The organism is Rhodococcus sp. B10 (genome assembly GCF_011770055.1).
Taxonomy (GTDB): domain Bacteria; phylum Actinomycetota; class Actinomycetes; order Mycobacteriales; family Mycobacteriaceae; genus Rhodococcoides; species Rhodococcoides kyotonensis_B.
On record NZ_JAAFYV010000032.1, the window covers coordinates 1 to 57,671 of the forward strand.

At 65.1% G+C, this 57,671-nt stretch carries 49 protein-coding genes and 2 tRNA genes (1 of these 51 running past the window's edge); 24 read left to right on the top strand and 27 right to left on the bottom strand.

Annotation, left to right across the window (positions count from 1 at the left end; translation table 11 throughout):
- Positions 1-101 precede the first annotated feature (101 nt).
- The 4 genes from RhoFasB10_RS19545 to RhoFasB10_RS19560 all read left to right on the top strand — a co-directional run bounded on the left by RhoFasB10_RS19545 (position 102) and on the right by RhoFasB10_RS19560 (position 3,540).
- Positions 102-1,313 (top strand): acetyl-CoA C-acetyltransferase, encoded by a 1,212-nt coding sequence (locus RhoFasB10_RS19545; protein WP_167678097.1) that lies wholly within the window; start codon positions 102-104, stop codon positions 1,311-1,313.
- 63 nt (positions 1,314-1,376) lie between these two features.
- Positions 1,377-1,622, top strand: coding sequence for a hypothetical protein (locus RhoFasB10_RS19550; protein ID WP_157105202.1), 246 nt, complete (start codon positions 1,377-1,379; stop codon positions 1,620-1,622).
- A 137-nt stretch (positions 1,623-1,759) separates the two neighbouring features.
- Positions 1,760-2,380, top strand: a complete 621-nt coding sequence (locus RhoFasB10_RS19555) for a TetR family transcriptional regulator (protein WP_068421088.1) — start codon at positions 1,760-1,762, stop codon at positions 2,378-2,380.
- A 149-nt stretch (positions 2,381-2,529) separates the two neighbouring features.
- Positions 2,530-3,540 (top strand): NAD-dependent epimerase/dehydratase family protein, encoded by a 1,011-nt coding sequence (locus tag RhoFasB10_RS19560; RefSeq protein WP_167678099.1) that lies wholly within the window; start codon positions 2,530-2,532, stop codon positions 3,538-3,540.
- A gap of 14 nt (positions 3,541-3,554) precedes the next feature.
- Here the strand turns inward: RhoFasB10_RS19560 and RhoFasB10_RS19565 are convergent, their stop codons facing one another.
- Positions 3,555-4,814, bottom strand: a complete 1,260-nt coding sequence (locus RhoFasB10_RS19565; protein WP_308115276.1) for an EAL domain-containing protein — start codon at positions 4,812-4,814, stop codon at positions 3,555-3,557.
- 161 nt (positions 4,815-4,975) lie between these two features.
- Between RhoFasB10_RS19565 and RhoFasB10_RS19570 the strand changes: the two genes are divergently transcribed.
- Positions 4,976-6,379, top strand: coding sequence for a serine/threonine-protein kinase (locus RhoFasB10_RS19570; protein ID WP_167678103.1), 1,404 nt, complete (start codon positions 4,976-4,978; stop codon positions 6,377-6,379).
- A 14-nt stretch (positions 6,380-6,393) separates the two neighbouring features.
- On the opposite strand, the gene RhoFasB10_RS19575 is transcribed toward RhoFasB10_RS19570, so the two are convergent.
- Positions 6,394-7,110: a hemerythrin domain-containing protein gene (locus RhoFasB10_RS19575; RefSeq protein ID WP_167678105.1), complete on the bottom strand. Its 717-nt coding sequence runs from the start codon at positions 7,108-7,110 to the stop codon at positions 6,394-6,396.
- An 88-nt stretch (positions 7,111-7,198) separates the two neighbouring features.
- The gene (locus RhoFasB10_RS19580) at positions 7,199-8,110 is read right to left on the bottom strand and encodes a manganese catalase family protein (RefSeq protein WP_167678107.1); all 912 of its coding nucleotides are present in this window, start codon (positions 8,108-8,110) and stop codon (positions 7,199-7,201) included.
- A 221-nt stretch (positions 8,111-8,331) separates the two neighbouring features.
- On the opposite strand from RhoFasB10_RS19580, the gene RhoFasB10_RS19585 reads away from it, so the two are divergent.
- The 3 genes from RhoFasB10_RS19585 to RhoFasB10_RS19595 all read left to right on the top strand — a co-directional run bounded on the left by RhoFasB10_RS19585 (position 8,332) and on the right by RhoFasB10_RS19595 (position 10,724).
- Entirely contained in the window at positions 8,332-9,852 is a 1,521-nt protein-coding gene (locus tag RhoFasB10_RS19585) for a UDP-N-acetylmuramoyl-L-alanyl-D-glutamate--2,6-diaminopimelate ligase (protein ID WP_084423524.1), read from the top strand.
- Positions 9,853-10,049: 197 nt separating this feature from the next.
- A complete protein-coding gene (locus tag RhoFasB10_RS19590; RefSeq protein WP_068421075.1) occupies positions 10,050-10,493 on the top strand; it encodes an Hsp20/alpha crystallin family protein in 444 nt (147 codons plus the stop codon).
- 51 nt (positions 10,494-10,544) lie between these two features.
- Positions 10,545-10,724: a hypothetical protein gene (locus RhoFasB10_RS19595; protein WP_068421073.1), complete on the top strand. Its 180-nt coding sequence runs from the start codon at positions 10,545-10,547 to the stop codon at positions 10,722-10,724.
- 85 nt (positions 10,725-10,809) lie between these two features.
- Here the strand turns inward: RhoFasB10_RS19595 and RhoFasB10_RS19600 are convergent, their stop codons facing one another.
- The 7 genes from RhoFasB10_RS19600 to RhoFasB10_RS19630 form a co-directional block, all read right to left on the bottom strand.
- Positions 10,810-11,475, bottom strand: a complete 666-nt coding sequence (locus RhoFasB10_RS19600; RefSeq protein WP_167678109.1) for a GAF and ANTAR domain-containing protein — start codon at positions 11,473-11,475, stop codon at positions 10,810-10,812.
- Positions 11,476-11,805: 330 nt separating this feature from the next.
- Positions 11,806-12,603, bottom strand: a complete 798-nt coding sequence (locus RhoFasB10_RS19605; protein ID WP_068421067.1) for a crotonase/enoyl-CoA hydratase family protein — start codon at positions 12,601-12,603, stop codon at positions 11,806-11,808.
- Positions 12,604-12,626: 23 nt separating this feature from the next.
- Entirely contained in the window at positions 12,627-13,397 is a 771-nt protein-coding gene (locus RhoFasB10_RS19610) for an enoyl-CoA hydratase/isomerase family protein (RefSeq protein ID WP_068421065.1), read from the bottom strand.
- The gene (locus RhoFasB10_RS19615) at positions 13,394-14,155 is read right to left on the bottom strand and encodes a 3-hydroxyacyl-CoA dehydrogenase (RefSeq protein WP_068421063.1); all 762 of its coding nucleotides are present in this window, start codon (positions 14,153-14,155) and stop codon (positions 13,394-13,396) included. Before RhoFasB10_RS19615 ends, RhoFasB10_RS19610 begins: the two co-directional genes overlap by 4 nt.
- Before the next feature lie 106 nt (positions 14,156-14,261).
- Positions 14,262-15,092, bottom strand: coding sequence for an NAD(P)-dependent oxidoreductase (locus RhoFasB10_RS19620; RefSeq protein WP_068421061.1), 831 nt, complete (start codon positions 15,090-15,092; stop codon positions 14,262-14,264).
- 14 nt (positions 15,093-15,106) lie between these two features.
- Positions 15,107-16,297 carry a thiolase family protein gene (locus RhoFasB10_RS19625; protein WP_068421057.1) on the bottom strand — a complete coding sequence of 397 codons (1,191 nt, stop codon included), beginning with the start codon at positions 16,295-16,297 and terminating at the stop codon, positions 15,107-15,109.
- Positions 16,298-16,333: 36 nt separating this feature from the next.
- Positions 16,334-17,731, bottom strand: coding sequence for a 4-hydroxyphenylacetate 3-hydroxylase N-terminal domain-containing protein (locus RhoFasB10_RS19630; RefSeq protein WP_068421055.1), 1,398 nt, complete (start codon positions 17,729-17,731; stop codon positions 16,334-16,336).
- Between the two features lie 265 nt (positions 17,732-17,996).
- Here RhoFasB10_RS19630 and RhoFasB10_RS19635 point away from each other — a divergent pair, with 265 nt between their 5' ends.
- Together RhoFasB10_RS19635 and RhoFasB10_RS19640 are read left to right on the top strand one after the other, a co-directional pair.
- Positions 17,997-19,544: an acyl-CoA synthetase gene (locus tag RhoFasB10_RS19635; protein ID WP_068421053.1), complete on the top strand. Its 1,548-nt coding sequence runs from the start codon at positions 17,997-17,999 to the stop codon at positions 19,542-19,544.
- A 25-nt stretch (positions 19,545-19,569) separates the two neighbouring features.
- Positions 19,570-20,055, top strand: coding sequence for a hypothetical protein (locus tag RhoFasB10_RS19640; protein WP_167678110.1), 486 nt, complete (start codon positions 19,570-19,572; stop codon positions 20,053-20,055).
- Between the two features lie 69 nt (positions 20,056-20,124).
- On the opposite strand, the gene RhoFasB10_RS19645 is transcribed toward RhoFasB10_RS19640, so the two are convergent.
- Both RhoFasB10_RS19645 and RhoFasB10_RS19650 read right to left on the bottom strand, forming a co-directional pair.
- Positions 20,125-20,766: a TetR/AcrR family transcriptional regulator gene (locus RhoFasB10_RS19645; protein ID WP_084423523.1), complete on the bottom strand. Its 642-nt coding sequence runs from the start codon at positions 20,764-20,766 to the stop codon at positions 20,125-20,127.
- A gap of 37 nt (positions 20,767-20,803) precedes the next feature.
- Positions 20,804-21,790 (bottom strand): NADPH:quinone oxidoreductase family protein, encoded by a 987-nt coding sequence (locus tag RhoFasB10_RS19650; protein WP_167678112.1) that lies wholly within the window; start codon positions 21,788-21,790, stop codon positions 20,804-20,806.
- Positions 21,791-21,954: 164 nt separating this feature from the next.
- On the opposite strand from RhoFasB10_RS19650, the gene RhoFasB10_RS19655 reads away from it, so the two are divergent.
- The 5 genes from RhoFasB10_RS19655 (at position 21,955) to RhoFasB10_RS19675 (ending at position 27,873) form a co-directional block, all read left to right on the top strand.
- Complete coding sequence (locus RhoFasB10_RS19655) at positions 21,955-23,115, top strand: acyl-CoA dehydrogenase family protein (RefSeq protein WP_167678114.1); 1,161 nt, start codon at positions 21,955-21,957, stop codon at positions 23,113-23,115.
- Complete coding sequence (locus RhoFasB10_RS19660; RefSeq protein WP_167678116.1) at positions 23,112-23,816, top strand: nitroreductase; 705 nt, start codon at positions 23,112-23,114, stop codon at positions 23,814-23,816. Before RhoFasB10_RS19655 ends, RhoFasB10_RS19660 begins: the two co-directional genes overlap by 4 nt.
- A complete protein-coding gene (locus RhoFasB10_RS19665; protein WP_167678118.1) occupies positions 23,813-24,577 on the top strand; it encodes an enoyl-CoA hydratase-related protein in 765 nt (254 codons plus the stop codon). Before RhoFasB10_RS19660 ends, RhoFasB10_RS19665 begins: the two co-directional genes overlap by 4 nt.
- Positions 24,578-24,792: 215 nt before the next feature.
- On the top strand, positions 24,793-26,160 hold the full coding sequence (locus tag RhoFasB10_RS19670; protein WP_084423522.1) for an MFS transporter: 1,368 nt from the start codon (positions 24,793-24,795) through the stop codon (positions 26,158-26,160).
- Positions 26,161-26,256: 96 nt separating this feature from the next.
- Positions 26,257-27,873: a tannase/feruloyl esterase family alpha/beta hydrolase gene (locus tag RhoFasB10_RS19675; protein WP_167678120.1), complete on the top strand. Its 1,617-nt coding sequence runs from the start codon at positions 26,257-26,259 to the stop codon at positions 27,871-27,873.
- Positions 27,874-28,415: 542 nt separating this feature from the next.
- Here RhoFasB10_RS19675 and RhoFasB10_RS19680 read toward each other — a convergent pair.
- Positions 28,416-28,489 (bottom strand) — tRNA-Lys (locus RhoFasB10_RS19680).
- A 92-nt stretch (positions 28,490-28,581) separates the two neighbouring features.
- The gene (locus RhoFasB10_RS19685; RefSeq protein WP_068421038.1) at positions 28,582-28,803 is read right to left on the bottom strand and encodes a DUF3618 domain-containing protein; all 222 of its coding nucleotides are present in this window, start codon (positions 28,801-28,803) and stop codon (positions 28,582-28,584) included.
- 77 nt (positions 28,804-28,880) lie between these two features.
- On the opposite strand from RhoFasB10_RS19685, the gene bcp reads away from it, so the two are divergent.
- Positions 28,881-29,354, top strand: coding sequence for a thioredoxin-dependent thiol peroxidase (gene bcp / locus RhoFasB10_RS19690; protein ID WP_068421031.1), 474 nt, complete (start codon positions 28,881-28,883; stop codon positions 29,352-29,354).
- Here bcp and RhoFasB10_RS19695 read toward each other — a convergent pair.
- Positions 29,343-30,689 carry a dipeptidase gene (locus tag RhoFasB10_RS19695; protein WP_167678122.1) on the bottom strand — a complete coding sequence of 449 codons (1,347 nt, stop codon included), beginning with the start codon at positions 30,687-30,689 and terminating at the stop codon, positions 29,343-29,345. The two genes, bcp and RhoFasB10_RS19695, sit on opposite strands and share 12 nt — an antisense overlap.
- A 60-nt stretch (positions 30,690-30,749) precedes the next feature.
- Positions 30,750-32,072 carry a hypothetical protein gene (locus RhoFasB10_RS19700; RefSeq protein ID WP_346764435.1) on the bottom strand — a complete coding sequence of 441 codons (1,323 nt, stop codon included), beginning with the start codon at positions 32,070-32,072 and terminating at the stop codon, positions 30,750-30,752.
- 272 nt (positions 32,073-32,344) lie between these two features.
- Between RhoFasB10_RS19700 and RhoFasB10_RS19705 the strand changes: the two genes are divergently transcribed.
- The gene (locus RhoFasB10_RS19705) at positions 32,345-33,052 is read left to right on the top strand and encodes a TetR/AcrR family transcriptional regulator (RefSeq protein WP_068421026.1); all 708 of its coding nucleotides are present in this window, start codon (positions 32,345-32,347) and stop codon (positions 33,050-33,052) included.
- A gap of 127 nt (positions 33,053-33,179) precedes the next feature.
- Here the strand turns inward: RhoFasB10_RS19705 and RhoFasB10_RS19710 are convergent, their stop codons facing one another.
- Both RhoFasB10_RS19710 and RhoFasB10_RS19715 read right to left on the bottom strand, forming a co-directional pair.
- Positions 33,180-33,572, bottom strand: a complete 393-nt coding sequence (locus RhoFasB10_RS19710) for a holo-ACP synthase (protein ID WP_068421023.1) — start codon at positions 33,570-33,572, stop codon at positions 33,180-33,182.
- Entirely contained in the window at positions 33,573-42,857 is a 9,285-nt protein-coding gene (locus tag RhoFasB10_RS19715) for a type I polyketide synthase (protein WP_167678124.1), read from the bottom strand. It abuts the gene before it with no gap.
- Positions 42,858-43,286: 429 nt separating this feature from the next.
- Here RhoFasB10_RS19715 and RhoFasB10_RS19720 point away from each other — a divergent pair, with 429 nt between their 5' ends.
- On the top strand, positions 43,287-44,012 hold the full coding sequence (locus tag RhoFasB10_RS19720) for a hypothetical protein (protein WP_068421017.1): 726 nt from the start codon (positions 43,287-43,289) through the stop codon (positions 44,010-44,012).
- Here RhoFasB10_RS19720 and RhoFasB10_RS19725 read toward each other — a convergent pair.
- Positions 44,009-44,770: a TetR/AcrR family transcriptional regulator gene (locus tag RhoFasB10_RS19725; RefSeq protein ID WP_068421234.1), complete on the bottom strand. Its 762-nt coding sequence runs from the start codon at positions 44,768-44,770 to the stop codon at positions 44,009-44,011. The two genes, RhoFasB10_RS19720 and RhoFasB10_RS19725, sit on opposite strands and share 4 nt — an antisense overlap.
- Positions 44,771-44,864: 94 nt before the next feature.
- On the opposite strand from RhoFasB10_RS19725, the gene RhoFasB10_RS19730 reads away from it, so the two are divergent.
- The 3 genes from RhoFasB10_RS19730 (at position 44,865) to RhoFasB10_RS19740 (ending at position 45,759) form a co-directional block, all read left to right on the top strand.
- Positions 44,865-44,946: transfer RNA gene (locus RhoFasB10_RS19730), tRNA-Leu, on the top strand.
- Between the two features lie 58 nt (positions 44,947-45,004).
- Positions 45,005-45,412, top strand: coding sequence for a transcriptional regulator (locus RhoFasB10_RS19735; protein WP_068421015.1), 408 nt, complete (start codon positions 45,005-45,007; stop codon positions 45,410-45,412).
- Positions 45,409-45,759 carry a DUF3817 domain-containing protein gene (locus tag RhoFasB10_RS19740; protein WP_068421014.1) on the top strand — a complete coding sequence of 117 codons (351 nt, stop codon included), beginning with the start codon at positions 45,409-45,411 and terminating at the stop codon, positions 45,757-45,759. The genes RhoFasB10_RS19735 and RhoFasB10_RS19740 overlap by 4 nt, the downstream gene beginning before the upstream one ends.
- A gap of 42 nt (positions 45,760-45,801) precedes the next feature.
- Here RhoFasB10_RS19740 and rdgB read toward each other — a convergent pair whose 3' ends face one another.
- The 7 genes from rdgB to clpS form a co-directional block, all read right to left on the bottom strand.
- A complete protein-coding gene (gene rdgB / locus RhoFasB10_RS19745; protein ID WP_068421013.1) occupies positions 45,802-46,413 on the bottom strand; it encodes an RdgB/HAM1 family non-canonical purine NTP pyrophosphatase in 612 nt (203 codons plus the stop codon).
- A complete protein-coding gene (gene rph / locus RhoFasB10_RS19750; protein WP_068421010.1) occupies positions 46,406-47,191 on the bottom strand; it encodes a ribonuclease PH in 786 nt (261 codons plus the stop codon). The genes rdgB and rph overlap by 8 nt, the downstream gene beginning before the upstream one ends.
- A gap of 84 nt (positions 47,192-47,275) precedes the next feature.
- On the bottom strand, positions 47,276-48,034 hold the full coding sequence (locus RhoFasB10_RS19755) for a cyclic nucleotide-degrading phosphodiesterase (RefSeq protein WP_174551340.1): 759 nt from the start codon (positions 48,032-48,034) through the stop codon (positions 47,276-47,278).
- A 128-nt stretch (positions 48,035-48,162) separates the two neighbouring features.
- The gene (locus RhoFasB10_RS19760; protein ID WP_068421007.1) at positions 48,163-48,780 is read right to left on the bottom strand and encodes a rhomboid family intramembrane serine protease; all 618 of its coding nucleotides are present in this window, start codon (positions 48,778-48,780) and stop codon (positions 48,163-48,165) included.
- A gap of 67 nt (positions 48,781-48,847) precedes the next feature.
- Positions 48,848-49,909: a P1 family peptidase gene (locus RhoFasB10_RS19765; protein WP_167678126.1), complete on the bottom strand. Its 1,062-nt coding sequence runs from the start codon at positions 49,907-49,909 to the stop codon at positions 48,848-48,850.
- 9 nt (positions 49,910-49,918) lie between these two features.
- Positions 49,919-50,482: a DUF2017 domain-containing protein gene (locus tag RhoFasB10_RS19770; protein ID WP_167678128.1), complete on the bottom strand. Its 564-nt coding sequence runs from the start codon at positions 50,480-50,482 to the stop codon at positions 49,919-49,921.
- A gap of 54 nt (positions 50,483-50,536) precedes the next feature.
- A complete protein-coding gene (gene clpS / locus RhoFasB10_RS19775; RefSeq protein ID WP_174551339.1) occupies positions 50,537-50,887 on the bottom strand; it encodes an ATP-dependent Clp protease adapter ClpS in 351 nt (116 codons plus the stop codon).
- On the opposite strand from clpS, the gene RhoFasB10_RS19780 reads away from it, so the two are divergent.
- Entirely contained in the window at positions 50,853-52,289 is a 1,437-nt protein-coding gene (locus RhoFasB10_RS19780; protein WP_261768822.1) for a nicotinate phosphoribosyltransferase, read from the top strand. The two genes, clpS and RhoFasB10_RS19780, sit on opposite strands and share 35 nt — an antisense overlap.
- Before the next feature lie 94 nt (positions 52,290-52,383).
- Positions 52,384-54,435, top strand: a complete 2,052-nt coding sequence (locus RhoFasB10_RS19785) for an ATP-dependent DNA helicase (RefSeq protein WP_167678130.1) — start codon at positions 52,384-52,386, stop codon at positions 54,433-54,435.
- Between the two features lie 94 nt (positions 54,436-54,529).
- Here the strand turns inward: RhoFasB10_RS19785 and glgP are convergent, their stop codons facing one another.
- Complete coding sequence (gene glgP / locus RhoFasB10_RS19790) at positions 54,530-57,112, bottom strand: alpha-glucan family phosphorylase (protein WP_167678132.1); 2,583 nt, start codon at positions 57,110-57,112, stop codon at positions 54,530-54,532.
- Between the two features lie 195 nt (positions 57,113-57,307).
- On the opposite strand from glgP, the gene RhoFasB10_RS19795 reads away from it, so the two are divergent.
- Positions 57,308-57,671, top strand: partial view of a maltotransferase domain-containing protein gene (locus RhoFasB10_RS19795; RefSeq protein WP_167678134.1) — the start only. The gene runs 1,646 nt beyond the window's last position; 364 of the gene's 2,010 nt are visible here — the first part of the coding sequence; its start codon is at positions 57,308-57,310; its stop codon lies off the right edge, out of view.

A 57,671-nucleotide genomic window follows, 5' to 3' on the forward strand; every position in this document is an offset into this window, starting at 1 on the left:
AAGAGACAGCCTCCTCCCCGCCCTCCTGGCCGCCGCCCAAGCAATCGACACCGACCTACGCCGCCTGGACACGAACGCCACCGACAAGCAAGGACATCGACATGCCTGATGCCGTCATCTGTGAACCCCTCCGCACCCCCGTCGGGCGCTTCGGTGGGGTCTTGAAAGACGTTGCTCCGGAAGCTCTCGCTGCCGCCGTGATCACCGAACTCGCCTCGCGCACCGGCATATCCGGATCCGACATCGACGACGTCATCCTCGGCCAAGCATCACCGAACGGAGAAGCACCCGCACTCGGCCGCGTCGCCGCCCTCGACGCAGGCCTCGGCATCGACGTCCCCGGCCAACAGATCGACCGCCGCTGCGGATCCGGCCTCCAAGCCGTCTTACAGGCGTGCATGCAAGTACAGACCGGCGCCAGCGACCTCGTCCTCGCCGGCGGCGCAGAAAGCATGAGCCAGGCCGAGTTCTACACCACCGGAATGCGCTGGGGCGTCAAAGCCGACGCCGTCGCACTGTCGGACCGCCTCGCCCGCGCCCGCGTCACCGCAGGCGGCAGGAACTTCCCCGTCCCCGGCGGCATGATCGAAACCGCCGAAAACCTACGGGCGGAATTCTCCATCAGCCGCGAAGACCAGGACGCCCTCGCCGCCGCCTCCCACCACAAAGCCGTCGCCGCCCAGAACAACGGTGTCTTCGCCGAAGAGATCGTGGGAGTCCGCGTCCCGCAGCGCAAGGGAGATTCCGTCGTCGTCGACACCGACGAACACCCCCGCGCCGACACCACCATCGAATCCCTCGGCAAGCTGCGCGCCATCCGTTCGAAGATCGACCCCGACTCCACCGTCACCGCCGGCAACGCCAGCGGCCAGAACGACGGCGCCGCCCTCGCCATCGTCACCACCCCCGAGAAAGCAACCCAACTCGGCCTGAGGCCCATCGCGAAACTCGTCTCCTGGGCCGTCGCGGGAGTGCCGCCGCGGACCATGGGCATCGGACCAGTCCCCGCCACCGAGAAAGCCCTCGGGCGGGCCGGACTCACGATGAACGACTTGGGCGTCATCGAACTCAACGAAGCGTTCGCCGCACAAACCCTCGCCGTCCTGCGCACCTGGAACATCGAACCCAACGACCCACGACTGAACCCCCACGGCTCCGGCATCTCCCTCGGCCACCCCGTCGGCGCCACCGGAGCACGCATCCTCGCCACCCTCCTACGCGAAATGCAGCGCCGCGACACCCGCTACGGCCTCGAAACCATGTGCATCGGCGGCGGACAAGGCCTCGCAGCAGTGTTCGAGCAGACGAGCTGAGTCCGGTTCGACCGTCGGTGACGCCAGTGCATGCAGCGGACTGTCATCGCGAGCAATCGAGGCATGACGAGATACGCCGACGTCGGCACGACGATTGCGGTGAGCAGCAGCGCTCGACACCACGTCGGCCACGTTGCAGTCGTCGGTACGACCGACGCCATCAGGGTCATCCCCACCGCAACCAACGGGAAGATCGACATCCAGGTGATCAGAACCCTGAGATGGGTCGACGGAGTCGGGGGCCCGGACGGCATCGGTCGTCGACGCCGCCGTTCACTCGAGGCGCCGTGGCGATCGAGTGCGACATGATCCAACACGGTCGACGCCACCGCCAGCGTTTCCATCGAGCGCACCCTTCCATTTCCAACCGAACAGTTGGAGATGGACTCTACCCGTCGAGAATCTCCATCTCCAACCAGATGGTTGGAGTTGGGTAGAGTCGACGCATGGCGTGGGACACCGAACGTACGAAGGCGCTCCTCCTCGAAGCGGGTGTCGACGAGTTCAGTGAGTTCGGGTTCGCGGGCGCCCGGGTCGAACGCATCGCGACCAAAGCCGGGGTCAACAAAGAACGCATCTACCAATACTTCGGCAACAAGGGTTCGTTCTTCTCGACAGTTCTCGCGCAGCAAGTGGCTCTTTTCTCGACAGCAGTTCCACTGATCGGGCACGGCCCGTCTGCGATCGCCGACTACGCAGGCAGACGGTTCGACTTCGCGATCGAGCATCCCCGACTCACCAGACTGCTGTTCTGGGAGGGACTCGAAATACGCAGCGCGGCAATCGAAGATCCGCGTCGCGAACACGCACGCAGGTTGATCGGCAGCGCCACGAGAGCCCTGCCGACACTGTCGGCAGCCGACGCTTCCGAACTGATACTGACCGTCATCACCCTGGTAGACGGATGGGTGGCTCTGCAAACCACCGATCGCCAGTTCGCGGACACCGAAGTGACGGCCGATGACCGAAACGACCGCAGACGCGACTTCATCGTCATGACGGTCTCCGCGGCGACCACCGCAGCCGTGGAACGCGGTCGAGGAGATGATTCGCGCAGAGCGAGATGAACGGAACGGACCGCGTCGTGGATCCGAACCCGTTGTCGCCCTTGCGGTTTACGCCGTTTTCGAGCGGGTAGGCACAGAACGCGCGCCTCCGCCGTGCGTGTAGCAGCACGTTCCACCTTACCCGCGAGCAGACTTGGAGAAGACCCACCGTGAACGACGCATCACAGCTCACCGTGCTGGTCACCGGGGCGACCGGCAACCTCGGCACCAGCGTCGTCGACGCCCTGACCCGTAATCCCCGCGTCGGCAGAATCATCGGACTGGCGCGACGGGCGCCGACGTCGCAGCCGGACAAGACGACGTTCGTCGAGGCCGACATTGCGAAAGACGATCTGCTGCCGTTCTTCTCGAACGTCGATGTGGTCGTTCATCTGGCGTGGCAATTTCAGCCCACCCGCGATCCTGCGCACACCTGGAGCGCAAATGTATTGGGCGCACTTGCAGTGTTCGACGCGGCCGCACGCGCGCACGTGCCGTCGCTGATCTACTCGTCGTCGGTCGGCGCTTACGCACCCGGACCCAAAGATACTGCAGTGAAGGAAGATTGGCCCACGCACGGGTGGCCGGGCGCCGCCTACACGCGCGAGAAGTCGTACCTCGAACGCGCACTCGACGCGTTCGAACTCGAACATCCCTCGATGCGCATCGTCCGCATTCGTCCCGCGTTCGTGTTCAAACCCGAAGCCTCGACCGAACAACGTCGTTTGTTCGCGGGTCCGTTCCTGCCGCCGCAGTTGGTCCGACCCGAGCTGATCCCGTTCGTCCCGAAACTACCGGGCCTCGTGTTCCAGGCAGTGCATTCCGCCGACGTCGGTGACGCATTTTCGCGCGCTGCCACCAACCACGCGCACGGAGCCTTCAACATCGCCGCTGAACCACCCGTGACTGCCGCGGTGCTGGCGGACGTACTCGGCGCCCGGGTCGTACCGGTTCCGGTCATGCCGGTTCGCGCATTGGTACTTCTTCTGTGGAAGCTCCGAATCGTGCCCACCAGCCCCGACCTGCTCGACGCGGTTCTGCGGTTGCCACTGATGGACACTTCACGCGCCCGCACCGAACTCGGGTGGCAACCGCGTCACACCTCGGCGGAAGCGTTGTCGGAGTTCGTTCGAGGTGTCCACGAAGTGCGAGACGCGCCTACTCCCCCGCTGTCCGAATGAACGCTGGTCGATATTCAGTCGACAGTGCCCGGACCTGGAATTCGATGCATCAGCACGGTGGCCGCGTCGAGAACGAATTCTCTGTCGAGCGTGAACAGATACTTGTAACGGGGACTTCCGTCGTGCGCGCGCCCGTCGTGCACGGCGATCAACGCGCCGTGGAACAACGGATCGACGACGATCATCGACCGTTCGAGCGCCAGTGGTTCGTCGGAGCCGATGCCGACGGCACGGTAGCGGTGACCCGCAGGCGCGGGGCGAGAATCGAACACCGCGGTCAACGCCGTTCGTGACGCCAGGTCATCGAGCCGCGAGCGGTACGCGTCGGACATTTCGGTCGAGGTCGACGCGGTGACCAGCACGATCCCCGTGGATCCCGCCGATTCGGCACGGCGCAGAAGCTCGTACTCGCAGTACTCGACGAGTTCTTCACCGCCGTGCCGGAGGCGAGAGTGTTGCCGAGCGAGACCGCCCGGCGTCACCGCAACCGGCGCTCGCACCGTCACCGCTGGTTGCGTCGTCCATCGATCGACGACGCGGGCATGGGCGTCGAACACGGGCAGTGCGTCGGGCGGACCGTACAACCAGCCTTGGCCCCACACCGCACCGATGTCGTGTGCCCACCGCTCGTGGGCCTCGGACTCGATTCCCTCGGCCAGAACGACGGCGCCTGTGCGGTCTGCTTCCGCGCCGACCGCGGTGAGGATCGCGGCGGTCTCCCGAGTCGAGCGACCATGAGTCAATCGCATGTCGAGCTTGATGACGTCGGGTCGCACCAGCGCCAGCAGCGCCAAACTGGATGCGTCCGCGCCGACGTCGTCGACAGCCACACGCCAGCCGTTGTCACGAGCCTGTGCCACGGCGCCCAGAAGCCCGGCGACGTCCGACATCAATTGGCGTTCCGTTATCTCCACGATCACCGACAACGATCGGGCCTCGGCGAGCACTCGGCGCGACTCCGGCGGTGGCGGCGCGCCGAGCGCAGCGGGCTCGGTATTCACGAACAGCTGAAGATGACGGGGAAAGCGGGCCGCAAGAGCCCCCTGTACTGCGGTGAGCCGGCAGTGCCAGTCGAACTCGACCATGCAATTTCGGTCCTCGGCGTCTGTGAACAACTGCTCGGGGGACGTGGAGGGACTGTTCGCCGACGGACGCACCAGCGCTTCGAACCCGACCACCGTGCGGGTGTCGAGCGCGACCACTGGCTGATAGACCGGACGAAGGTCCGGCAAAGGGGCGCCACCGGTCGAACGGTCGTCCTGCGGGCTCTGCACTGTGCGTCTCTCCTGACATCGTCCCAGCGTCCCTCGACCGGAATCCATTGTGCCTTCACTTCTGCATTCTTCACCTCGGGCACACAGAAGACCGGATACGAGGCGGACAAGATATACAGTCGGTCGAGACCGATGAACCGACCGAACTGGGGCACGATCACATGGCAGGCCGAGGACATAACCTGTCGAACCCGCACCACGCGTTGTTCGCCGACAGGTACGTGGTTCGAGAGGTCATCGGCAGGGGCGGAGCAGCAGATGTCGTCCGAGCCGAGGATGTACGACTGGGCCGGACGGTTGCACTCAAGATTTTTCGTCGCGACCGGGGCGACCTGCCGGATCGCCGACGCATCGAAGCCGAGATGCAGACACTCGCTGCCCTGTCTCATCCCGGCCTGGTGACTCTGTTCGACGGCGGGACCGCTCTGGACGATCAGGGCTTCGAGACGCCTTACCTCGTCATGGAGTTCGTCGACGGTCCCACCCTGAATCAGCTACGGGCCGGAGCATGTCTGCCTCTTCCCGATGTCGCCGGCCTCGGCCGCGACGTGGCCACTGCGCTCGCTTACATCCACTCCGCAGGCGTGGTTCATCGCGACGTGAAGCCGGCGAACATTCTCGTCACACCGCCGACCGTGCACGCCCACCGATCGTTCAAGCTCACCGATTTCGGCATTGCACGCGTCGTCGATGCGGCCAGATTGACCGAACACGGCACTGCCGTGGGAACCGCACACTATCTGAGTCCCGAACAAGCTCTCGGAAGTACGACGGGCCCACCCACCGACGTGTATTCACTCGGTCTCGTCTTGATCGAATGTATCGGTGGCCGCGTGGTTTTCGAGGGTAGCGCCATCGCCGCGGCCGTCGCACGTCTGCATCGTGATCCCGAGGTGCCTGCCGGGCTGCCCCCGGAGTGGGCGAGGCTGTTGTCCGAGATGACTGCTCGCCGACCCGAGGATCGTCCCACGGCAGACGAGGTAGCCGAACGACTTGCCACGGTGGACACACTGGATCGCCCATCGGTTCCGACAGGCGACCTGGGCACCTGGGTCTACCCTGCGATCACCGAAGTCCCTGTGCACGAGTTGAATCAGATGGAACCTCCGCCTCGACGACGAGTCGGTCGGATGACCGCGGGCGTCGCAACGGCGGTCGCCGGACTGGTCGCCGTCGCGGTGGCGTGGAGTTCCCAGACTTCACCACAACCCCCGACAAGCGACCCCCGAGCCGAAACGTCGAGTCCAGTCCCGTCGACACCGATCACCTCGACACCCGAAGCAGCAGAACCCATCTCGTCGCCGACCACCGATTCCGTCATCGTCGAACCGGTGGCACCGGAGACGTACCTGCCCGAGACAGCCGCGATTCCGGCTCCTCGACTGCCTGCGGACACTCCGCCGGCAGAGTCGGGCAACAACGGCAATAGCAACGGGAACAACGGCAACGGCAGCGGGAACAACGGCAACGGCAACAACAAAAGTGGCGGCAACAACGGCAACGGAAACGCTAACGGGAACGGGAACGGGAACGGGAACGGGAACGGGAACGGCAGAGGCAACTGACGGTTCGCCCGCGCCTAGCGCCGGGTCGTCCTGGTCGAGGGATGCTCACCGCGTGTCAGCGGCGGGATATGTTCGATAACACCGGCCACGGCGGCGAGTCCGCGACTACCGATGTGGCTGGGCCGCGCGACAATGGGTGACGCGTGGTCGGACAGGCGGTCGAGGCGGTCGCGAGCACGGTCGACCACGGTCAACGGTGCAGCAGCCACCACGTTGCCTGGTGGCCGACGTGCAACAACAGGGTGAGGCCTGGTGGGTGCGGCCCGTCGAACGATCGACCACATCATGCCTGTGCGGTGCAACTGCCGATCCGTCATCGCAGCCCGCAACATCGGCAGCAATTGGTCCTCTTCGTCGCGCACGTCCTGCCTCAGAAGCTGGAATATTCTCTGCAGCAGGGGCTCACGATCCGGATCCTGCGGTGGCATGGCCTCGAGATCCGAGAACAACTCGTCTATCTGCTGGTGTTCCTGCTCGATGTCGAGCGTCAACTTCTCGCCCTCGGGCACATGTTTGCGAATGATCGGCCACAAGACTGCCTCTTCGGCAAACGCGTGCGGAAAGACGAGCCGGCACAGCGCGCGCAGAAGATCGTTCTGCTCGACGCCTTCCGCGGCCTCGATTCCCCGAAGAAGACGATCGAGTTCGACATGGTCGTCCCGCTGACGGACCAGAACGCTTCCCGGCCCACCCAACTCGTCGACCGAAAGATCGGAAATGGATTTCGGCATGCTTACCCCACAGAACTGATTGTCCGGCGGCGCGGTCCGGACACAGCCCCCGAACCGCGCCTCGCCAGATGGATTGTGTCGACGCCCGTTACGTCTCGTCGGGGTCGAGGGCGTCCTTGATCTTGCCCATCATCCCCTTCTCGGTGCCGAGGGCCGCCGACGCTGGATCGCCCTTGGCGCCGTCGTAGGTCGCGTACAGTTTCGGATCCGGTGCGGGGGCGGATGCCTTGTTGCCCAACGGTTGCGGGTCCGCGAGGAAGCCCATCTGGCGGGCGCCGTCGGGCGCGAGACGATTCGCCCACCCGCCGGTGGACGAGAATTCCCCGTCGGACAGATGCCACAGGTCGGTGGCATGCTCGGTGGCTTCTTCGTCCAGCAGAGCGTTGGGCGCGACGACGCCTTCGAGTCCGTCGGCTTGCAACTCTTCGATCGCAGCGAGCCACAAATTTTGATGGTGGGTGTCGCGGGCGAGGTTGAACTTCAACATCGCTTTCACTCCCGGGTCGTCGGTCATGTTGTACAGCCGCGCGGTCTGCAACCGTCCCTGAGCTTCCGCGGCGACGTTCGCACGGAAGTCGGCCAACAGGTTTCCGGACGCAACGATGTAGCGGCCGTTCCACGGGACACCGTTCGAATCCTGAGGCATCGCACCTCCCCCGGCGACGATGGCCTGCTGCGGATCCATCCCGCCCATCACCGCCGCGACCACCGGATCAGCCGCCGCCGCTTTGGTCGACTCCGTCGCAGGCGCGCCTTCGAGAAGGCGTGCGACCATCGTCGCCAGCATCTCCACGTGCCCGATCTCCTCGGTGGCGATGTCCATGATCAGGTCCTTGTACTTACCTTCCATGCGACAGTTCCAGCCCTGGAACAGGTACTGCATGGTCACGGTCATCTCGCCGTACGCGCCGCCGATCAACTCCTGGAGCTTGCGGGCGTACACGGGGTCCGCCTTCTCGGGCTTGACGTCGAACTGCAGGTAATCGGTATGGCGAAACATGTAAACTCCATTCTGGCAGTGGAAGACAACCGTTCGCCCTTCGGATACCGGAAGACCGAATCGGTCAAACCTCCTCTGCTGCACAAGTTTTGGCGAAATCCCCGCTGACACTCGCCTACTTTTGCGATCCCGGACAACGTATCTCCAGACGGCAGCGACAACAGGTTCGCGAGAACCGCCGCTGCCCGTTCGATCGTCTATTCGTATGGGTAGGAGAAGCGATGACCTGCAACAGCGCGTCCATTCCTCCGACCGCTGACGCGTCGACCGAGATCGGTGGTCACGACCTCGCCGACATCGCCGACGCGGTGCCCTCGGCATCCGCCGTATACGGGGACGCGGTGGTAACGGGCGTCAGCGACGATTCGCGCACGGTCGAACCAGGCGACCTCTACCTCGCGTTTCCCGGACGCCATGCGCACGGCCTCGACTTCGAACTCGAAGCGCTCGCCCGCGGAGCAGTCGCGATCCTGTCGGACCGTCCCGCGGTGTCACTGCCTTCGGTCGTCGTGACCAACCCCCGCAGCTGTGCGGGTCCGGCCAGCGCACTCGTCCACCGTCACCCCTCGAAGGGTTTGAGGGTATACGGAACGACGGGTACCAACGGAAAGACAAGTACGACCTACCTGCTCGGGGCCGCACTGTCCGCCGCGGGCGAGACCGTCGGCACCATCACCGGCATCTCCATCGCAGGACCGAGAACCACCCGACCGGCTGCCCGGACCACCCCGGAAGCCGCCGTACTGCAGCAATCCCTCGCGGCGATGCGTGACGAAGGCGCCACGTCGGTTGCTCTCGAAGTGTCCTCGCACGGGCTGGACCAGGGCCGAGTCGACGCGACGCACTTCGCCGCCGTCGGGTTCACGAATCTCACCCGCGACCACCTCGACTACCACCGATCGATGGACGAGTACTTCGCCGTCAAGTCACGCCTGTTCGAATCACACCGAACCGAGGTGGCGGCGATCGGAATCGACGGGGACTACGGTCGTCGGCTCGCGTCGTCGGTCGGTGTGCCGTGTTGGACGTGGTCGGCGTCGGATCCCGGGGCAGACATCCACGCAGATCGAATCCGCTCGGGCCCCACGGGCACATCCTTCACCGCACACACACCCGACGGCCCCCTGGACGTCCGCCTCCGGCTGCTGGGTCCTCATCAGGTCGACAACGCGTTGACCGCGCTCGCCATGCTCGCCGCGACGGGAGTCGAGCTCGACGCGGCTGTCGCCGGATTCGAGCAGTTGACCCATGTACCCGGCCGTTTGGAACGCGTCGACGACGGCCGGAGCGGCGTCGTGGCGCTCGTCGACTACATGCACAACACCGACGGCCAGCACCGGCTGCTCCCCTATCTACGGTCGCTGAGTACCGGGAAATTGATCGTGGTCATCGGCGCGACCGGCGACCGTGACATCGGGAAGCGCTTCCCGCTCGGAGCCACTGCAGCCGAGTACGCCGACATCGTCATCGTCACCGACGAGAGCCCCTTCTCCGAAGACGCCGACACCATCCGAGATGCGGTCGTCGATGGCGCTGTTGCAGCCGGTTCGGCGACGGTACTCGTCGAACCGGACCGGCGCGATGCCTTCGAACTCGCGGTCGAGCACGCACGGCACGGTGACGTGCTCGTGGTCGCCGGACGGGGATGCGACGACCACGTGGTCCACGGCAACAGGTCTGCGCCATTCGACGACAGGGTGGAACTACGTGCAGTCCTGGAGAACAGTGCGTCGACAAGCTGACCGCGAACACGCGCGGTCCAGGCCGACAATGCTCGGCGCTGCTGTCCCGCAACACCATTGAGGTACCGATCGATCCGAAAAAATTTCTCCACCCTCTTGGCACTCTCCGATCGAGAGTGCTAAATTCTTCCTCAGCACAGTGAAACGGCAGCCCGCTACAGGGGCGGGCGCATCGTCTGCATCAGGAGGTGATTGCTGTGCTTCGATTCGATCCGTTCCGTGAGTTGGATTCCATCGCCGCCGGCATGTTCGGCTCGTCGAGTGGTTCGGACCGTGTCCCTCGCTTCATGCCCATGGACCTGTACAAGGTCGACGACCACTACGTGCTCTCCGCCGACCTCCCCGGCGTCGACCCAGGCTCGATCGACGTCGACGTGGACCGGGGCACCCTCACCCTCACCGCCCATCGGACTGCGCCGAGCGATGGTGGCGTGCAGTGGATTTCATCCGAGCGGTTCGCCGGAACCTACCGCCGTCAGATCGCACTGGGCGACGGTATCGATACCGAACGCATCACGGCCTCGTACGACAACGGCGTGTTGTCGGTGACGATTCCGCTTGCAGAAAGAGCGAAGCCTCGGAAGATCGACATTTCGCGATCGGGTGCCGAGCAACGTTCGATCGAACCGCACGCGACCTGAAACGCTGTCGGACAACATGTTTCACGGTCGAATCGGAAAGGAGTGTCGCGCATGGACGACGAAGTGATCTGGCGGGAGGAATCGGATCGCGATTCCTGGTGGCGGCAGGTCCTCGGGCTCGGCGGCGAGGTACGTGAATGCCCCGAAACCGACGCACTCGAACAGGCTTTGGCTGTCCCGTTCGAGGAGGATCCGTTTCCGCCCACCCCGCGCGATTCCGTGATGGTGTAACTGCCGGAGGACCGTCTGTCGTGGGCTCGACACACGCGTGCCGAGCCCACGCTCCCTCCGCTCCAGGAGCGTTCCGGGGTGCGCTTCACCTCGCCGCGGGTGGCGACGCAGACTCCGATCCCAGCCGGACGAGGTCCGCGGCGAGCGTAGCGACAGGGATGTTCTCGTTCTGTGAGAGCTGGCGGATCAATTCGAACGCCTGGACCGCGTCGATACCGTAACGCTCCATCAGCATGCCCTTTGCTTGGCCGATCACATCTCGGGACGCCAAGCCAGAGGCGAATTGTTCCGTCTTGTTCGCCGTGTACAGCGCTACGGCAGCGTGAGTCGCGAGGACCGCGCCGAGTTCCTCGTCGGCGTCGTCGAACGCGTTCGCAGTCAAGGCGAACAGGTTCAAGGCGCCGATCGTGTCTTCTTTCGTGTACAACCGAAACGACATGCTGCTGAGAACACCGGCTTCCACGGCTTTCGGAGCAAACTCGGGCCACCGCGGATCGGTGCGGAAGTCGTCGCATCGGACGAAGAATTCGCTACGGGCTGCATCGACGCACGGTCCTTCGTCGAGCTGCTCTTGAAGGGCGTCCAGCCGAACGGGCAGCTCGCTCGTTGCGGCGTGCGATCGATACTTTCTCGGACCCTCCGCAACGAGAATGTCAGCGCAGTCGACCGCGTCGATCAGCTCCGTCGCGCTCTCGGTCACCCCGCGGAGGGTGTCCTCCAGACTTCTGGGAGCGAAGAAGGACCTCGTCATGTCGGCAATTTGTCGACTGAGGTCGCTACGTCGCGAGTCGGCGGTCAATTTTCCCGACCTCCGATCGGCACGTCCTCGGGCGACAGGGCACGATGCTGGTCCGCCGCCATGGCGCCGAGGGTGAGCTGACAGAGGCAACGAACATCCATTCGGGTGCGTTACCCGGGCGCCCTGGGCTTTACACTCGTCGCACGAAATCGTTCTCGATTAACGGTGCAGTTGCTCATCCGATGTGGTGCTATTACTCCTGCGGTCGGGTCGATCGCAGTGGTCAGGTTGATTCCCGACGAGGGGGCGGGAATCAACCTCCACGTGGAGCGGTTCGACGCGTTACTTCCCGGTCCACACCGGTTGCCTCTTCTCGCCGAACGCCGTTGCACCCTCGTGCGCGTCGGCGCTCGAGAAGACCACGTTCATGGCTTCCTGATTGCGCGCCCACAGGCCGTCGCCCCACGTGTCACCGTTGGCACTCTCGTGGACGAGTTGTTTGCTCGTCACCACCGACAGCGGTGCGTTGACCGCGATCGATTCCGCGAGTTCGAGTGCCACGTCGAGCGACGCGCCTTGCGGCGCAACCCTGTTGATCAAGCCGAGCTCGTACGCTCGCGCTGCCGTGATCGGCTCACCGGTCAGCGCGATCTCCAAAGCGATCTTGCGCGGAATCTGTTGACTCATGCGCAGAACGCCGCCTGCACCGGCGAAGAGGCCGCGTTTGACTTCCGGCAAACCCAGAGCTGCGGTCTCGTCCACGACGGCCAGATCACATGCGAGCAACAGCTCCGTTCCACCACCGAGGGCGAAACCGTTGACCGCCGCGATGGTCGGCTTGTCGACCCACTGGCGAACGAAGCCCGCAAAGCCCCACTCCGGATGCCCGTCGGCGTCGAGAGATCTGCCCGCTGCGATCTCCTTCAGATCTGCGCCTGCGCAGAAGGCACGACCGGAACCGGTGAGAACGATCGCTCGCACGTCGGGATCGACGTTGGCTGCGTGCACCGCATTTCCCACCGCCGTGGACAATGTCGAATCGACCGCATTCAGCGCCCTCGGGCGGTTGAGCGACACCACTGCGACGTTCCCGCGTCGCTCGACCAGCGCCGCCGGTTCGTCGATCGTCGTCGAACTCATCGAAATCTCTCTCTCGGTGTTGTCTATCTACCTGCGAATCGGTCGATCCGCTCACGTGCACTTCCGCAGGCGCCGACGTCGGCAATCGTGCGGGCCTCGTCATCGAGACGGTCGGACAGCGAACCGTTCGACGCCACCCGCATGAGCCTCCGCGTCTGCCCCACGGCAGGGAAGGCACTCGCACAGACCTTGCGTGCCAACTCCTCCACACGAGAGGAAATCTCGGCGTCGTCGACCAGGTCGGTGACCAGTCCGTTGTCGAGCGCTTCCTGACCACCGATGACCTCTGCAGCCAACAACATCCGCGCCGCCGCGCGCGGACCTACGACTCTGGGCAATAGCGTCGACACGCCACAATCCGGCGACAATCCGACCGCCGAATAGGCTGCGGCGAATTTGCTGGACCGTCCTGCCACGACGAAATCCGCGCCAAGCACGAATCCCAAGCCCGCGCCTGCCGCCGAGCCCTGAACTCCAGCGATGACCACGACGGGGAGCGTGTCGAGAATCTTCAACGCATCGTGGACCGTACCGGCCAGATCGGTGAGGAACGCGGGAATCTCGGCGGCAGAGGCCATTTCGCGCACATCACCACCGGCACAGAAGTTCTTGCCCTCGCCGGTCAGCACGAGCACGCGGACGCCGGGATCGGCTGCCACTGCCTCGATCGCAGCCTTGAAGCCGGCGGCCAGATCGGTGTTCAACGCGTTCGACGACGCGCCACGAGTAAGCACGATGCGAGCGATCCCCTGCTCGATCGAGAATCGCACGCTCGCGTTTTCGATACCGTTCATCGGGGGGCCATGCGGATCGCACCGTCGAGGCGAATGACCTCGCCGTTCAGCATCGGATTCTCGACGATGTGGCGTACCAGAGCTCCGAATTCGTCGGGGTCACCGAGCCGCGAGGGGTGAGGCACCTGGGCGCCGAGCGATGCGCGCGCGTCGTCGGGCAACGTCTTGAGCAACGGGGTGTCGAAGATCCCTGGTGCGATGGTCGCGACGCGAATCTGGTGGCGAGCCAGCTCGCGAGCGATCGGCAGAGCCATGGACACGATTGCGCCCTTGGACGCGGCGTACGCGGGCTGACCGATCTGGCCGTCGAACGCAGCAACCGATGCCGTGTTCACGATGACGCCGCGTTCTCCATCCACGCTCTCGGTCGACGCGATGCGCTCGGCAGCGAGTCGAATCACGTTGAACGTACCGAACAGATTGATGCGGACGATGCGCTCGAAGTCCTCCATCGGAAGGGGTCCGTTCTTTCCGAGCACCTTCCCCGGAGGACCGACGCCTGCGCAGTTGACCACGACGCGAAGCGGGCCCTGCTCGGACAGCACGTCCAGCGCCTGCGAGACGTCGTCGGAGGACGTGACGTCACCGGGCAGGAAGGTCACCGATCCTGCATGCTGCTCGGCGACGGACTTACCCGGTGAGCCCGGCAGATCCAGGATGCCGACGTGCGCGCCTGCCCGCACGAGCGCTTCGGTGGTCGCCAGGCCGAGACCGGATGCCCCACCGGTCACCAGAGCGGTGATATCAGTCGTCTTCATCTCGAATTCCTTGTCTGTCCGAGCGACACCTCATGTGCCGCTGGTGAAAGTGATGTGTCGCGGGCGGTGCCCGCTGTCGTCACGGCCGGCAGTGCGAACCGAAGCCTCAGCGCGGGTCGACGAAGATGTCGTAGTCGAGCGGTTCCTGCCCTCCGTACACCGCGAGATCGGTGATGCCGGCTTCGGCCAACACATCGACATCGATCAGCGTCTCACCCGTTCGGTGACGCGGGGTGTGCGACAGCAGCAGGGCGGCCGCGTCGGCCATCACCTGTGGGTCACGTGCGTGCGACGTCCCCTCCTCGCCGCCGAGGAGGTTCTTCACCGCAGCAGTTGCGATGGTGGTCTCCGGCCACAGGCAGTTGCTGGCGATACCGTCGTCCGCGAATTCTGCGGCAAAGCCTTTGGCCAGCAACGTCATTCCGTACTTGCCGAGCATATAGCCCGGGTGCTTTCCCAGCCACTCGTCGGACATGTTCAGCGGCGGTGACAGCGTCAACACGCTCGCCGATTCCGACTTCTTCAGGAATGGCAGGCACGCCTGCGTGAGAGCGAACGTTCCGCGCACGTTGACCTGTTGAATGAGATCGAAACGCTTGAGCGGTAGGTCCTCGGTCCCGGCCAGATTGAGGACGCTTGCATTGTTGATGCAGATGTCCACGCCCCCGAAGGTGTCCGCTGCGGTCGACGCCGCGCGCTGGACGTCGTCGTCGTTTCGCACGTCGCCGACGACTCCGACAGCCTTGCCACCGGCAGCTTCGATCTGCTCGACCGCCGTGTGAATGGTTCCGGGCAAGCGAGGGTCGGGATTGTCGGTCTTCGCGAGCAGCACCAAATTCGCACCGCCCCTGGCCAATTCGGTGGCGATCGCCAAACCGATGCCGCGGCTTCCGCCCGACATCACCGCTGTCATACCGTCGAATCGTAGGTCGCTCATGTCAGTCCTTCTCGTCAGAGTCGCTCGATGATGGTGGCGTTGGCCATGCCGCCGCCTTCGCACATGGTCTGCAAGCCGTATCGACCACCGGTGGCTTCCAGATACGTCAGCATCGAGGCCAGAAGCCTGCCGCCCGACGCACCGAGCGGGTGCCCCAGCGCGATGGCGCCACCGGCCGGGTTGAGGCGTTCGGGGTCGGTGTCGAAGTGGCTCTGCCACAACAACGGAACCGGAGCGAACGCTTCGTTGACCTCGTACGCGTCGATCTGATCCAGCGTCATTCCCGTACGCGCGAGGATCTTCTCGGTGGCGGGGATCGGCCCCGTCAGCATCAGGAGTGGGTCACTTCCCGCCACGCTGAAGCTGTGGAAACGGGCGCGCGGTGTCAACCCGAGCGCAGCAGCCTTCTCCTCGCTCATGATCAAGGCGGCCGACGCGCCGTCCGTGAGGGGCGACGAGTTTCCTGCGGTGATGGACCACTCGATCTCCGGGAATCGCTGCGACATGGCCTCGCTCTGGAACACAGGACGCAGGCCGCCCAGCGACTCTGCCGTGGTCGAGGGCCGCACTGTCTCGTCCGTGCTGACGAGGACTTCGTTACCGGACCCGTCGACCGTACGGACGGGAACGATCTGATCGACTTGCTGCCGCCCTGCCGCCTCGGATGCACGACGATGCGAACGGGCTGCGTATTCGTCCAACTCCTCGCGGCCGAACTTCCACCTCGCCGCGATCAGCTCGGCTCCGATGCCCTGGGACACCAGGCCTTCCGGGAAGCGCTTGGCCAAGGGTCCGACGTTGGGGTCCTTGTCTCCCACGTTCGAGAACATGGGTGCGCGACTCATGGACTCGACTCCGCAGGCGATGACGATGTCGTACGTGCCGGCTGCAACACCGTGGGCGGCGAAAGCAGCGGCCTGCTGGCTGGAACCGCACTGACGATCGATCGTCGTCGCAGGAACCGACTCCGGGAAGCCTGCCGCCAGAACGGCGGTGCGCGCGATGTTGACTGCCTGTTCGCCGGATTGCGTCACGCATCCGGCGATGACGTCGTCCACCAACGCCGGATCGAGGTCGTGTTTGCGGACCAGCTCGGCCAGGAGGTCCGCAAGCAGGGTTGCCGGGTGAACCCCTGACAGAGAGCCGCCCGGCTTACCCTTCCCGGACGGCGTTCGGATGACGTCGACGATCACTGCGGTAGTCATGAAGTTCGAATTCCTTTCGTAGGTGGTCGAGAAGATTCAGATTCCGAGAAGCTCGGACACATAGTTGCGCGCTCGTGTCGGGTCGAACGACCGCGCGATCTGCATTTTCTCGGCCTCCGTCGAACCTTCGGCGTGGGTGGCGAGGACGGTCTGATATCCACCCCAGCTTCCCGTGCAGAGGTCACCGATCAAGTTGATCAAGCGCAGACGCTGTTCCGCGGGAACGGCTGCGGCGAAATACTTTTCGAGAACCTTGCGGGTATCGGGATCCGCCCAGTCGCCTCCGCCAGGACCGGTGGCCACCAGACCGCCCGCCAAGTCCAGCACGGTCGTCGTCGCGGCAGTGAAACCGTGCGCGAAGTGATACTTGGCCATGTTCACGGCGAGAGGATCCGGCAGTTGAACTCCGTTGTCGCCCTGGGTCGAACGCAGCGCCGCGAGCTGACCGAACCCGCGGACGGTTTCGGTGTACGAGATCAGCTCTGTCAGCTTGCTCTTGACGTGGCCGGCCTTGATGATGCCGTTCGCTTCGGCCACCATGGTCGCGGCGCCGACGAGGAGGTCGAGGAGCGGCAGCTTGTAGTTGATCGCCGTGTATCGGTGATAGTCGACGAATGCAATGGCCAACGGCCCGGCGAGCTCGGGCTGACGTGCGAGAAACACCCTGTTCTTGGGGACGCGGACGTTGTCGAACACGGTCAGACTCTCGAGCAGCTTGTGCTTCGACGACAGCGGATGCGAGAACTCGTCACGGTCGCCGTGCAGATACGGCGAGACGTACAGGGTGAGGCCTGGAGTATCGACCGGCACTGCGAAGCTGAGTGCGTAGTCGGCGTCCGATGCACCCATCGCGCGGGTCGGGAGAACGAGGATTTCGTCGGCGTTCGCGGAGAACGACGTGTGCACCTTGGCACCGCGAACCGTGATGGACTCCTCGTCCTCGTCCACGATGTGCAGGTAGAGATCCGGGTCGGCCTGCTGATGGGGCGCGAGCGAGCGATCGCCTTTGACGTCGGTCTGCGCGACGGCAATCGCGACGTCGTTGGCGCAGCAATGGTCGTAGAACGCCTTGGCGTTCTCGAGACCCTCGCCCGTCAGCGCGCGAAGGAGCCCGAACAGCGCGTCGCTGCCCACCTCTTTGAGAACGATCGTTCCAGTCCCGAGTCTGCAGACACTCTCGATGAGCTCACCGCGGCGCGCGATGTCGTCCGCGGTGCGCGGAACGCGATAGAACGCTGTGTAGGGACCGTCGCCGTCGTCCGCTACGGCAAGGTCGGGTTCGAGCTCGGCGATGTCGTATGCGAGTGCGGAATGCGAGATCGCCGTGTCGAACTCGGCGAACTCGGTGACGTCGTCGACGCGTCGGCCCTGGTAGACGACTCGTCGACCGTCCTTCAAACCATCCCGGTACTGACGCGCTGTACGAATGCCCATCTCGTGGAACCTCTCGAGTTGTCGGGGTCCGGCTCACCGGCGTCGGCGACACGGGCGACCGTTCAATTGTTCGGTTGCTGTTTAGATTGGCAGAGCGTAGCGGCTCATGTCAACGCCAACCGGTCACGCGCTGTCGACTGGAAAAACCCTATTCACGCGGCCATGCAGCACAATTCGTTGCGTCGGAAATCGTTCTTCCCTAGACGGTCACTTCGCGTTAGGCTGGTGATCTATCGCACGATAACTGTTCAGCGAAAGGCAATCTATGTACCCCGGGGCCCACTCGAAAACCCACCCGAACAAGCCAGCGGTCATCATGGCCGATTCGGGTGAGACAGTGACCTTCGGTGAACTGGAGTCGCAGTCCATTCGGATCGCCCGATATCTCCGCGACGCGGGCCTTCGCGAGGGCGATCACATCGCGCTCATCAGCGACAACAACCCCCGCGTCTTTGCGATCTATTGGGCCGCAATGCGATCGGGGCTGTACTTCACTGCCATCAACCGCCATCTGACGGCCGGCGAGATGGCCTACATCGTGAACGATTGCGGGGCGCGCGCTGTCGTTGCCGCCGCGACTCTTCACGACGTTGCCGAACTCGTTGCAACCCAGACGCCCGCCGTCGAACTTCGGCTTGCGTTCGGTGGCTCGATTCGAGGTTTCGCAGATCTGGACGAGGAGACCGTCGGCCTCTCCGACGAACCCCTCGAGTCTCAGCCCCGCGGCGCGGACATGCTGTATTCGTCCGGGACTACCGGCCAGCCGAAGGGCATCGAACCCTCGCTCCCGAACCGGCAGATCGACGAGCCCGGTGACACGATGGTGGGGCTGGCGTCCGGCGTATGGAAAATGAACTCCGACACCGTCTACCTGTCGCCGGCGCCTCTGTACCACGCCGCACCCCTCCGGACGGCAGCAGCTGTGCAGGCTCTGGGCGGAACGGTCGTCGTGATGGGAAAGTTCGACGCCGAACGCGCCCTGGCCTACATCGAACAGTTTCGCGTGACGCACAGTCAATGGGTACCGACGATGTTCGTCCGCATGCTCAAGCTGCCCGACGAGAACCGTCAGGCGTACGATCTGTCGTCGCTCACCACTGCCATTCACGCCGCAGCGCCGTGTCCGGTCGACGTCAAGCGCGCCATGATCGATTGGTGGGGTCCGATTCTGCAGGAGTACTACTCCTCCACCGAACTTGCCGGAATGACGAGCATCGACTCCGACGAGTGGCTGAAGAAGCCCGGTTCGGTAGGCAAGGACGGTCTACTGGGTACGGTTCGCATCTGTGGCCCCGACGGAGAAGTGTTGGGGCCGAATCAGATCGGCGACGTCTACTTCGAGCGCGACGAGATGCCGTTCGCGTACCACAACGACCCCGAGAAGACGAAGAAGGCGCAGCACCCGCAGCACGACAACTGGTCGACGACCGGCGATGTCGGATATCTCGACGAGGACCGCTATCTGTTCCTCACCGACCGTGCGACCTTCATGATCATCTCCGGCGGCGTCAACATCTACCCTCAGGAGATCGAAAACGCGCTCGCGGTACATCCGCTCGTTCTGGATGTCGCGGTGATCGGCGTCCCCGATCCCGAGATGGGCGAACAGGTGATTGCGGTCGTACAACTCGTTCCAGGGGTCGAACCGTCCGACGAGCGTGCCGAAGAAATTCTCGCGTACGCACGAGAATCGTTGGCGCGCTTCAAGGTTCCGCGCCGGATCGTGTTCGACGCGGACCTCCCTCGCACGCCGACCGGCAAGCTCGTCAAAGGCCGTCTCAAGGGAAAGTACGACTACCTCGCGGCCACATAGAGCTGACGTGAGCCGGAGAAACGAAATGTCACCTTCGTACGGACGTACCGCGGCACTCGACGGTTGTATCGACACGCATCGGGCCGATTCGCAGTACGAACTCGTGTCGACCGTTCTACGTCTGGCAACCCTCGCCAGGACGCAGTTCGGCGACGCGCTGAAGCCTGCTGGCATGAGTTGGGCGCGCTACGAAGTTCTTGCCCTACTGTGCCGCAACGGTCCGAGCTCCTACCGTGAAATCGGCGCGGAACTCGCCCGACACCGCACCAGTATCAAAAGCACGGTGGCTGCGCTCGAAGAATCGGGTCACGTGACACGATCCTCGGATTGGAAGTGGCCGCAGCGGCTGCTCGTGGAAGCGACGGAATCGGGCCGTCGAGCAGTCACGCGAGCCGAAAAAGCGTTGCACCGCACCGCGATACCACAGGAAGCGGCTGACGAGTACCCCACAGCACTCGACGCGCTGAGGCGGCTCGAACGCACATGGACGCAACCTCGCCTGCTGCCGTGAAACGCACAGACGAGACGAGTATGCCCGGGCGTCGAGAACCGACGTCCGGGCATGCTCCGATCGCGTGGTTCAAACCGAGTCGGTGATCATCCGAAAAATCGACTGCAAATACTTCGCTGCAATATCGTGGGGGTCATCCGGTCCGTCGTCGCGATACCACTGAGGTGTTCCCTGCAGCATCGCAAAGATACTCCGTGCGATGAAATGGGTATCGTCGATCTGGAACACGCCTTCCGCCCGGCCCGTCTCGAGCAGCTCGATCATGTTGTCCGTGACGGTATTTCGACGGGCGACGTAGTGAGAACGCGCTTCGGGACCGAGAAAGCGTGATTCCGGATGAATTCGTGCGATGTCCCGTCTGCACGTCTCGTGCAAACTGACGGCGGTGACGAAGTGCCGCAGTCGCTCGGTCGTCGACTCACCTGCTTCGCTGAGCGCTCCAGCAATGTGGGCGGCCAGGTCGTCCATTCCGACGTTCAGCAGCGCCGCGAGAATTCCCTCTTTGTTGCCATAGTGGTAGTAGAGAGACGGCATCGTTATCTCGGCCCGTGCAGCGATGTCACGAATCGTGGTGCCGTGATATCCCTTCGCCTGGAACAAGGACAACGCCGCCGCGAGGATGGGCGTGAGCGGAAGGGGCCGATACACACGCCAATCGTCGTCTGCGCGGTGCGCGGTGCCGATCGTCATCATGTCGTACCCTTCGTTCACGCATACGCAAGCTCGTCCTCACGACAGCATACTTTCGTCACTCGACGACGGCGTCCGGCCGCAGTGACAACGACACTTTGCCGGTCGCGGTGCGATCGGCCAGCGATTCCAACGCACTGACAGCCGCCTCCATGGGAACGACCTTCGGCTCTTCGACGATCAGGGAACCATCTTTCAGGCGTGGTTCCAGGTCTGCCCACTGCCGCGCGGTGTAGTCGGGGAACGCTCGGATGTATTCGCCCCATCCAGCACCGACGACGGATACGTTCTTCAGAAGCAACCGGTTGACCTTGACCGTCGGGATCTCGCCACCCGTGAAACCGAGCACCACCAGTCGACCGTTCGGGGCGAGCGATCGGATGCTGTCGAGGAATCGATCCCCTCCGACAGGATCGAGGACGACGTCGACGCCCCATCCGTCGGTGAGTTCGAGTACTCGATCCTTGAAGCCGTCGACCATGACCGTGTGGGTCGCGCGGTTCGCGGCTGCGACCTTCGCCTTCTCGTCGCTGCTCACGACCGCGATGGTCTCCATTCCCAGTGCTGCTGCAACCTGGAGCGCTGCGGTCCCGATTCCTCCGGCGGCGCCGTGGACCAGGACCGTCTCCCCGGCTCGACTCCTCGCCCGTTCGTCGAGCGCGAAGTGCACCGTGAGGTAGTTCATCAGGAATCCCGATCCTGCTGTCAACGACACCGACTCCGGCAAAGGGAACACGAAGCGCGGATCGAGAACGACGGTCTGTTGCCACGCGCCGTCCAGGGCGAGAACCGCAACCTTCTGCCCCTCGGTCAATCCACTGCCCAGCGGGGCGGACCGAACGACACCTGCGCCCTCCGCACCGAGTACAGCCGGGAGCGACGCGACCATCTGATAGCTACCGGACGTCTGCAGTAGGTCGGGAAATGACACGCCCGCTGCGTGCAGATCGACCACGACCTGCCCGTCGGACGCCACAGGTTCCGGCACCTCGGTGATCGCGACTCCCTGCGGTCCGACTGCCTCGACCAATTGCACTGCCTGCATCTTGCGCGCTCCTGCCCATGTATGCGGCTCGACGGCGCCGAGGTCGACTCGGCCCCCGGCCTGATTCGGGTCCGATTCGGCCCGTTGACGAATTGTGGTCCAGACTACACAATGTAGCGAGCGCTAGAAATAAAGAGCAATCGCAGATGGCGCAGGAGACACCGATGAAACGCATCCATTTCGACCACGACCACGACGCGTATCGCGACACCGTGCAGTCGTTCCTAGCTCGCGAGGTGCAACCCTTCTACGAGGAGTGGGAAAGCGACCGGCTGGTCCCACGCTCGGCATGGCTCGCAGCCGGCAAATCCGGGATCCTCGGGTTGTCGGTGCCGGAGTCGTATGGCGGCTCCGACGTCACCGATTACCGCTTCCGGCAGGTGGTCGCCGAAGAGATCGCCAAAACCGCCACCACGTCGTTCGGCGCGGGACTCAGCTGCCAGGACGACATCATCATTCCGTACTTGTCGGACCTCGGGACCGACGAACAGCGTCGGCGCTGGCTCCCGGGGATGGCGAGCGGTGATCTGATCGGCGCGATCGCCATGACGGAACCGGGAACCGGCAGCGACCTGCAGGCGATCAAGACAACAGCCGTGCGCGAGGGTGACGACTGGGTCATCAACGGCCAGAAAACGTTCATCACCAACGGAATTCACTGCGATCTGGTCATCGTCGTCGCGCGTACGGATCCGAACGCCGGCTCCCGCGGCTTGTCTCTCTTCGTCGTCGAACGTGACACGCCTGGTTTCACTCGTGGCCGCAAATTGACCAAGGTCGGGCTCGCGGCCCAGGACACCGCCGAACTGGTCTTCACCGACGTTCGGGTACCGCACAGCAATCTCCTCGGCGTCGAAGGCCGCGGCTTTCTTCATCTCGTGGAACGGCTACCTCTCGAACGGCTGTCCATTGCCGTAGCCGCCATCGCCGGTGCGCGCGCCACGTACGAATGGACGAAAGCGTACGTTTTCGATCGCAGCGCTTTCGGCACGAAGATCGGCGACCTGCAGAACACGCGCTTCGTGCTCGCCGACATGCTGACGGAAATCGAGGTCACCGAATCCCACGTCGACCGTTGCGTTCTGGCACTGAACAGCGGCGAACTCACTGCCGTCGACTCCGCGAAGGCCAAGTGGTGGAGTTCCGAGCTGCACAAGCGAGTCGTCGATCGATGCGTCCAATTGCACGGCGGCTACGGATACATGATGGAGTATCCCGTGGGTCGAGCATTCGTCGACCAACGTGTACAGACGATCTTCGGTGGCACCACCGAAGTGATGAAGGAAATCATCGGACGCGACATCGCGGCAGGGGCAGTCCGATGACCGCCGCGAACGGCAGGCGTCCGAGCGAACCGCACGACACCTTGCGCGATCTGCTCGAATCCCGCGTCAGTTGTCGAGCTTTCACGTCGGAACCGGTTTTCGACGGCACGATTCGCGAAATTCTGACGATGGCTCAGCGCACGGCGTCGTGGTGCAACAGCCAGTCGTGGCACCTTGCGGTCACCCGAGGCGAGGGCACCGAACGTTTACGCGAAGCGCTGTATTCGGCGGCCTCGGCCGACGTCGTGGAGGAAACCGACATCGCGTTTCCCCGTGAATACCGGGGCGTGCACAAGCAGAGGCGGCGCGAGAGCGGCTTCCAGCTGTACAACGCAGTGAACATCGAACGCGGCGACCGAACGAGGCAACGTGAACAGACCCTCGAGAACTTCCGCTTCTTCGGCGCGCCGCATGTCGCCATCCTTCATACCGACGAAGCCTTGGGTGCGTACGGGGCGGTCGACTGCGGTGCCTACGTCAGCAACTTTCTGCTTGCCGCAACATCTCTCGGTGTGAGCACCATCGCCCAGGCTGCCTTGGCCGTCTATCCCAATGTCCTGCGTCGTGAATTGGGGTTGTCGGAAGACCGCAGAATCGTCTGCGGAATTTCCTTCGGCTATGCCGACACCTCGCACCCGATCAACGGTTACCGCACATCGCGTGCGGTAGTGGACGACGTCGTGGATTGGATCGACCGATGAGAACCGACAATTCACGCGTCACCACCGAACGCACAGGGCACGTTCTGCTGATCACGATGGACCGTCCGGCCAAGAAGAACGCGGTGGACGCCGACATGACGCAGGCGCTCGACAACGCGCTCGATGTGCTGGACGACGACCCTGATCTCAGGTGCGGAATTCTGACCGGCGGACCCGAAATATTCTGCGCTGGAACGGATCTTGCGACCGGACCGGGCGATCCGACCGAACGCGGCGGAAAGTACGGCATCGCAGGACGTAGCCGCACAACCCCGCTCATCGCTGCCGTAGAGGGTTTTGCGCTCGGTGGCGGCATGGAGATTGCGCTGGCGTGCGATCTCGTCGTCGCCGGACGTTCGGCACGGTTCGGCCTCCCCGAAGTCACCCACGGGCTCGTTGCCAACTGCGGCGCGCTGTTCCGTACCCACCGGGCGCTACCCCTTCATGTTGCCAAACAGCTTCTCCTTACCGGGCAACCGATTTCGGCAGAACGCGCGTTCGCTCTCGGCCTTGCCAACGACGTCGTCGACGACGGAACCGCAGTAGCGAACGCACTTCGATTGGCCGCGGTCATTGCAGGGAATGCTCCGGTTGCCGTGCGTGAGACGCTTGCTGCGGTCGAAGCAGTGGTAGGACGCGACGACCCGCATGGATGGGAGGTGACGGCAATCGCCGAGAAAAGCGTTCTCGCATCACGCGATTCCGACGAGGGACTAGCCGCATTCCTGGAACGTCGCACCCCCGTATGGAAAGGCAACTGACTTACCCGAAAAAGGCAAGTAGCCCAGTCGATTTCGCGTATACCACGCGGTTTCCACTGGGCTATTCGCCGTCGAAATATTCCTGATTTTCGAAGCAAATCGATCATTGACATTAGTGGCGAACATCACTTACGCTTCGGCGCGAGACATTGTTCAAGGTTTCGGTCATTTCTCGACCATCGGCAAATCCGCCACAAACCAGAAAGAGGGCAGTCATGTCAGTGTCGCCCGACACCCCGGCCGCACCGCCGGCGTCACAACAGAAGGCCGCGAGAAAGGCAGCTTTCGCCGCCGCTCTGGCCACCTCTCTCGAGTGGTACGACTTCTACATTTACGGCACTGCAGCTGCACTCGTTTTCAGCAAGACATTCTTCGCCACGGACAACGAGGTCGTAGCAGCTCTCAACGCGTTTGCCACGGTTGCCATCGGCTTCATCGCCCGCCCGGTCGGTGGGATCATCTCCGGCCACTTCGGCGACAGGATCGGGCGCAAACCCGTACTGGTGTTCGCAACACTGTTGATGGGCATTGCCACTGCGTTGATCGGTTTCGTGCCCAACACGGAAATCGTCTGGCTTGCACCGGTACTGCTCGTCACACTCCGCATCTGCCAAGGTCTCGCGGTGGGCGCTCAATGGGGCGGCGCAGTCCTGTTGGCAACGGAATACGCGCCGGCCAACCGTCGCGGATTCTTCGGCAGCTTCGCACAACTCGGTATTCCGATCGGCGTTGTTCTGGGTAACGGCATATTTCTTGTCGTCGCATGGCTGGTCTCACCCGAGGCATTCATGTCGTGGGGTTGGAGAGTGCCGTTCTGGATCAGCTTGGTCATGATCTTAGTTGCTTTCGGAATCCACAAGTATTTGGAGGAGACTCCGGAATTCCAGAAGGTCGAAGAGAAGCTGGCTACCACGCCGGCCCAGCAGAAATCGCCGGTTTTCCAAGTTCTTCGACGAAACCTCAGCACGGTCCTCCTCGCCGGGGGGACCTATCTGGTCGGTATTGCAATGTTCTACATCACGATCACCGGTTCCATCCAGGTCGCGACGACCAACCTGGGGATGGCGCGAGCTGACGTCCTGTGGATCATCATGGTCGGCGCCGCAGTCCTGATTCCCATGGTGCCGTTCACGGCTCATCTCTCGGACGTCTACGGGCGTCGCCTCATCTACGGAATCGGCATTGCCGGCATGGGCCTGTGGGCTATTCCGATGTGGATGCTGATTCAATCCTCGGGCTCCGGCAAGATCTGGCCCTTCGCTATTGCCTTGATCGTGTCGTGTTTCGTCATGTCGTTCCAGACCGGTCCCCAGGCTGCCCTGTTCGCAGAGCTGTTCCCGGCTGAAATTCGCTATTCGGGTGCTTCGCTGGGATATCAGGCCGCAGCGATTCTCGGCGGCATGGCACCGATGGCGATGGTTGCTCTCGTGAACGGCCACGTGTCGAACATCTGGCGTGTGGGTTTGATGATCACCGCCCTGGCAGTGGTCGCTCTGGTGTGCCTCTTGGTTCTCTCGCTGCGGGCACGGCGGACCGACCGAGCGGCAGAGACGCACCCGGTTCCGGCTCGGGCCACTCGCTGACCCTCGCCTGACCCTCGCCTGGCGCATGCCCGAAGTCGGTGAGTGTTCTTTGCTGCACAATGGAAATGAGGCTTCTCGAGACACACGATGACCGTCGTGACAGTTGCTGTGGTTGCGCTGACCTCCGCATGCGCCAACGGCAGCAACGAAAGTTCCGGCGCCACCACGCCGACAACGCAACGCGTTGTCAGTGACGCCGTCGCTTCCTGCACTGCGTTGTCCGGTTTCGAACTCGACGCATCGCGCATCGCGTTGCCGACGTCGGGCGCACGCCTGACGGAGGCAACAATCGCGAAATCCCCTGTGGAGGAGCGAGATTTCTGCCAGGTCACCGGCGCGATCGACGCCGTCGATCCAGCAGCACCCCCGATCCGATTTCAGGTGAATCTTCCGGTCGAGTGGAACGGTACAACCGTTCAGATGGGCGGCGGAGGCTACAACGGCACCGTCGTGACCGGACTCGACAACGTACCCGGCACGGGCGACGCCGACCCGGACGCTTCGGACGCAAGTCCGTCCACGGATGTTCCCCTCCCGCCGATCGACCAAGGTTACGTAACTTTCGGCAGCGACGGTGGAACGGACGTCGGCGAGAACGCACCCGGTAGTTTCGCGCTGAACCCGACCGCGCTGGCCAACTATGCAGGCGAATCCGTCAAGAGAACCCGTGACGCCGCTATCGCTGTGGTCGAGCAGTTCTACGGGTCGACGCCCGATCTGCAGTTTCATGTCGGCGGATCGAAAGGGGGCCACGAAAGCCTCGTTGCCGCACAGCGCTATCCCGACGACTACGACGGCGTCATTGCGTACTACCCCGCCGCGCAGAACCAGGCATTCGTAGCTGGTTGGTCGGGCATGGTGGACGTTGCCTACGACGTTCCCGGCAATTATCTGGATCCCGAGCACAGGCAGTTCGTCACGGACGCCGTGATCGGCGCATGCGACGACCTGGACGGCATCGAGGACGGCATCGTCTCGGATGTACGAGGGTGTTCCGAGTCCTTCGATGTCTCGACTCTGCTGTGTGACTCGACGTCGACGCCTTGCCTGACACCGGCTCAGGCGGACGAAATCACCTTTGCGAGTGAGCCGCAGCGTCTGCCGTATCCGCTTGCCAACGGTGTCGACACCGTCGGACCGTATCCGGTGCTGGCCGGGGCCGACTTGTCGATATGGATGACGGACGAGGACATGTCGAACTACGACCGGTTCGTCGAAGGTGTGCAGAAGTACTTCATTGCTCAGGACTCGACGGAGAATCCCGTGGAGTTCGATTACATGAAGTACAGGGACCGAGTCGAAGCGTTCTCGCAGCAATTCGACGCCACCAGCACCGACCTCGACAGCTTCGTCGACAAGGGAGGCAAGTTGATCCTGGTGCAAGGTGACACCGACATGCTCGTGCCTCAGCAGGCGACGTCGAACTACTACGAAAATCTGGTATCGAAGTACGGCAGAAGCGACTTGGATCAGAGCGTCAAGTACTACACGGTTCCCGGGTACGGTCACGGCAACGGTGAATTCGATTTGGTGTGGGATTCTCTCGGCGCGTTGCAGACGTGGGTAGCGGATGGCGTCGCGCCGACGGATCAAATCGCACGCGAGAACGGCGATCGAGCGCGCCCGTTGTGCGAATATCCCGGCTGGCCGAGATACACGGGTACTGGACCGGCCAACGAAGCCGGCAGCTTCGAATGCACCACCTCGCCCTAGTCGGTGTCAGCTACTGCGGCAGCCACGCCGCAGCGCCTAGTCGTCACTGCGAGCTAGAAATCGAAACGAGAACACCCCGCCTGCGACTTTCGTTGAGGGCGGGGTCTTTTCGTTTGCGCCATCGGTACTCGCCCCAGCTGGACTCACAACTGGACGGTAGCGCGAATCTGTCCACGCCATCACGACATCAGCGCAAGTTCGGCGTTCCGGTTCGTCGGCCTGAAGTCGGCACCTGACGTCAACAAGAGCGCCACAGCAGCGTTCACAGTGCTGCCAGCCGTATTCGACATCCTCGCCGCGCCGTTGCTGTGGCGATTGGGCATCGCGCGACACCCGAAGGACAACTCGGTCGGCAATGTCTTCAGCTCCCAACCCGCCGTGAAACAGGCGGGCACTGCCGCGCCCGATCAGCGTGGCTCGAACCTCACTGTCGACGAGCGGGCCGAGCCTGGCATTCGAAGCCTCGATGTGACGGGTAGATCTGACTCGCACAACGAAAAGTGCCCCTGAACAGCGTAAAGGCTGTTCAGGGGCACTTGGTGTGCGCCATCAGGGACTCGAACCCCGGACCCGCTGATTAAGAGTCAGCTGCTCTAACCAACTGAGCTAATGGCGCCGATCCGCACCGCGTGTTCTCTGCGGTGCGGAAGAAACATTAACAGCACAAACCGCCAGATGTGAAATCGCCTGGTCAGACCGGCTGTCGCGTCAGCTGAAGATCTTCCGGACGACCAGAACGGCCACCACTGCGCCGACGCCCACGAGGGTGTACTTGACCGGAGGCTCGTTCAGCTTCGAGACCAGCGACTGCTTCGTGCTCTCCACGATCCGCTTCGGGCTGGCACGAACGCTCAGCTCGTCGAGGGTGCTGGCGAGCTGATTACGAGCGGCCTCGATCTCGCGCTCGATCTTGTCGGTGTCCCTGGCCACTTGTCCTCCAACGTGTCGCAAACCATGTCTGTCGGAGTCGAGCCTAGAGCACGGGCCCATTTCGATACTCTCGTCACGTGACCGACAACAAGAAGCTCGAGCCCGGCGACACCGCCCCGGCGTTCTCATTGCCCGACGCAGACGGCAACACCGTCTCGCTGTCGGACTACGCGGGCAAGAAGGTGATCGTGTACTTCTACCCAGCCGCCAGCACACCCGGCTGCACGAAGCAGGCATGCGACTTCCGTGACAGCCTGGCCGAGTTGAACGGCGAAGGCCTCGAGGTCGTCGGCATCTCTCCGGACAAGGAAGCAAAGCTCGCGAAGTTCCGCGACAACGAGGGCTTGAACTTCCCGCTGCTGTCCGACGTCGAGAAGACAACGCTGAAGGCGTGGGGCGCGTTCGGCGAGAAAAAGAACTACGGCAAGGTGTACGAGGGCGTCATCCGATCCACCTTCCTCGTCGACGAGGAGGGCAAGATCGAGGTGGCCCAGTACAACGTTCGCGCCACCGGCCACGTCGCCAAGCTTCGTCGCGACCTATCGGTCTGACGCGGCCAGCGTCCGCAGGAACAGAGCCTCGGCCACGGCGAGATTCTCGATCTCGCTGGGGTCGACGCTCTCGTTCGGGGCGTGAATGCGGCACTGAGGCTCCTCGACGCCCATCAACACGATCTCTGCTGTCGGAAACGCCTCGGCGAGTGCGTTGCACAACGGGATCGACCCACCCTGCCCCGCGGTTGCGACGGGCGCGCCGAACGCCTCGCTCAACGCGTCCGTCAACGCGGCATAACCAGGACCGTCGGTTCGGGCACGAAACGGCGACCCGATGGCCTCGCGCTCGATCGTGATGCGCGCGCCCCACGGCACGTGAGATTCCAGATGAGCCACCAACGCGTCCTGCGCCTCCTGCGCGTCGATTCCGGGCGGCACACGCAGATTCAGGCGGGCAGACGCCGTCGGCGATATCGCTGCTGCCGAACCGACGACCGGTGCGCAATCGATACCCAGAATCGTCAACGCCGGGCGAGCCCAAACCGCGTCGGCAACCGACGACGATCCGGCCAGCCCGACACCCTCCAGAACGCCTGCATCCGAACGGAATCGATTCGCAGGATAATCGATGCCGTCCCACGTTTGCGTCGATTCCAGACCGTCGACGACGGTGTCGCCGTTCTCGTGTCGCAACGTCGCCAACAGCTGCACGAGAGCCGCCAGTGCGTCCGGTGCCGGCCCTCCGTACATTCCTGAATGCACCTCGCCTTCCAGCGTGTCGACGCGAACGACGACGTTGGCGATGCCGCGCAGAGTCGTCGTCACCGTGGGTTGGCCGACGGCTGCGTTGCCGGTGTCGGCGATCACGATGACGTTGGCGTCGAACAACTCGGGGCGCTGTTCGACGAGTGCCTCCAGTCCCCCGGTCCCCACCTCCTCCGACCCCTCGGCCACGACGGTGATGCCGACTCCCGGGTTGCCGCCGAGCGCCCGTAACGCGAGCAGATGCATGATCAGATTGCCCTTGCAATCCGCAGCGCCGCGGCCGTACCAGCGGCCGTCGCGTTCGGTCAGTTCGAAGGGCTCGCTGTCCCACAGTGCGTGCTCACCGGGCGGTTGGACGTCGTAGTGCGAGTACAGCAGAACCGTCGGCGCGCCTACGGGTGCAGGCGTACGGCCCACGACGGCGAGCGAACCGTCTGTCGTCTCGATCAGGTCGACGGAGTCGATGCCTGCATCGAGGAACGCCGCCCGAACCCATTCGGCCGCCGCGACGCACTCTTCGCGCGGGAACTGACGTTCGTCGTGCACCGACCGGAAGGCCACCAATTCTGCGAGTTCACGCCGCGCTCGCGGCATGTCGGCAGCAACAATCGATCGAACATCCGACATCGGTTCTCCTGACGAGCAATCGGCGACGCTTTCTCGCCCATTCTGTCACCGGGCACCGGTTCAGTTACCGACGATCTCCTGCTCCAACCACTCTGCGGTGTGCTGCCAGTGACGATCCCATGCTTCCTGCTCCAGCTGCTCCTGAGACTTGCCCGGCTCGGGAATGACCGGCGGGACGGTGAACTGAGGCGGATCAACCGTGGTGGGAACTGTTGCTGCATTCGGTGGAATGGCTTGCGCTGGAATAGGAGTGATGGTCTCGACCGTACCGGTCCGGGGAACCGGAACGACCGTGTCGACGGATTCCCACGTGACGGGTACCGGTTCGACGTACACCGGTTGCTCGTCGACCGTCTCCGGCGCGGCGGGAGCGGGAGTCGTCGTCTCCGGCGGCGCCGCGATCACGACCGACGACGTGGCCCCCGCAAGACTGGTATCGATCTCGGTTGCATCGTGGGACGGGGCCGTCGTCGGCGCAGCGGCCTGTTCGGGCTCACCGGGAAGTGTCGACGCGAGCGCGACGCCTCCCGAGAACACCGCGGCCAGAAGCGCGGCGGCGAGAACGATCTTCTTGCGCGATGGTGGGGTTCGTCTCACGGAAGAAGAAATGGTTGTGGCGGCCTGCAATGCGGCAGGCTCGGCCTTGGCTTCCGCCCTTGTTTTCGTCTCGGGCAGGGCCTCGACGACGGCCGGAGTCGGCACGGCTTTGCGGAGATCGACCGGCTTCACCGGCTTCGACGCGGCCGCAAGCAACGCGGCACCCCGCGCGGCCACCTGGTCCGGATCGGACACTCGGATGACAGGCAACTCGAGGCCCAGCGACAGAATGTCGACGAGATCGCGACTTTCGGACCGATCTCCGAACAACGCGACCGAATCGGCCTCGACGCCGGCCTCGTCGAGCACCTCCCACGCCAGCGGAACCGTGCTGCCGATCTTCTCGGGTTCGATCGATGCCAGAGTGGCCGTCTTGGCGGGCGTGAGCGTCGCACCGGGAATGTCCGCCAACGAGATCGACACCCCCGCGTCACCCACGTAATAGAGGAGGACGCGGTGCGCGTCGGCAAAATCCGACGAGCGGCCCAGCCAGCCGAGGAAGGACGACGACGCGGAAACCATCGACACGTCGAGCGTCGTGCAGTCGTCGAGGACTTTCTGCAGTGCGGTGCGTTCCGCGTCGGAGGAGTACACGACGCCGACCGCATCGACAGTCAGCTTTCGCCGCCTGGCGGCGGCGTGCATGCCGTCGAGTGCGGCAGGCACAGTTTCGGCGACGCCACCGTCGAGCGGCGTCATTCTGTTGGCGACGACGGCATCCGCCCGTGGGTCGAACAGGACGGCGTACATCGAGCCGGACTCCAAGGACAGTCCAATGGTTGCCACGCGCTTCTCCTGTGCCTGAGGGGTGAGGCTCCCGACATGAACGTCTCCGACGCGCGATCGACGACGCCCACCCTGCACGAATACGTAACCTGGTGTTGTGAACCATACCGAAAGACCGTTTCTTTGACCAGAAAACAACCTATGACTTGTCACCAGCTCTGACTCCGGCGCCGCAGGTCGACGGCCGGCCCCGCTACCGACTGCCTGTTCTGTCGAAGATCGACTTTCGCGCGTTGTGGAACGAAAGCGCCCTGGGCCGCTAGCCTGAGCAGGTGGATTCCTCTGCTAGCGCCCAGTCTGCGAGACGTCTCGACGCTGCGCTCGAATCGACGGCCGAGACTCAGGAGCTCATGCCGCGTCGGCGTCCCACCCAAGAACGCAGCAAGCGCAAGTTCGACGCCCTGCTCACCGCATCTCGGGAGCTGCTCAGCGACGTCGGCTTCGAGTCGTTCACGTGCGAAGAGGTCGCGGCCCGCGCCGAGCTACCCATCGGGACCCTCTACCAGTTCTTCGCGAACAAGTACGTCATCGTCTGCGAGCTGAACCGGCAGGATCTCGTCGGTGTGCAGCAGGAGCTCGCCGAATTCAACGGCGAGGTTCCGTCACTCGACTGGTTGCGGTTCCTCAACAAGTTCGTCGACCACATGGCCGGACTCTGGATGTCCGACCCATCACGCCGCGAAGTCTGGCTCGCGATGCAGTCCACGCCGTCGACGCGTGCCACCGGCGTCATCCACGAACGCGAATTCGCCGACCAGGTCGCGAAGATGCTCGGGCCTCTGACGCCGCGCACACCTCGTGCGCGACGCAACCTCATGGCGCAGGTGCTCGTGCACGTCGTCTACTCGATGCTCAACTTCTCCGTCCAGGACGGGCAGAGCCACGAGGACGCCGTCGCCGAACTCAAGCGCATCATGGCGGCATACCTGCTCGTCGCCGAGAAGGAGTCCCGGCGGTCGGGTCTGCCCACCACGAACTGACCCCAGGTGACCGAAGGACGCCCTCGCTCACTCCGAGTGACCGGATGTCACCTTCGGTCACTCGGCAGGGGGTGAATCGCAGAACGCCGGCCCACCCTCGGGTGGACCGGCGTTCTGCGTTACTGCGTCACTCCTCCAGAATCGCGACGGCTGCGGCGATGTCGCCGTCGTGCGTCAGCGACAGGTGGATCTTCACCGTAGGCAGGAATTCGAGTGCCATGCCGTGCAGCTTGATCGACGGGCGACCCCATGCGTCGTTGACGACCTCGATCAGCGGGTACGGGTTGTCGCCGATCTGAGGCGGCCTCGCGAACCTGGACGTCGCCCAGGCCTTGAGGACCGCCTCCTTCGCGGCCCACCGTGCTGCATAGTGGCGGGCCGGATCGGAGGACTTCGTCGCCGCATGTCGACGCTCACCTGCGGTGAAGCTGTCGCGGATCATCGTCGTTCCGACTTTTTCCATCTGCTCGGCGAAGTCGGACACCGTCACCAGGTCGAAGCCGACCCCCAGGATCGCCATCTACTTGCACCCCGGCAGGCCGGAACGGTAGACGTTGTCGTCGCCGAGGCGTGCGGCCTCGGTCAGCAGTACGTCCGCTTCGAGCTGGCGCGACGCCGTGGCAGGCGTCCCGTCGTGCCCGAGCCTGCGGTCGTCGGGACGCTCGTAGAGGGCGTCGCCGCCGACCATCGCCGAAATCAGCCTGCGCTGACCGGCGACGCGTCGCTCGTTGGCCTTGGCCACATAGGCATCACGCCGATCGGCAGGAACCGATTCGAGGAACGCCTGCGGGTGGACCACGGCGATCAGTCCGGAGACGTGACCGAAGCCGAGCGAGGTGAGCAGACCCGCCTTCAGCGGCACCGAATCGCCGAACTTCAGCGGTTCGCGCGCCCAGACGAGATGTTCGAACTCGGTCATCTTGTCGTCGACGCAGTCGAGGCTGCGGTTCGGCGGGATGACGCCGTTCGCGAGCACCTGGCAGAGGCCGATCAGCTGGAAGGCTGCGGCTCCACCCTTCGAGTGTCCGGTCAGGCTCTTCTGCGAGACGACGAACAGCGGTGCACCGTCGCTACGGCCGATGGCCTTGGCGAGACGGGTGTGCAGTTCGGCTTCGTTCGGGTCGTTGGCGGCCGTCGAGGTGTCGTGCTTGGAGATCACGGCGACCTCGTCGGCGTTGACGCCCAGAGCATTCAGCGACAATGCGAACGCGCTGTCCCTGCCGCCGATACCGGCACTGAGCGCACCGAGCCCGGGAGCCGGGATGGAGGTGTGCACACCGTCGCCGAAGGACTGTGCGTACGCGACCACACCGAGGACCGGCAGGCCCATCTCGAGCGCGAGGTCACCACGTGCCAGCAGGATGGTGCCACCACCCTGCGACTCGACGAATCCGCCACGCCTGCGGTCGTTGGCCCGCGAGAAGCGGCGATCGCTGATCCCCTTGGCGGACATGGCAGCCGAGTCCGCGGTGGCGGACATGTCGCCGAAGCCGATGATGCCTTCGGTGCTCAGGTCGTCGAAACCGCCTGCCACGACCAGCTGCGCCTTGCCCAGCTTGATCTTGTCGACGCCTTCCTCGACCGAGACGGCCGCGGTAGCGCACGCGGCGACGGGGTGAACCATCGCGCCGTAGCTACCGACGTAGGACTGAACCACGTGCGCGGCAACGACGTTCGGCAGTGCTTCCTGCAGGATGTCGTTCGCACGAGCATCGCCGAGCAGGGTGTCGATGTACAGCGAGCGCATCGACTCCATGCCGCCCATGCCGGTGCCCTGTGTGTTGGCGACCAGCGTCGGGTGCGTCCACCGCATCAGCTCCGACGGGTTGAAGCCCGAGGAGATGAACGCGTCGACCGTGCAGACGATGTTCCACAGCGCGACGCGGTCGATCGAGCTGGCCATGTCGGCCGAGATGCCCCACTTGGTGGGATCGAATCCGGTCGGAATCTGTCCACCCACGGTGCGGGTGAGCTTCATCTTGCGCGGAACGCGAATCTCGGTACCCGCCTTGCGCGTCACCTGCCAGTCGCCGGAATCCGGGACCGGCGTGATCAGCGTGTGCTCGGGATCGGCTGCCGCGAAGGACCGTGCGTCGATCTCGCTTCCGACCACGAACGTCAGGTCGTTGTCGAGGAAGATCGAGGTCATCAGCGGTGCGGTGTTGCCGACCATGGCGCCGTCGTCGCCGTAGGTGCGAATGCCACACCGCTCGACCACGATGTCGTGGTAGCGATCGGCGATCTCCTCTTCGGGGACGAGGTCGCCGGACTCGATGTCGTACCAGCCGGGCTTGGGATCGTTCTCCCACGCGATCAGACCGGTGTTCCATGCGAGCTCGAGAACGCCTGCAGCAGAGAGCTGTTCGTCGACCTCCATCTCGAAGCGGGTACGCGCCGAACCGTACGGTCCGAGCTCACCGGCGCCGACGATGACGACCAGATCCTTCGGGTCGACGTCGAGCGCAGGCCATGCGGGAGCCGTCGTCGCAGCGAGACGCGGCGGTGCGGGCAGTGCGGCGATCACCGAACTGCCCGGCACCTCCTCCGCCTTCTCTGCTGCCGCAGCGGCAGCAGCTTCGCGAGCCAGCTCGACGAGGTTCAGCTTCGTGTTCGCCAGTCCGCCGGTCAGGTCGGCGACGACCGGAGCCTGGGCAGCCTGACGACGAGCCGGTGCCTCGCACAGCTTCAGCAGCTCGGTTGCCATCTCGTCCGTCGACCAGGTGCGAACACCTTCGGCTTCGACGGCCTCGACGATGGGGTCGTTGCCGCCCATGAGGCCCGTTCCACGAACCCATCCGATGTGGGCGTGAGCGATGGAAACACGCTCGGCCCAGTTCTTCTCGGATCCCCACTTCGCAGCGATGGCGTCGAGGGCAGCCTTGGACTCGCCGTACGCACCGTCTCCACCGAACATGCCGCGGTTCGGCGAACCGGGCAGCACGACGTGCAGGTGCGTGTCGATGTCGCTGTCGTAGCCGATCTTCGACAGTCCACCGATCAGGCGCTCGACCGACCAGAGAAGCACGCGCATCTCCATCTCGGCGCGGCCACCGGCATCGGTCAGTTCACCGACGACGCGAGGCGCGGCGAACGGGAACAGCATCGTCGGGGTGATACCTGCCTTGACGAGAGTCTTTGCGCCACCGGCACTGTCGACCTGGTCACTACCGATCCACTCGATGAGCGCATCGACATCGGTGTACGACGCGATGTTCGCGGGCACGACCCACAGCGACGCTCCGGCGCGAGCATTCGCCCGGTAGAGGCTGCGGTAGAAGCCGAGTCGTTCGTCGTCGAGACGCGATGTCGTGACGAAGACCGTCGCTCCCCCGGCCAGCAACTTGGCTGCGACCGACGCTGCGATGGATCCCTTGCTGCCACCGGTGATCACGGCGACCTCGTCGGACCACTGGCCCTTCTCGTCGGCAACCACTGCGATATCGGCGATGCGGCCGTACACCTCGGACAGAACGGCCTTGCCGTCGCCGTCCGCCTTGGCCTTCCACCATTGCGCTTGCGCTGCAACGGCTTTGCCTGCGCCGGCGAAGCTCTCGACTGCCAGGTCACCTGCGGTACCGAGCCACAGACGCGCGAGGTCCTCGCGGGCGGTGGCCCAGCGGTCGTCGATCAGGACTGCACGGCGAGAGTCGAACGCCGGTGCGACGAGGCGCGGCCAGTCCGAACCAAGCTCTGCTGCAACGAGATCGACGAGTTCCGCGTCGGCATTCTCGGCTACGACGGCGTTGGGCGCCTCCGACAGGCCGAGCTGCTCGAGCACCAAGCGTGCGGCCGAGGCCAACACACCGTCGCGACCGGTGATGTGCTCGGTGAACTCACCGAGAGCAGCCGCGTCGACGGTTCCGCCGCCTCCGCCGCCTGCCGCCGGAAGCGACACTGCGACGCCGCGTCGTGCGGCGACCGCGGCGACTGCCGAGTCGATGACCGCGTCGACCGCGTTGCCGTCGGCGAGAGGTCCGTCGGCGAGACCACCGAGCGCTCCGCCTCGCACCGACGCACCGTCACGGGTGCCGAGGGCAACCTCGGCAGTGACGTGCGACGCCCAGCCGTCGCCGAGTTCCCAGGTCTTCTTGACGCGGTCCGCGATGGAGGCCGGACGACGTCCCGACGGCCCGAACACCTTGCGCAGGTGGTCGTTGATCGAGTCGCTCAGCACGGGGCCGAACGGCTTGTAGGTACGAGCCAACTTGTTGACCGTGCCCGAGAGTGCGCCCATGTCGGCATCGGCGGCACCGTCGATCGCACCGAGCGAGAGCTCGGATCCGAGGTCGACGAGCAGCTGGTTACGTCGCGAGGAGACACCGTCGCACAGAGCCTCGATGGTGTCGGCGGGGCCGATCTGATCGAGCTGCAGCTTGGTCCACAAACCGATCAGGATCTTCGTGGCATCCGCCGCACTGAAGGCGATGTCGTCGGGACGCGGTCCACCGGACGGCGCCGCGGCAGGCGCCGGAGCGGCGGCAGGAGCAGCAGCCGGTGCGGCACTTGCCGTTTCGACCGGTGCGACCTCGTCTTCCTCGACCGGCGCTGGGTCGGTATCGGTGCCGTAGACGATCGCAGCTTCACGCTCGACGTTGAGAACCTCGACGGGGAATCCGAAGCGTCCCGGCAACTTCAGCGTCTGCGACGCGAGGTTGGCGACGGTCGGCGTTGCGCTGAGACCGATCTCGACGAATCGCTCGACACCGAGTCCGCCCTCGGACTCGTCGGCGAACAGCAGATCCTGGGTCTCGATCCACCGCACCGGGCTGGCGAACTGCCATGCGAGCAGTTCGGTCAGCACGACGCGGCACAGGTCGTGCGTGCGGTCTGCCCACGAGTCGAAGTCTGCGAGGACCTCCGCGAGCGGCTCGGACGGAACCAGATCCGCGATCTCCTGGATGAAGTCGCGCTCGAGCGAGAACGGCTTCGGAACCAGGTTCGGGATGTAGCGGCCGATCAGGATCTCGGGATCGAGGTCCTCCGGCAGCAGTGCCTGCAGGCGGCTGCGGAAGTCCGCGACGCCACCGCGCAGAACCGTCGAGTGGAACGGCACGTCGATGCCGGGAACGAGGATGAACGCTGCCTTGCCACCGAACTCGGCGCGACGGATCGCGATCTTCTCCTCGAGCACGTCGAGGCCGGCGACCGTGCCTGCGATGGCGTACTGCGAGCCGCGCAGGTTCAGGTTGACGATCTCGAGGAACTCGCCGGTCTCCTCGGCGACACCGGCGACGAACGCCTGCACGTCGTCGTCGGCGAGACCGATCTGCGACGGCCGGATCGCGGCCATGCGGTAGTTGCTTCGACCTGCCGCGTCGCGAGGCACGAGTGCGTGCATCGCCGAGCCACGCTGGAAGACGACCTCCAGAACAGCTTCGAGCGGAAGCACACCGGCGACTGCCGAAAGTGCGTTGTACTCGCCCACCGAGTGTCCGGCGAGGATCGAGTTCTCCACGAACACACCGGCTTCACGGAGCTCGGCCACCTGTGCCACGCCGAGGACCGCCATGGCGACCTGGGTGAACTGGGTCAGGTGCAGAACACCGTCGGGATGCTTGTGCGTGACGCCGCGTGCCTTGAGCGTCGTCGGGTTGTCGCGCACGACAGCGAGGATCGAGAATCCGAGAGCCTTGCGGGTGTGCTTGTCGGCACGCTCCCAGACCTCACGGGCGGCCTTCGACCGCGAACGAGCGTCGAGGCCCATGCCCTGACGCTGGATCCCCTGGCCGGGGAACGCGTAGACGGTCTTCGGTGCCGCGGTCCGTCCGGTGGCGACCATGACGAGGTCGCCTGCGACGCGGCAGGACACCTCGACGATCTCGGCACCCTGGTCGAATCCGGTGCGGTCGACGCGTACGTCGATCTCCGCTCCCGGGCGAACCATGCCCATGAAGCGCGTGGTCCATGCAGTCAGGCGACGCGGCGGAATCTTGGTGTCCGCGTAGTCGATTGCGGTGACGACCTGCTGGGCGGCAGCCGAAAGCCACATGCCGTGCACGATCGGGCTCCCGAGCCCGGCGAGCAACGCGGCCGGGTCGGACGTGTGAATCGGGTTGTGGTCACCGGAGACCTGCGCGAACGCAGCCATGTTCCGCGGCGCGAGAATCGTGGTCTGGCGACGACGGCGACGCGGGGTGTCCTTGGCCTCTGCCGAGACCGAACCACCGGCAGGAGCCGGATCCGCGAGCTCGCCCTTGCCGGTACGTCCGCGAATAGCGAAGCGCTCCACCAGGGTTGCGACGGCCGGTGCGTCCAGACCTTCGCCCAGTGCCGCACCGATCTCGACGCGGACCTCGACGACGCGGCCCATGTCGGTGTCCAGTACGTCACCGGCCGCGGCCTTGACGACGAGGATGGACGGGTCTTCGGGCAGCGTGCCGACGAGGTTCACCGTGTGGTCGAGGTGAACGAGGTCGAGCATGCCCTCGATGACGTCCACGCCGCTCTGCGTCTTCGTGGCGCCGAGGACGGCGAACACAGCAGGCCAGCAGGCGCCGACGAGCACATCGGGAACAGCCTTGCCGCTGACCGCAAGCGATTCGGGCAGACCCGATCCGGTCACGCCTGCGTGGTCGGCGACCAAGTCGGGGATCCACGCGAGATTGAGGAAGGCGACGCCGTTCTTGACCTTCGGAAGTTCCTGTCCTGCAGCGACTCCCAGCAGATCGGACATCGAGGACTGCGCGTCCTCGGCCGTGACGACGGGTGCGCCGCCGTCGATCGTCGACGCGGGGACGGTGAGGCGGATGCGCACCTCCTTGCCCGGTGCGAGCGGAACCATCAGCTCGACGTGATCCGAATCCAGGACCGTCAGAGTCGACCCGGTCTGCGGGTGCGATGCGACGGTATCGGAGTCGACGACCCATTCGGCCGGATTACCCAGCCGCGCAACGGGGTTCTGCGTCATGCGCGAGGCCCAGTTGACGTCGGGTGCGGCCAGGACGATACCGAGCAGCCCCGGTGCGATGTCGGCGTGACGACGGCTCGCGACGGACAGTGCTTCGGCTCCCTCGGCGACGAGTTCGTCGGCGGCAGCCTTCTCGAAACGGTTCAGCAGGTCACCGACCGGCTCGTCGACGCGCGTGATGCCCGCGACGGCGACGGTGCCCGGAATGATGCAGACCTGATCGGCGGAGTAGCGCGGATCGTGTGCCTGCCACAGCGAGTCGCTGCGCCACCAACGACGCACGTCACCATCGACGACGGGCACGAAGTTGACGGGCTTGCCCGGCATCCGGCACAGCGCGGTGAAGAACGTGACGTCTGCGGGGTGAAGAACCACCTCGTTCGCGTCGGCGAATTGCGCGAGCAGAGAGCGCAGTGCAGCGCGAGGACGCTCGAGGGTGTCGACGTCGGAGAACAGCGTCGGGATGGGTCCACGATCGACCGGGTGCAGGCGAGCCTCGGCACGCTGCAGCATCTCGAGGAAGCGGGTGCGCCACGTGACGTCGATCCAGACGGACTCTGTCGCCTCGTCGATGGCGTCGGTGAACTCACCACCGCAGTCGAATTCACGGTGGACGTCGGCGCCGATCGCGAGATCGAGGTACCGCTCCAGCCACTGCGCGTACGTCATCTCCGCGACGTCGCCGAAATACGGCTTCGCGGTGCCGTCGAGCGCTGCGATGATCTCGTCGCGACGCTTGGCGACCGCGTCACCGTCGCCGGCGACCTCGTCGAGCAGGCGACCGCATCGCGATGCCGCGTTGTCGATCTCGTGGATGTCCGCGCCGAGCTGACTACGGCCGGAGGCCATTCCGCCGTTCGCGGTACCCGCGCCGACCCAGTCGGGGGTTCCGGGGGTGTCGACGAGAAGCTGCTTGACCTCGGGAGCCGTCGTGGCTTCCAGAGCGGCCATCGCCGCGGTGCCGACGAGGATGCCGTCGAGCGGCATCTTCGGGTATCCGGCGCCGAGCGACCAACGGCCCGTCAGGTATTCGGCCGCACGCTCGGGCGTTCCGATGCCGCCACCGACGCAGATGACGAGGTTGGGGCGCGAACGCAGCTCCGCGTAGGTCGACAGAAGCAGGTCGTCGAGGTCCTCCCACGAGTGGTGTCCACCCGCGCGGCCACCCTCGATGTGGGCGATGACCGGGAAGGACGGGACCTCGCTCGCGATACGGATGACCGCACGAATCTGCGCGACGGTACCCGGCTTGAACGCGACGTAGCTGAAGCCGGCCTCGGTCAGCTCGTCGATGATCGTGACGGCTTCCTCGAGCTCCGGGATACCGGCGGTGACGACGACGCCGTCGAACGGAGCACCGGCAGCGCGGGCACGCGGAACGAGACGCTTGCCACCGACGTGCAGCTTCCACAGGTACGGGTCGAGGAACATCGAGTTGAACTGCACGCCGCGGCCCGGCTCGAGCAGTCCTTCGAGCTTCGCGACGTGATCGGCGAAGATCTGCTCGGTGACCTGGCCGCCACCTGCGAGTTCTGCCCAGTGGCCTGCGTTGGCTGCGGCTGCGACGATCGCGGGATCGACCGTCGTCGGCGTCATGCCTGCGAGGAGGATCGGCGAACGGCCGGTCAGCTTCGTGAACGAGGTCTCGACGACGACGCGGCCGTCCGGCAGGGTGACCGGCTTCGGCGCGAACTCGGACCATGCCGGCTGAACCTCGGGAGCGGCGCCCGGGGTGAGCAGGTTGCGGTGGCCGCCGCGAGTGGACGCCGCGATGATTCCGACGCCCTGGCCGCGCAGGCCGGGCACCGTCATGCGGGTGAGGATGTCACTGGGGCCGAGGTCGAGAATCCACTCGGCGCCTGCGTCGATCACTCCGTCGATCTCGGTGACCCAGTCGACGGGGTCGACGAGAATGCGCTGCGCGAGGCTGCGCGCGACCTCGACGTCGAGACCGGTGCGCTGCGCCCAGGCGGCGACGAGGTCGACGGCGTCGGCCAGAGCGGGATGGTGGAATCCGACCTCGACCGGGAGCGGTTCGAAGACCGGCGCGAACGTGGAACCGCCACGCTTCTTCGCTTCACGCTCGCGCTCTTCCTGCGCGGCGATCTGCTCGCAGCGTTCCTGAACGCGGGCGAGCTGTGCGGGCGGTCCGGCGAGGACGACGCGGCGGCGTCCGTTGCGGATGGCGAGAACAGCCGAACGCTCGGGGGCACCGTCGACGGCCAGCTCGTCGACGATGGCCTGCAGACGCTCCGGCTCGACGCCCGAAACCGACACCATGGGTGCGCGGTCGGCGGCACCGATGATGCCGCGACGACGGGCGACGAGACTCGCCGCGGCACCGATCAGCTGCGCAACCGCGAGAAGACGCGCGTCCTCGCCGCCGTGGCTCGCGACCGACTCCGCGGCGATGAGGCCCTGAGAGTGGCCGATGACGGACACCGGAGGTGCCGCAGCGGGATCGAGACCCTGCAGCTTCAGCGCGCGCAGCGCAGCGACCTGCGTGAGGAAGACGCCGGGCAGCGAGACGGCAGCGGACGTCAGCGCAGCCTCGGAGGGACCGAAGGAGGCGACGCTCTCTTCGTCGTCGGCGAGATCCTGCTCGAGCATCCACCCGATCGGGTCGAATCCGACCGAGCGCACGACGAGGAGATCGTCGGCGACGGGAGCCAGGATGGCTGCGGATTCGTTGACGAGATCGGTGAGCTCGGGTTCGAGTGCGGAGTCACGAGCGAGTTCCTCGAGGGAGCTCAGCCACGGCGACCCCTGACCGCCGAATGCGAGGGCATAGGGTTCGCCGGCCGCGAAGCGATCGGCGAGGGTACGAGGGGTTCCACCGCTCCTGGGTGATCTGCCCGCGCCCTGTCCGTGTGAAGGCGTGCTCTCGTTGATCGTCAAGGTGGAAGATTCCTCTCGTGAGCAACTCGGGGGGTCGAGGTTGCTTCGTCGGGTGGTGCCGTGACCGGCGCGCAGAACAGCGACATGCTTCTCGAGCGAGACCCGCTGGCAACGAGTGGCTCCATCCGCGTGAAACCAGGTTGGCACAAAATCATGAGGAAATCCTCACGTTTCGTTTGACGTCCAACTGCTACCCGCGAGTAAGCGTTTCGCGACGCCTTTACCGTGCGTTGAACCGACTCGCCGGTAACCACCATCGGCGCAGGCACAGCGCAGATCGAACGCCGACGAACATGAGGAAACCCTCGGATTTTTCGTTATTGTTTCGTTATGTGAAGCTCGCCACACCGGAACGTCCTTGTCGGCCGATCGCCGAACTTGTCGGTGCCCTCTTGTAGCTTCCGCGCCACACAACCAACAGGGGGGTTCATGTATTCGCCAGTAACACATATCGATTCGCGTCGGAACGACTACCGGTCGGTGGTCGAGGCGGTCGCGTCACGCGTCGAGAAACTCGCGCCGCGCGCTACAACGCCGTTCTGGTTCCCGGGGTGGCCACAGGAGATCGAAGCGGCATTGCTCGACGCCGTCTATTCGGCTCGCGCCTCGTACGGCGGCGAGAACAGCGGGGTCCGTCGTGTCGTCGCGCAGTGGCGAGCGCATCGCGGGGGTGGGTCGCTGGACGATCTCGGCATGCTCGCCTCGTTTGTCGATGATCCGGATGCTCTCGCGAACATTCTCGGTAACCGCCAGCGCGTTGCGGGCAACGCGACGACGAAGGCCGAGGCAGCCGCACGCGCGGCGGCCGCATTGATCGCAGCAGGTGCGACGCGGACCGACGACCTCGTGGATCCGTGGGACGAACAGCGCGCCGAACAATACGACGAACAACACGACGCGTTCACCTCGATCACAGGCATCGGCACCAAGACCTGGGATTGCCTTCTGTTTCTCACCGGTCGACGCAGGCAACAGGATTTCGAGCTGCTGACGAGCTTCGTCTCGTCGGCCGTCGGCCACGACGTCGACGATTGCGCCATGCTGAAGCTGATCGGCGACGCCGCAGCAACGCTCGACACCGACGCGGCAAGCGTGGAACACGCCCTCTGGAGGGTGTTGCGCAGACCCGCACCCCGAAAGAAGGTGAGCGCCTAAGCGCGGTCGATCAACGCGGCTACACCGTCGAGAATTCGTTCGACTCCGAACTCGTACTCGTGGACGGGATCGCTCGCGGCGTCGTAGGACGTCGCCGCGGCGGTTCCGACACGAGACGCCAACGGATAACGGTCGTCGCCCATGACTCGTTCGAGCACCGGCGAGGTCGATTCCCACCACTGCGCGTCGGTCATGCCGGACTCCTCACGCACACGGTTGAACCGGGCGAGTGCTCGGGCGGTACCCGTCACGTGAGTGAGAACGAGGGCCAGCACCGAATCCATGTCGACGTCGGACAAACCGACGCCGTCGATGACGCGGAGCTCGGCCTCGTACTTCTCGATCGTGTGCGGCCCGAGAACGGCACGTGGCCCCTGAGCGTCGAGTAACCACGAATGACGTTGATACAGAGTCCAATTGCGCTCGGCGACGAATCGAAGACCCTCGCGCCACCCCTCGGTTGCAGCCTTCGGTTCGTCGACCGTCGAATACAGCGAGCCGAGCGCGCTGTCGACCATGAGGTCGGTCAACTCGGCCTTTCCGGGGACGTGGGTGTAGAGCGACATCGCGCCCACACCGAGCGCGTCCGCAAGCCGACGCATGGAAACTGCGTCGAGTCCCTCGGCGTCGGCGAGTTCGATCCCCGCGGCAACGATCGAATCGACGGTCAGCCCGGACCGGCTCGGCTTCTCGTTCGTCCGCCACAACAGTTCGAGTGAACGCGCGGGATCGAACGCGGACTCCTTCTTGCTCACCACGTCTGCACAGTACGCCGTACGTCGACCGCCCCATCCCTCCGGCAACTGCACGTGCGTTCGCGCCGAGATGGCGTTGTAGACTTGCCGAGCACTCGCGCGAGTGGCGGAATTGGCAGACGCGCTGGATTTAGGTTCCAGTGTCTCAGGACGTGGGGGTTCAAGTCCCCCCTCGCGCACTTGTTGCTCTCGCCACCGAACTACCCGATGTAGTAGCCCCTCGGGTACCGTCGGGGTGTGGCAAAATCCCGCTCTCATCACCGGCCTGCACTGATCGTGTTGGTCGTCGTGTCGGCGTTGGGATGCCTTGCGCTCGGATGGTGGCAATGGGAACGCTTCGAATCGGTCGGTGGTGACGGCCAGAACCTCGGGTACGCCTTCCAGTGGCCGCTGTTCGCTGCGTTCGTCGTGTACGCCTACCGGCAGTTCGTCCGGCTGGAAGAGGACAAGGCCGACGACGACACCGTCGACGCGGCGGTCACCGAGGACGTCGTGCGTGAGATACCCGCCGACCTCCTTCCCCAGCGCCCGGCCCCCAGCGTCGAGTCCGACCCGAGCGACCCCGAGGCTCGCCAACTGCGCGAGTACAACAGCTATCTCGCGGAGCTCGATCGCTCCGAACGTCACGACAGGAGTACTACGTGAGCACGGCACCGGAGAAGTCCGCATCCACCGACAGGACCAAGAAGATCGCGTCGGCGCTGCTGCGTTACCGGGTTCTCGCCTACGTCACGGGCATCTGGCTGCTCGTGCTGACCGGCGAGATGGTCGCGAAGTACATTTTCAAGGTCGAGAATGTTCCGAGCTGGATCGCCGTCGTACACGGCTGGGTCTACCTCGTCTACCTCATCCTGACGATCGATCTCGCGATCAAGGTTCGGTGGGCGGCGCCGCGCACCATCGGCACGCTGCTCGCCGGCACCATTCCGTTCCTGTCGTTCTACGTGGAGCACATCCGCACCAAGCAGGTCAAGCGCGACTTCGGCGTCTGAACCTGTTGTCGCCGACGGTAATTCACCGTCGGCGACGGCACATCACTTCGTCAGCGCCTGCAGTGCGGGTGCCAGCAATCGAAGCGCCCTACCGCGGTGCGACGCGGCGTCCTTCTCCTCGGGACCGAGCTCGGCTGCGGATCGGCCGTCGCCCTCGGGCACGAACACCGGGTCGTAGCCGAAACCGTTCTCCCCCAGCGGAGTACGAGCGATCACGCCTCGCCACTCCCCTCGCACGACACTTTCGTCACCCCCGGGAACCGCCAGGGCACACGCGGACACGAACCCCGCTCCCCTGCGTTCGTCGGGCACATCCCGCAATTGAGCGAGCAGCAGAGCAGTGTTGGCGTCGTCGTCGCCGTGCGCACCCGACCACCGCGCGGACAGCACCCCGGGCATCCCGTTCAGCGCATCCACTTCGATTCCGGAATCGTCTGCGACGCAGGGCATCCCGGTCGCCGCGGCACCGTCGCGGGCCTTGGCGAGCGCATTCTCCTCGAATGTCGCACCGGTCTCGGGCGCCTCCGGGAACTCGGGCACCTCGTTCAATCCGACGAGTTCGATGCCGGAGATTCCCTCGGCGTCGAGAACGCGCCGCAACTCGCGTAATTTCTTCGCGTTGCGGCTCGCGACGAGCAGCTTCACGTCAGGCACCGAATTTCTTCTTCGACGTCTCGGCGACGGGCTCGGGCAGAACACCGGGGTACGGCTCGGCCAGCGCGGCCTTCTGCACCTCGAAAAGCTTCTCGGTGCCCGCGAGTGCCGAGTCGAGCAGCTTGTCCAGCGTCGAACGCGGGAACGTCGCACCCTCGCCGGTGCCCTGGATCTCGACGAGCGTCCCCGTGTCCGTGGCGACGACGTTCATGTCGACCTCGGCGCGCGAATCCTCCTCGTAGGGGAGGTCGAGACGCACTCGCCCGTCGACGACACCGACGCTCACCGCGGCGATGGCACACGAGATCGGCTGCGGATCCGCGAGACGGCCCGCAGCCCGCAGGTACGTCACGGCGTCGGACAGAGCGACGAACGCGCCGGTGATCGCGGCCGTGCGGGTACCACCGTCGGCCTGCAGAACGTCGCAGTCCAACGCGATCGTGTTCTCGCCGATGGCCGCGAGATCGATGCACGCGCGCAGCGAACGCCCCACGAGCCGCGAGATCTCCTGGGTGCGACCGCCGACCTTGCCTTTGACGGACTCGCGGCCGCTGCGCGTGTGAGTCGCGGCGGGCAGCATCGCGTACTCGGCGGTGAGCCAGCCGAGGCCCGAGCCCTTACGCCACCGCGGAACACCTTCCTCGACGCTGGCCGTGCACATCACTCTCGTGTTGCCGAATTCGACCAGCACCGAACCTGCAGGGTTGCTGGTGAAACCGCGGGTGATCTTGATGGGGCGGAGTTCGTCGTCCGCTCTTCCGTCTTCTCGTCTCGACACGCTTGCCACCCTAGCGATTGCTGCAACCTGGGTCATTCCGCAGGCTCCACTCCCGCCTGCCTGCCTGCCCGCCTGCCCGCCTGCCTAGACGGTGAAGACATCCCCCGGCAGGACGGCGTGCACCGGTCCGCTGAATTCCGCTTTCGCTTCCGCGATGACGTCCTCGCGCGACGTCCACGGCGGAATGTGTGTCAGCAGGAGCTCACCGACTCCCGCCTCACGCGCGAGCTGGCCTGCCTCGGTACCCGAGAGGTGCACTCCCACGGGACGATCTGCGGCATGCGTCCACGACGCCTCCGACAGCAGCACGTCCGCGCCCTGGGCGACGTCGCGCACCGCCTGACACATTCCGGTGTCGCCGGTGTAGGCAAGGATCTTTCCCTCGCCGGTGGTGATGCGCATTCCGTAGGACTCCGGCGGGTGGTACACCTGCCGGGTGTGGACGGTCAGTCGGCCGTGCTGGATGGTGCGCCCGTCGGCCCAACGGCGAAGATCCAGAGTGTCCGACATGTCGTCGATCTGGCCGCCGCACTCGGCGGATGCGACGCCGAGCCGGAACGCAGTGTCCTTCGGGCCGTAGACGACAGCGCGACCCTCGGGCGGATTCGGATGGTATCGACGCCACACGAGAAGACCAGGAACGTCGAGGCAATGATCTGCATGCAGATGCGACAGGAAAACGCTGACGTCGCCGGGATCTGCGTACCGCTGCAATGCGCCGAGAACGCCGGGGCCGAAGTCGAGAACCACCGGTGACGTTTCCGGTTCGTCGAGAAGATAGCCCGACGCCGGAGAGTCTGGTCCCGACACACTCCCGGAACATCCCAGGACGGTAATTCGCATGTCTGTCATGCTGCCACGACTTTGCCCGGCGCCGAAACGATCGGCGAGTTTTCACAGCGTGAATTCGACGCTTCGTTCTCGGGCGGCCACCACGATCGAACGTCCGTCCGCGACACCGTGGCTACGAGTCAGGACAAAGAGTTCTGCCTGCGTGCCTGACGTGCGTCCGCCGACAACGTCCACGCGGCAACCACTCCGCCGACGGCGCCGAACAAGTGCCCCTGCCACGAGACGAAGGCATCGGTCGGTAACACACCCCACAGGGCGCCGCCGTAGATGACGAAAACCACGACACCGATGGCGAGTTGACCGAGGTTACGGGCGAAGATGCCGCGCGTCAGCAGATAGGTGATCCACCCGAAGATCAGAATCGACGCACCGATGTGGTTGGTGCCCGCTCCCGCCGTCAACCACGTTCCGACGCCTCCGAGAACCCAGATGATGCCGGTGGCCGTGAGTCCACGACCGATTCCGGAGAGCAACACCAGAAACCCGAGGACGAGAACGGGCACGGTGTTCGCGATCAGATGCGTCCAGTCGTCGTGCAGCACAGGCGCGAACAGAATGCCCCACAGGCCGTCGACGGTGCGAGGGTTGATCCCCGCATCCTCGACACGACTTCCCGACGCGACATCGATCAGCTCGATGATCCACAGCAATACGACGAATCCGCCGACGACCATCGCGGCCTGTTGCCACACCGGGCGCTTCGGCGTCGGGGCAGGCAGATACGGGTTCGCGGTCATACGACGGGCCTTTCGTCCATGTCGACCAGGTCTCCGGTTCAGCCTACCGACGTGAGCCGCCTGCCGGTCAGGACTCGAACGCGGACGGGAAGATCTGACGGTACGTCGGGATACCGGCGATCGTCGTCGCGTCGAGCAACGCACGCACGATGGCACGTTCGACGACGTCGGCGGCAACCGCCGTGACCGCGTCGAGCACCGGCAGATCCTGCATGAACGCCGTCGGCATCGACGTCTCGCTGACCACCGACCTGGTCCCGGTCGACAACGCGAAGATCGTGTCACCGTCCAGCGGCGAGTGAGCCGGCCTGATCGCACGGGCGAGCCCGTCGTGCGCGGCGACTGCGACGCGTTTGCACGCCGACGCCGACAGATCCACGTCGGTTGCAACGACGCCGATCGTCGTGTTGAGTGCGGTTCCCTTCGGTGCGAGAGCGTTCGCGTTCCACAGCTCGTGCACGTCGGGCTTGCGCATGCCGAATGCGTTGGCCCCCTGCGAACCGACTCCCCAGGGCAATCCGGTGCGCGGGTCGAACACCGAGCCGACCGGATTGGTGACGATCAGCGCACCGACGGTGACGCCGTCCGCCGGCCCACCCTCGACGACGATACTCGCCGTGCCCACGCCGCCCTTGAGTACGCCGGCGCGTGCGCCGGTGCCCGCGCCGACCGAGCCGGTGGCGAAATCCTCCGCGGCAGCCGCGGCGGCCCGATAGCCGAACTCGGCCGTCGGTCGAACGGCCCAGTCCCCCACCGGAAGATCGAAGACGACGGCCGCAGGAACGATGGGCACGACTTGGTCGGGACTGCCCATCGCGATGCCGTGACCGTGCTCCTCCAGCCACCGCATGACACCGTCGGCCGCGGCGAGTCCGTACGCACTGCCGCCGGTCAGCAACACCGAGTTGACTTGCTGCACAGAATGACTCGGATCGAGCAGATCGGTTTCACGAGTTCCTGGTCCGCCGCCACGCACGTCGACCGCGGCCACCGCGCCTCCCAGCGCGCGCACGACGGTACACCCTGTTGCCGCCCCCGAGCCGAGCTGCGCGTCGGGATCGATCTCGTGATGGTGCCCGACGAGCAGGCCGGCGACGTCGGTCAGTGAATCCTTCGGGCCTGCCCCCAAGAGGTGCTCCTACGGAGTGAGGACCTGCACCAGAGAATCCTGCATCCAGGTCAGCCAGTGGTACACGTCGAGGTGCGGAGCTCGCGGATCGCCCTCGTCGAGAACTTCCGGGGTGTCGGCGTCGATACCCAGAGTCGTTCCGAGGGCCAATCGTACGTCGTTGAGTCCCATCAGCCACGCGTCTGCTTGCTCGGGTGTCAGCGCGATCTTCCCGCCGTCGGCAGGCAGGGTGCGGAGTATGACGGCTCCCGCGGCGAGCTTCTCGTCGATGATCTCCGGCTCGTGCAGGCCACGCAACGCACCGTTGAGATCGGCGGTGTCGGCGGATTCGTCGTCGCCGCGGTGGAAATCGGGCAGCAGACGTGCGAGCGCCGCGTCGTCGGGCGGCGTGCTGTGCCCGGTGCGCAGACCGGTCAGCTGCGCGAGTTCGTCGGTCGGTGCGTTCTTGGAACGTTCGCTCAACAACCCGAGGACGGATTCGACGAGCGAGCGCAGCACGGTTGCCTCGCGCGCATCCATCTCCGAACGAATCTTGAGTCCGCCGAGTGAATTCTTCCTACTCCACGTGCGCACAGCTGTTGGAACCCCGTCTCTGGTGCATCGAAGGAATCCGCGTTCGGATTCGCGCTACTTGTCCTGCTGCATCGTCGCCCAGAGACCTGCCGCGTGGAGCCTGCGCACGTCGTTCTCCATCTTGTCGCGTTCACCGCTCGACACGACTGCCTTGCCCTCGGAGTGCACCTGCATCATGAGCTCGGTGGCCTTGGCTTTGCTGTAGCCGAACAGCTTCTGGAAGATGAAGGTGACGTAGTGCATCAGGTTCACCGGGTCGTCCCAGACGATGGTCACCCAGGGCACATCCTGCGCCTCGTCCCTCGCCACGGCCTCGGTCTCGGCGGGTACCGCCTGGGGTGAAGCGGCCAGCGTCGGCGATGCGCCCACCCTGCCCACGGTCACTCGTGCCGTCGATGAAGCCATGGGAACAGCGTACGACGCGATGCACGAAGTACACACCCTCACCCCCGCGCCTCGTACTGTTGTCCCTGTGTCTCAACCCTCGACGGACGAATCCGACAATACGGGCACGGTGCGTAGTACCGCGCTGTTCACCGACCAGTACGAGCTGACGATGCTGTCGGCGGCCCTCGCCGACGGTTCGGCGAATACGCCGTGCAGCTTCGAAGTCTTCGCGAGGCGCCTGCCCGGTGGCCGCCGCTACGGCGTCGTTGCCGGAACGGGCCGGTTTCTGAGTGCGCTGAGTCGCTTCCGATTCGGCGAGGAGGAACTCGACACCGTGTCGTCGTTCCTCGATCGCACGACACTGGACTGGCTGTCGTCCTACCGCTTCACCGGCGACATCGACGGCTACCGCGAAGGCGATCTCTACTTCCCCGGCTCACCCGTGCTGTCCGTGCGCGGAACCTTCGCCGAGTGCGTCGTACTCGAAACGCTCGCACTGTCGATCCTCAATCACGACAGCGCCATCGCCTCAGCGGCCGCGCGCATGGTCACCTCCGCCGGAGACCGACCGCTCATCGAGATGGGATCGCGGCGCACCCACGAGGAGGCGGCCGTCGCGTCGTCGCGGGCGGCGTATCTTGCCGGCTTCTCCGCGACGTCGAACCTCGAAGCCGTTCGCCGACACGGCGTTCCGGGGGCAGGTACGTCGGCGCACGCGTTCACGTTGCTGCACACCGGCCCCGACGGACCCGACGAGAAGGCCGCGTTCGCAGCCCAGGTCCGCACCCTCGGGGTCGGCACGACGCTGTTGGTCGACACCTACGACATCACGCAGGGCGTCGCCAACGCCATCGCCGTCGCAGGACCCGAACTCGGCGGCGTCCGCATCGACTCCGGTGATCTCGGCGTCCTCGCCCGTCAGGTGCGCCAGCAACTCGACGATCTCGGGGCGACCCGTACGAAGATCGTCGTCTCCGGCGACCTCGACGAGTACGCCATCGCAGCCCTGCGCGCCGAACCCGTCGACAGCTACGGCGTCGGAACCTCCCTCGTGACGGGTTCTGGCGCGCCCACCGCGGGCATGGTCTACAAGCTCGTCGCGGTCGACGACCGTCCCGTCGCCAAGCGCAGCAGCCACAAGGAATCACGCGGGGGTAGAAAGGCCGCCACGCGCACGACCCGCGACACGGGCACCGCCGTCGAAGAGATCGTGCATCCACTCGGCAGCGCGCCGACCGTCGACGCCGGATTGACGGCCGTCGAACTGAGCGTGCCGATGGTGCGCGGCGGTGAACTCGTCGCGGACCGGCCCACGCTGAAGGAGTCTCGCGAACTGCTGGCCGGACGTCTCGTCAGCCTGCCGTGGGAGGGCTTGAAGCTGTCGCAGGGAGAACCGGCGCTGCCGACGCGGTTCGTCTGATGCGCTTCGCGCCCGTGCGTGCATAGTTGGGCCAGGGTCCAACTATGCACGCACGGGCGGCGCAGCCGCACTCGTGGGGCAGTAGTCTGCTCCGGTGCCGTCTTCGACCGAACTCCCCACCGTGCCCGCATTGCTGAAGACCGCGGTGCACGCGCTGGGAGGCAAGGAGCGGACCAACCAGCTGACGATGGCGTCGGCCGTCGCGCATTCCATCGACACCGGGCAACATCTCGCGGTGCAGGCAGGCACGGGCACGGGCAAGTCGCTCGCGTATCTGGTGCCGAGCATTCGACACGCGGTCGAGTCGGGACGCACCGTCGTGGTCTCGACGGCGACGATCGCGCTGCAGCGTCAGCTCGTCGACCGCGACCTCCCCCGGCTCGCCGACGCGTTGAAGGACGCCGTCGGACGCCGGCCGAGGTTCGCGATCCTCAAGGGCCGCAACAACTATCTGTGCATGAACAAGATTCACACCGGCGCGTCCGAGGAAGCACCGGAAGCCGAACTGTTCGACGCGTTCGCCGTGTCGCGGCTCGGCCGTGAAGTCGTCCGGTTGACCGAGTGGTCGTCGAACACCGACACCGGGGACCGTGACGATCTGACTCCGGGCGTCAGCGACCAAGCGTGGCGGCAGGTCAGCGTCAGCGCACGCGAATGCCTCGGCAAATCCCGGTGTCCGGTCGGCGAGGACTGCTTCGCCGAACGCGCCCGCGCCGAGGCGTCGCAGGTCGATGTGGTCGTCACGAATCACGCGCTTCTGGCCATCGACGCCATCACCGGCATCCAGATACTCCCCGAGCACGACGTCGTGGTCATCGACGAGGCACACGAACTCGTCGACCGTGTCACCGGAGTCGCCACGTCCGAACTGTCCGCCTCTACCATCACCGCCGCGGCCCGCCGCAGCAACAAGCTGATCGAGGAAGAGATCGTCGACGCGCTCGAGGGGGCTGCCGAGAACTGGGCTGCCGTACTCGAGGACATGCCACCCGGACGGTGGGCGGCGCTGCCGGAGGGCGTCGACGCAGCGCTCGCATCGATTCGCGACTCGGCGTGGGCAGTGCGGACGGCGATCGGCCCGAGCCGCGGTGGACAGGCCACGATGGATCCCGAGGCAGCCGCGGCTCGCAACGCGGCACTGGTGGCCGTCGACGAGGTGCACGACAGCGCCGTGCGCGTACTCACCGCATTCGACGAGCCGGATCCGGCCAAGCGCAAGGACGTCGTCTGGCACGCGGTCGACGACTTTCGCGGGTCGGTCAAACGGACCGTGCGCATGGCGCCGCTGTCCGTGGGCGGGTTGTTGCGCAGCCGCCTGTTCGCGGAATCCACCGTCGTCCTGACGTCGGCGACGCTCACCGTCGGCGGTTCCTTCGACGGCCTGGCCGTCAACTGGGGGCTACCCGCCGAGAACTCCGGACGCAGCGACACGGCGACGGCGACGGGCACCGAGGCGCCGTCGGACACGGGGTCGATCCATTGGAACTCACTCGACGTCGGCTCTCCGTTCGACCACGCGAAAGCCGGAATTCTATATGTGGCGCAACATCTTTCGCCACCCGGGCGTGACGGCCTGTCACCGCAGTACCTCGACGAGATCGAACAACTCGTCACCGCAGCCGGTGGCCGGACGCTCGGGCTGTTCTCGTCGATGCGCGCGGCGAAAGCAGCAGCCGAGGAGATGCGCGAACGCCTCGACACCCCGGTGCTGTGTCAGGGCGACGACTCGACGGGCGCGCTCGTGAAGAAGTTCGCGGACGACGAAGCCACGTCGCTGTTCGGCACGCTGTCGCTCTGGCAGGGCGTCGACGTGCCCGGTCCGTCACTGAGCCTGGTCATCCTCGACCGCATTCCGTTCCCGCGGCCCGACGACCCCCTGCTCGTGGCGCGGCAGCAAGCCGTCCAATCCCGTGGCGGCAACGGCTTTCTCGCGGTCGCCGCGAATCATGCCGCATTGCTGCTCGCCCAGGGTGTGGGTCGACTGCTGCGCAGCGTCGACGACCGAGGCGTCGTCGCGATGCTCGATTCACGCCTCGTCACCGCCCGCTACGGCGGTTACCTCAGGGCCTCGCTCCCACCGTTCTGGGAGACGTCGGACCCCGAGGTGGTGCGCAGGGCTCTGACCCGGCTGGCCCAAAGCCGTTGATGCCGGGAGTGGAGCCTGCAGGAACGACCCATCAGGAAAGGCCCGTCAGGGCCGGGAGTGGAGCCTGCAGGAACGACCCATCAGGAACGGCCCGTCAGGGCCGAGCCGAATTCACGAGGCCGAGTTCGGAGTCGCTCGCCAGTAGCTCGTGGTGCGGCAGAACCCGGACGGTGTAGCCGACGGCACCGCTCAGTGGCAGTTCGGTGTGGACCGTGAAGGCCTCGCCGAGCGCATCGGTACCAGTGTGCACCATCTCGACGTACCGTACGTCGGTGAGTTCGTCCTCGGCGTCGACGCAGCCGATCGCGGCCTGCACCACGACGTCCGACGGCTCGAGCGCGCCGAGCCGAACGTACGCTCGCAGAGTCAGTTTCGCACCGATCACCGGCGTGTCCGGCAACCCTTCGCTGTCCACCTGAACGACGTCGACCGCATCCCATTCCGCTTCCACGCGACGACGGTATGCCGCAACGTCTTTCGCACCCACGTGCCCGTCGGCGTCGACGGTGCGCGCCGCACGCGCGGCAGGTCCGTAGTACCCGAGCGTGTAGTCGCGCACCATACGCGAGGCCAACACCTGCGGTCCGAGATGTTCCAGCGTGTGACGCACCATCTCGATCCACCGCGTCGGGATGCCGTCGGTACGGTCGTAGAACTTCGGCAACACCGACTGCTCGAGCAGTTCGTACAGCGCGGCGGCTTCGAGGTCGTCGCGACGGTTCTCGTCGGTGACGCCGTCGGCAGTCGGTATGGCCCAACCGTTCTCGCCGTCGTACATCTCGTCCCACCACCCGTCGCGGATGGACAGGTTCAGCCCACCGTTGAGCGCGGACTTCATCCCCGACGTGCCACACGCCTCGAGCGGACGCAGCGGGTTGTTGAGCCAGACGTCGCATCCCCAGTACAGGAACTTGGCCATCGACATGTCGTAGTCCGGCAGGAACACGATGCGGTGACGAACGTCGTGCTGGTCGGCGAAGCGGACGATCTGCTGGATGAGAGCCTTGCCGCCGTCGTCGGCCGGGTGCGACTTGCCGGCCACGACGAGCTGAACCGGGCGGTCGGGGTCGAGAAGCAACCGGCGCAGCCGCTCGGGCTCGCGCAGCATGAGCGTCAGCCTCTTGTAGGTCGGCACCCGTCGCGCGAAGCCGACCGTCAACACATCGGGATCGAACACGCTTGCTGTCCAGCCTATTTCGGCCTCGGTCGATCCTCGTTCGAGCGCCGAACGGCGGACGCGTCGACGCACCTCGTCGACGAGCTGGCCACGCAACGCATTCCGCGTGTTCCACAGCGTTGCCGACGACACGTTCTCGAGCTGTTCCCAGCCGCGTGCCTCCTGAAGTGCTTGCTCCCCGACCGTCTCCTGAGCGAGTTCGAGCCATTCCCGCGCGGCCCACGTCGGCGCATGGACACCGTTGGTGACCGAACCGATCGGCACCTCGGCAGCGTCGAATCCGCGCCATAGATCGTTGAACATCTCGCGGCTGACGATGCCGTGCAGCTTCGACACACCGTTGGCGCGCTGGCCGAGCCGCAGCCCCATGTGCGCCATGTTGAAGACCGAACGGTCCGCCTCGGCGCCCAGCGCGAGAATGCGATCCATCGGCAGCCCGGGCAGCAGAGCCGACTCCGCGCTGCCGTCGTCGCTGCCGAAATAGTGACGCACGAGGTCGGCCGGGAACCGGTCGATGCCGGCCGGGACGGGAGTATGCGTCGTGAACACGGTCCCTGCCCGCACCGACGCCAGCGCCGCGTCGAAATCCAGCCCTCCACCGGTGACGAGTTCGCGGATGCGTTCGGCACCGAGGAAGCCTGCGTGTCCCTCGTTCATGTGGAACACCTCGGGGTCGGGCAGCCCGTGTGCGTTCGTGTAGGCGCGGATGGCGCGCACGCCGCCGATCCCGGCGAGAATCTCCTGCTTGATGCGGTGGTCCTGGTCGCCGCCGTACAGACGGTCGGTCACTCCGCGCAGTTCCGGGTCGTTGTCGGCGATGTCGGAGTCGAGCAGCAGCAGCGGGACTCGGCCGACCTGCGCGATCCAGACTCGCGCCCGGAGCACGCGTCCACCCGGCATCGACACGTGGATCAGAACCGGCGCATCCGACGCATCGGTCAGCAACCGCAAGGGCAGCCCCTGCGGATCGAGCGACGGATACCGCTCTGCCTGCCAACCGTCCGCCGTCAGGGATTGACGGAAATATCCCGATCGATACAGCAGACCGACACCGATGAGCGGGAGGCCCAGATCCGACGCGGCCTTCAGATGGTCACCCGCAAGGATGCCGAGTCCACCCGAATAATTGGGCAGCACTTCGCTGACGCCGAACTCCATGGAGAAGTAGCCGATACTCGACGGCATCGACGCGTCGGACTGCTGCAGTTTCTGGTACCAGAGCGGACGCGAGAGGTAGTCACGCAAGTCGGCGTCCAATGCACCGAGGCGCTCGACGAACTCCGCGTCCGACGCCAGTTCCTCCAGCCTCGACGGTCCGACGGCACCCAGCAGCCCGACGGGATCACGATCCAGCTCGGACCACAGCCTCGGGTCGATGTCCTCGAACAGCCGCTGCGTCGGCGGGTGCCATGACCAGCGAAGGTTTGTCGACAACTCGGCCAGGGCATTCAGGCGCTCGGGCAGGTGGGCTCGGACAGTGAACCGACGCAAAGCTTTCACGGGTCGAACCCTACCCACCCCGAGGCGACCGTGCACCGACTTGTCGACGCCTGTTTGCACGGTCGGCCTGTCCGTGCGACGAGAGCGAAGGCGAGGTCACTGCACTACGGTTGTCTCTGAGAACACGCCGACCAACAGTTACTCGAACGGCCGCACCGAGTGTGGCTCAGCCCCTAGCCAAGAACGGAGCGTGAAGTGACAGGTCGACTCGGTATCGACAATGTCCTTCCGGACACGACTACCGGAAAGTACCCCGCGAAAGCGGTGGTAGGCGAAGCATTTCCGGTGTCGGCGGACGTATGGAGAGAAGGCCACGACGCGGTGGCGGCAACACTTGCCGTGCGCGGGCCGGGGATACGCACTCCTCTGCGCATCACGATGACTCCCGGCCGGGAGCCGGACACGTTCGATGCGCTGTTCACACCCACGACACCCGGTTACTGGATCTGTCGCATCGAGGCGTGGAGCGATCCCGTCGCCACATGGCGGCACGCGGTGGAAGCGAAACTGGGCGTCGGCCAGAGCGCCGCGGATCTCGCGAACGATCTCGAGGTCGGCG

Excerpts from the sequence above, each read along its gene's own strand:
- RhoFasB10_RS19755 (WP_174551340.1), bottom strand. The coding sequence starts at position 48,034 with ATGCGAATTACCGTCCTGGGATGTTCCGGGAGTGTGTCGGGACCAGAC.
- RhoFasB10_RS19545 (WP_167678097.1), top strand. The coding sequence starts at position 102 with ATGCCTGATGCCGTCATCTGTGAACCCCTCCGCACCCCCGTCGGGCGC.
- clpS (WP_174551339.1), bottom strand. The coding sequence starts at position 50,887 with ATGGCTTCATCGACGGCACGAGTGACCGTGGGCAGGGTGGGCGCATCG.
- RhoFasB10_RS19655 (WP_167678114.1), top strand. The coding sequence starts at position 21,955 with ATGAAACGCATCCATTTCGACCACGACCACGACGCGTATCGCGACACC.
- RhoFasB10_RS19585 (WP_084423524.1), top strand. The coding sequence starts at position 8,332 with ATGACCTGCAACAGCGCGTCCATTCCTCCGACCGCTGACGCGTCGACC.
- RhoFasB10_RS19630 (WP_068421055.1), bottom strand. The coding sequence starts at position 17,731 with ATGGGCATTCGTACAGCGCGTCAGTACCGGGATGGTTTGAAGGACGGT.
- RhoFasB10_RS19620 (WP_068421061.1), bottom strand. The coding sequence starts at position 15,092 with ATGAGCGACCTACGATTCGACGGTATGACAGCGGTGATGTCGGGCGGA.
- RhoFasB10_RS19650 (WP_167678112.1), bottom strand. The coding sequence starts at position 21,790 with ATGCAGGCAGTGCAATTGGTCGAGGCAGTCGGACCGCAGGGAGTCGCG.
- RhoFasB10_RS19550 (WP_157105202.1), top strand. The coding sequence starts at position 1,377 with ATGACGAGATACGCCGACGTCGGCACGACGATTGCGGTGAGCAGCAGC.
- RhoFasB10_RS19605 (WP_068421067.1), bottom strand. The coding sequence starts at position 12,603 with ATGAGTTCGACGACGATCGACGAACCGGCGGCGCTGGTCGAGCGACGC.
- RhoFasB10_RS19695 (WP_167678122.1), bottom strand. The coding sequence starts at position 30,689 with ATGTCGGATGTTCGATCGATTGTTGCTGCCGACATGCCGCGAGCGCGG.
- RhoFasB10_RS19720 (WP_068421017.1), top strand. The coding sequence starts at position 43,287 with ATGTATTCGCCAGTAACACATATCGATTCGCGTCGGAACGACTACCGG.
- RhoFasB10_RS19660 (WP_167678116.1), top strand. The coding sequence starts at position 23,112 with ATGACCGCCGCGAACGGCAGGCGTCCGAGCGAACCGCACGACACCTTG.
- RhoFasB10_RS19595 (WP_068421073.1), top strand. The coding sequence starts at position 10,545 with ATGGACGACGAAGTGATCTGGCGGGAGGAATCGGATCGCGATTCCTGG.
- RhoFasB10_RS19555 (WP_068421088.1), top strand. The coding sequence starts at position 1,760 with ATGGCGTGGGACACCGAACGTACGAAGGCGCTCCTCCTCGAAGCGGGT.
- RhoFasB10_RS19570 (WP_167678103.1), top strand. The coding sequence starts at position 4,976 with ATGGCAGGCCGAGGACATAACCTGTCGAACCCGCACCACGCGTTGTTC.
- RhoFasB10_RS19625 (WP_068421057.1), bottom strand. The coding sequence starts at position 16,297 with ATGACTACCGCAGTGATCGTCGACGTCATCCGAACGCCGTCCGGGAAG.
- RhoFasB10_RS19635 (WP_068421053.1), top strand. The coding sequence starts at position 17,997 with ATGTACCCCGGGGCCCACTCGAAAACCCACCCGAACAAGCCAGCGGTC.
- RhoFasB10_RS19640 (WP_167678110.1), top strand. The coding sequence starts at position 19,570 with ATGTCACCTTCGTACGGACGTACCGCGGCACTCGACGGTTGTATCGAC.
- RhoFasB10_RS19665 (WP_167678118.1), top strand. The coding sequence starts at position 23,813 with ATGAGAACCGACAATTCACGCGTCACCACCGAACGCACAGGGCACGTT.
- RhoFasB10_RS19580 (WP_167678107.1), bottom strand. The coding sequence starts at position 8,110 with ATGTTTCGCCATACCGATTACCTGCAGTTCGACGTCAAGCCCGAGAAG.
- RhoFasB10_RS19575 (WP_167678105.1), bottom strand. The coding sequence starts at position 7,110 with ATGCCGAAATCCATTTCCGATCTTTCGGTCGACGAGTTGGGTGGGCCG.
- RhoFasB10_RS19760 (WP_068421007.1), bottom strand. The coding sequence starts at position 48,780 with ATGACCGCGAACCCGTATCTGCCTGCCCCGACGCCGAAGCGCCCGGTG.
- RhoFasB10_RS19615 (WP_068421063.1), bottom strand. The coding sequence starts at position 14,155 with ATGAAGACGACTGATATCACCGCTCTGGTGACCGGTGGGGCATCCGGT.
- RhoFasB10_RS19600 (WP_167678109.1), bottom strand. The coding sequence starts at position 11,475 with ATGACGAGGTCCTTCTTCGCTCCCAGAAGTCTGGAGGACACCCTCCGC.
- RhoFasB10_RS19670 (WP_084423522.1), top strand. The coding sequence starts at position 24,793 with ATGTCAGTGTCGCCCGACACCCCGGCCGCACCGCCGGCGTCACAACAG.
- RhoFasB10_RS19610 (WP_068421065.1), bottom strand. The coding sequence starts at position 13,397 with ATGAACGGTATCGAAAACGCGAGCGTGCGATTCTCGATCGAGCAGGGG.
- RhoFasB10_RS19710 (WP_068421023.1), bottom strand. The coding sequence starts at position 33,572 with ATGGCGATCCTGGGGGTCGGCTTCGACCTGGTGACGGTGTCCGACTTC.